The 49,124-nt window shown below is 70.3% G+C and carries 42 protein-coding genes (1 of these 42 cut by a window edge); 5 read left to right on the top strand and 37 right to left on the bottom strand.

Going from position 1 to position 49,124, the window contains the following annotated elements; all coding sequences use genetic code 11:
- Nucleotides 1–350: 350 nt before the first annotated feature.
- Nucleotides 351–1,649, bottom strand: coding sequence for a tyrosine--tRNA ligase (gene tyrS / locus D451_RS0115930; RefSeq protein ID WP_014910063.1), 1,299 nt, complete (start codon nucleotides 1,647–1,649; stop codon nucleotides 351–353).
- Between the two features lie 293 nt (nucleotides 1,650–1,942).
- Here tyrS and D451_RS0115925 point away from each other — a divergent pair, with 293 nt between their 5' ends.
- From D451_RS0115925 to D451_RS0115915, 3 genes are all read left to right on the top strand, one after another.
- Nucleotides 1,943–2,752 (top strand): alpha/beta fold hydrolase, encoded by an 810-nt coding sequence (locus tag D451_RS0115925; RefSeq protein ID WP_017535162.1) that lies wholly within the window; start codon nucleotides 1,943–1,945, stop codon nucleotides 2,750–2,752.
- Entirely contained in the window at nucleotides 2,745–3,308 is a 564-nt protein-coding gene (locus D451_RS0115920) for a TetR/AcrR family transcriptional regulator (RefSeq protein ID WP_017535161.1), read from the top strand. Before D451_RS0115925 ends, D451_RS0115920 begins: the two co-directional genes overlap by 8 nt.
- Nucleotides 3,309–3,473: 165 nt before the next feature.
- Nucleotides 3,474–4,190 carry an HNH endonuclease family protein gene (locus tag D451_RS0115915; protein ID WP_017535160.1) on the top strand — a complete coding sequence of 239 codons (717 nt, stop codon included), beginning with the start codon at nucleotides 3,474–3,476 and terminating at the stop codon, nucleotides 4,188–4,190.
- A gap of 60 nt (nucleotides 4,191–4,250) precedes the next feature.
- Here the strand turns inward: D451_RS0115915 and D451_RS0115910 are convergent, their stop codons facing one another.
- The 33 genes from D451_RS0115910 to D451_RS0115750 form a co-directional block, all read right to left on the bottom strand.
- Entirely contained in the window at nucleotides 4,251–4,760 is a 510-nt protein-coding gene (locus tag D451_RS0115910) for a hypothetical protein (protein ID WP_014908255.1), read from the bottom strand.
- A gap of 141 nt (nucleotides 4,761–4,901) precedes the next feature.
- Nucleotides 4,902–6,119, bottom strand: a complete 1,218-nt coding sequence (gene lhgO / locus D451_RS0115905) for an L-2-hydroxyglutarate oxidase (RefSeq protein WP_026125112.1) — start codon at nucleotides 6,117–6,119, stop codon at nucleotides 4,902–4,904.
- A gap of 80 nt (nucleotides 6,120–6,199) precedes the next feature.
- Nucleotides 6,200–6,643 (bottom strand): DUF742 domain-containing protein, encoded by a 444-nt coding sequence (locus tag D451_RS0115900; RefSeq protein ID WP_014910245.1) that lies wholly within the window; start codon nucleotides 6,641–6,643, stop codon nucleotides 6,200–6,202.
- Nucleotides 6,633–8,858, bottom strand: a complete 2,226-nt coding sequence (locus D451_RS0115895; protein WP_014908176.1) for a sensor histidine kinase — start codon at nucleotides 8,856–8,858, stop codon at nucleotides 6,633–6,635. The genes D451_RS0115900 and D451_RS0115895 overlap by 11 nt, the downstream gene beginning before the upstream one ends.
- Before the next feature lie 267 nt (nucleotides 8,859–9,125).
- Complete coding sequence (locus D451_RS0115890; RefSeq protein ID WP_026125111.1) at nucleotides 9,126–10,043, bottom strand: sirohydrochlorin chelatase; 918 nt, start codon at nucleotides 10,041–10,043, stop codon at nucleotides 9,126–9,128.
- A 140-nt stretch (nucleotides 10,044–10,183) separates the two neighbouring features.
- Nucleotides 10,184–10,786: a GTP-binding protein gene (locus D451_RS0115885; RefSeq protein ID WP_014912751.1), complete on the bottom strand. Its 603-nt coding sequence runs from the start codon at nucleotides 10,784–10,786 to the stop codon at nucleotides 10,184–10,186.
- A complete protein-coding gene (locus D451_RS0115880; protein ID WP_014909266.1) occupies nucleotides 10,767–11,231 on the bottom strand; it encodes a DUF742 domain-containing protein in 465 nt (154 codons plus the stop codon). Before D451_RS0115880 ends, D451_RS0115885 begins: the two co-directional genes overlap by 20 nt.
- Nucleotides 11,228–11,662 carry a roadblock/LC7 domain-containing protein gene (locus tag D451_RS0115875; protein WP_014908347.1) on the bottom strand — a complete coding sequence of 145 codons (435 nt, stop codon included), beginning with the start codon at nucleotides 11,660–11,662 and terminating at the stop codon, nucleotides 11,228–11,230. The genes D451_RS0115880 and D451_RS0115875 overlap by 4 nt, the downstream gene beginning before the upstream one ends.
- Nucleotide 11,663: 1 nt before the next feature.
- The gene (locus D451_RS0115870; protein WP_017535158.1) at nucleotides 11,664–14,246 is read right to left on the bottom strand and encodes a sensor histidine kinase; all 2,583 of its coding nucleotides are present in this window, start codon (nucleotides 14,244–14,246) and stop codon (nucleotides 11,664–11,666) included.
- Nucleotides 14,247–14,582: 336 nt separating this feature from the next.
- Nucleotides 14,583–15,995, bottom strand: coding sequence for an argininosuccinate lyase (gene argH, locus D451_RS0115865; protein ID WP_017535157.1), 1,413 nt, complete (start codon nucleotides 15,993–15,995; stop codon nucleotides 14,583–14,585).
- 50 nt (nucleotides 15,996–16,045) lie between these two features.
- Nucleotides 16,046–16,579, bottom strand: a complete 534-nt coding sequence (locus D451_RS0115860) for an arginine repressor (protein WP_014909865.1) — start codon at nucleotides 16,577–16,579, stop codon at nucleotides 16,046–16,048.
- On the bottom strand, nucleotides 16,576–17,523 hold the full coding sequence (gene argF / locus D451_RS0115855; RefSeq protein WP_017535156.1) for an ornithine carbamoyltransferase: 948 nt from the start codon (nucleotides 17,521–17,523) through the stop codon (nucleotides 16,576–16,578). Before argF ends, D451_RS0115860 begins: the two co-directional genes overlap by 4 nt.
- Before the next feature lie 2 nt (nucleotides 17,524–17,525).
- Entirely contained in the window at nucleotides 17,526–18,728 is a 1,203-nt protein-coding gene (locus D451_RS0115850) for an acetylornithine transaminase (protein ID WP_014912887.1), read from the bottom strand.
- Nucleotides 18,725–19,720 (bottom strand): acetylglutamate kinase, encoded by a 996-nt coding sequence (argB, locus tag D451_RS0115845; RefSeq protein ID WP_014912373.1) that lies wholly within the window; start codon nucleotides 19,718–19,720, stop codon nucleotides 18,725–18,727. The genes D451_RS0115850 and argB overlap by 4 nt, the downstream gene beginning before the upstream one ends.
- Entirely contained in the window at nucleotides 19,717–20,493 is a 777-nt protein-coding gene (locus D451_RS0115840; protein ID WP_017535155.1) for a bifunctional ornithine acetyltransferase/N-acetylglutamate synthase, read from the bottom strand. Before D451_RS0115840 ends, argB begins: the two co-directional genes overlap by 4 nt.
- 18 nt (nucleotides 20,494–20,511) lie before the next feature.
- A complete protein-coding gene (argC, locus tag D451_RS0115835; RefSeq protein WP_017535154.1) occupies nucleotides 20,512–21,540 on the bottom strand; it encodes an N-acetyl-gamma-glutamyl-phosphate reductase in 1,029 nt (342 codons plus the stop codon).
- A gap of 156 nt (nucleotides 21,541–21,696) precedes the next feature.
- Entirely contained in the window at nucleotides 21,697–23,118 is a 1,422-nt protein-coding gene (locus D451_RS0115830) for an NAD(P)/FAD-dependent oxidoreductase (RefSeq protein ID WP_026125110.1), read from the bottom strand.
- 188 nt (nucleotides 23,119–23,306) lie between these two features.
- Nucleotides 23,307–23,798 carry a MarR family winged helix-turn-helix transcriptional regulator gene (locus D451_RS0115825; protein ID WP_026125109.1) on the bottom strand — a complete coding sequence of 164 codons (492 nt, stop codon included), beginning with the start codon at nucleotides 23,796–23,798 and terminating at the stop codon, nucleotides 23,307–23,309.
- Between the two features lie 194 nt (nucleotides 23,799–23,992).
- A complete protein-coding gene (locus tag D451_RS0115820) occupies nucleotides 23,993–25,219 on the bottom strand; it encodes an aminotransferase family protein (protein ID WP_026125108.1) in 1,227 nt (408 codons plus the stop codon).
- Nucleotides 25,220–25,694: 475 nt separating this feature from the next.
- On the bottom strand, nucleotides 25,695–28,184 hold the full coding sequence (gene pheT, locus D451_RS0115815; protein ID WP_017535152.1) for a phenylalanine--tRNA ligase subunit beta: 2,490 nt from the start codon (nucleotides 28,182–28,184) through the stop codon (nucleotides 25,695–25,697).
- Entirely contained in the window at nucleotides 28,184–29,302 is a 1,119-nt protein-coding gene (gene pheS, locus D451_RS0115810; RefSeq protein ID WP_014909440.1) for a phenylalanine--tRNA ligase subunit alpha, read from the bottom strand. The genes pheT and pheS overlap by 1 nt, the downstream gene beginning before the upstream one ends.
- Nucleotides 29,303–29,512: 210 nt before the next feature.
- Nucleotides 29,513–30,649, bottom strand: coding sequence for a sensor histidine kinase (locus D451_RS0115805; protein WP_014909953.1), 1,137 nt, complete (start codon nucleotides 30,647–30,649; stop codon nucleotides 29,513–29,515).
- A gap of 513 nt (nucleotides 30,650–31,162) precedes the next feature.
- Nucleotides 31,163–32,011 carry a TrmH family RNA methyltransferase gene (locus D451_RS0115800; RefSeq protein ID WP_026125107.1) on the bottom strand — a complete coding sequence of 283 codons (849 nt, stop codon included), beginning with the start codon at nucleotides 32,009–32,011 and terminating at the stop codon, nucleotides 31,163–31,165.
- A gap of 28 nt (nucleotides 32,012–32,039) precedes the next feature.
- Nucleotides 32,040–32,411, bottom strand: coding sequence for a 50S ribosomal protein L20 (gene rplT / locus D451_RS0115795; protein WP_026125106.1), 372 nt, complete (start codon nucleotides 32,409–32,411; stop codon nucleotides 32,040–32,042).
- A 165-nt stretch (nucleotides 32,412–32,576) separates the two neighbouring features.
- Complete coding sequence (gene rpmI, locus D451_RS0115790) at nucleotides 32,577–32,771, bottom strand: 50S ribosomal protein L35 (protein ID WP_014908288.1); 195 nt, start codon at nucleotides 32,769–32,771, stop codon at nucleotides 32,577–32,579.
- A gap of 181 nt (nucleotides 32,772–32,952) precedes the next feature.
- Nucleotides 32,953–33,519: a translation initiation factor IF-3 gene (gene infC, locus D451_RS0115785; RefSeq protein ID WP_275040960.1), complete on the bottom strand. Its 567-nt coding sequence runs from the start codon at nucleotides 33,517–33,519 to the stop codon at nucleotides 32,953–32,955.
- A 438-nt stretch (nucleotides 33,520–33,957) separates the two neighbouring features.
- Nucleotides 33,958–34,785 carry a shikimate dehydrogenase gene (locus D451_RS0115780; RefSeq protein ID WP_017535150.1) on the bottom strand — a complete coding sequence of 276 codons (828 nt, stop codon included), beginning with the start codon at nucleotides 34,783–34,785 and terminating at the stop codon, nucleotides 33,958–33,960.
- Nucleotides 34,785–37,124, bottom strand: a complete 2,340-nt coding sequence (mltG, locus tag D451_RS0115775) for an endolytic transglycosylase MltG (RefSeq protein WP_017535149.1) — start codon at nucleotides 37,122–37,124, stop codon at nucleotides 34,785–34,787. Before mltG ends, D451_RS0115780 begins: the two co-directional genes overlap by 1 nt.
- Entirely contained in the window at nucleotides 37,121–37,609 is a 489-nt protein-coding gene (gene ruvX / locus D451_RS0115770) for a Holliday junction resolvase RuvX (RefSeq protein ID WP_014911016.1), read from the bottom strand. Before ruvX ends, mltG begins: the two co-directional genes overlap by 4 nt.
- Before the next feature lie 547 nt (nucleotides 37,610–38,156).
- On the bottom strand, nucleotides 38,157–40,823 hold the full coding sequence (alaS, locus tag D451_RS0115765) for an alanine--tRNA ligase (RefSeq protein WP_017535148.1): 2,667 nt from the start codon (nucleotides 40,821–40,823) through the stop codon (nucleotides 38,157–38,159).
- 301 nt (nucleotides 40,824–41,124) lie between these two features.
- A complete protein-coding gene (locus D451_RS0115760) occupies nucleotides 41,125–41,676 on the bottom strand; it encodes a hypothetical protein (protein ID WP_036568233.1) in 552 nt (183 codons plus the stop codon).
- A 112-nt stretch (nucleotides 41,677–41,788) separates the two neighbouring features.
- The gene (locus D451_RS0115755; RefSeq protein ID WP_014909648.1) at nucleotides 41,789–42,079 is read right to left on the bottom strand and encodes a hypothetical protein; all 291 of its coding nucleotides are present in this window, start codon (nucleotides 42,077–42,079) and stop codon (nucleotides 41,789–41,791) included.
- On the bottom strand, nucleotides 42,076–42,468 hold the full coding sequence (locus tag D451_RS0115750) for a DUF948 domain-containing protein (protein WP_014908791.1): 393 nt from the start codon (nucleotides 42,466–42,468) through the stop codon (nucleotides 42,076–42,078). Before D451_RS0115750 ends, D451_RS0115755 begins: the two co-directional genes overlap by 4 nt.
- A gap of 391 nt (nucleotides 42,469–42,859) precedes the next feature.
- Between D451_RS0115750 and D451_RS0115745 the strand changes: the two genes are divergently transcribed.
- On the top strand, nucleotides 42,860–44,431 hold the full coding sequence (locus tag D451_RS0115745; RefSeq protein ID WP_017535146.1) for a serine/threonine-protein kinase: 1,572 nt from the start codon (nucleotides 42,860–42,862) through the stop codon (nucleotides 44,429–44,431).
- Nucleotides 44,432–44,458: 27 nt separating this feature from the next.
- Here D451_RS0115745 and D451_RS0115740 read toward each other — a convergent pair whose 3' ends face one another.
- Nucleotides 44,459–45,823 carry a replication-associated recombination protein A gene (locus tag D451_RS0115740; RefSeq protein ID WP_017535145.1) on the bottom strand — a complete coding sequence of 455 codons (1,365 nt, stop codon included), beginning with the start codon at nucleotides 45,821–45,823 and terminating at the stop codon, nucleotides 44,459–44,461.
- A gap of 46 nt (nucleotides 45,824–45,869) precedes the next feature.
- The gene (locus D451_RS0115735; RefSeq protein ID WP_017535144.1) at nucleotides 45,870–47,900 is read right to left on the bottom strand and encodes a SpoIIE family protein phosphatase; all 2,031 of its coding nucleotides are present in this window, start codon (nucleotides 47,898–47,900) and stop codon (nucleotides 45,870–45,872) included.
- Between the two features lie 574 nt (nucleotides 47,901–48,474).
- Between D451_RS0115735 and D451_RS28290 the strand changes: the two genes are divergently transcribed.
- Complete coding sequence (locus D451_RS28290) at nucleotides 48,475–48,615, top strand: hypothetical protein (RefSeq protein WP_014911413.1); 141 nt, start codon at nucleotides 48,475–48,477, stop codon at nucleotides 48,613–48,615.
- Between the two features lie 73 nt (nucleotides 48,616–48,688).
- Here D451_RS28290 and aspS read toward each other — a convergent pair whose 3' ends face one another.
- Nucleotides 48,689–49,124 carry the final stretch of an aspartate--tRNA ligase gene (aspS, locus tag D451_RS0115725; protein ID WP_081536436.1) on the bottom strand. It continues 1,334 nt past the right edge of the window, so the window shows 436 of its 1,770 coding nt (coding positions 1,335–1,770); its start codon lies off the right edge, out of view — the gene reads right to left on this strand; its stop codon occupies nucleotides 48,689–48,691.

Genomic DNA, 49,124 nt, shown 5'->3' with positions numbered 1-49,124 from the left:
AAGAGCGCGGCCCGGGTCCGAGTCGATCATCGAAGACCGCTCACCGTTCCGCAGCGACTCGATCGAGTGTAGACACACCTTGAGAGGACGTCAAGTCCGGACCCGGATCGACCACCATCAGGGCGATCCGGGCCTCGATCGCCCCTGTGCGGGCGGCTTCTCAAGGCCCTCGACTCACGCGGACCCCACACCGGGTCACACGATCACGTCGGCTGTTGTCAGACATGAACCGTCTTGCCCGGATCATGTCGAGTCCAAACCTCGCCTTGGGTACCGGATGGGCGAGGGGCCGACCCCCTATCGGAGATCGGCCCCTCTTCCGTCCTTCGACGGCCCGGTGGCAGTCGCCGTCAGCCCTTCAGAACGACGCCACCGACATTGCGCTTGCCCTTGCGCAGCACGACGAACCGCTCCTGGAGCACGTCGTCCACGCTCAGCCTCGCCTCGACGTCGGTGACCTTCACGTTGTTCACGTAGGCACCGCCCTCCTGCACCGCGCGACGGGCCGCCGACTTGCTCGGGGTCAGCCCACTCAACGCGAACAGGTCGGTGACCAGCATCTCGGTCACCGGCCCCTCCACCTCGGCCTTGGGCACCTCGGAGAGGGCGGACTCCAGCGTGCGCGCGTCCAGCTCACCGAGATCGGCCCGGCCGAAGAGGGCCAGGCTGGCCTCCTTGACCTTGCGCGTCTCCTCCTCGCCGTGGACCAGCGTGGTGAGCTGCTCGGCGAGGACACGCTGCGCGGCACGCGCCTGCGGCCGCTCCTCGGTCTGACGCTCCAGGTCGGCGATCTCCTCCTGGGACAGGAAGGTGAACACCTTGAGGTAGCGGGAGACGTCGCGGTCGTCGGCGTTGAACCAGAACTGGTAGAAGGCGTACGGCGAGGTCAGTTCGGGATCGAGCCAGACGGTGCCGGACTCGGTCTTGCCGAACTTGGTGCCGTCGGCCTTGGTGAGCAGGTTCGTGGTCAGACCGTGCGCGGCCCCGTGGGGCTCGTTGCCCTCGATCCGGCGGACCAGGTCCAGGCCGGCGGTGATGTTGCCCCACTGGTCGGAACCACCGGTCTGGAGGACGCACCCGTAGCGGCGGTAGAGCTCCACGTAGTCGTAGGACTGGAGCAGCACGTAGCTGAACTCGGTGTAGCTCATCCCGTCTCCGTCGAGGCGGCTCTTGACCGTCTCACGGGCCAGCATCTGGTTGACGCTGAAGTGCTTGCCGATGTCGCGCAACAACTCGATCGCGTTGATCTGGCCCAGCCACTCACCGTTGTCGGCGAGGATCGCGTCGGTCGGCGCGGGCGTCTCCCCCTCCGGTGTGAAGCGCAGGAAGGAGGAGAGCTGGCCGGCGAGGTTGCCGACCCATCCGCGGACCGTCTCCGGCGAGTTCATCTGCCGCTCGGCGTTGGGCTTGGGGTCTCCGATGAGACCCGTCCCCCCACCGACCAGGGCGATAGGCCTGTGGCCGGCCCGCTGGAAACGGGCCAGGGTCAGCGCCTGGGTGAGGTGTCCGACGTGCAGGCTGCCCGCGGTCGGATCGAAGCCGCAATAGAGGGTGATCGGACCATCGGCCAGCGCCTTGCGGAGTGCGTCAAGGTCGGTCGTCTGCGCGATCAGTCCGCGCCACTGGAGTTCGTCGATGATGTCGATCACGGTGTAGCTCTCTGTCGGATAGGCGGGCCCCGCGGCCCGATCTGCCTAGCAGTGTAGGGCCTGTTCCCACGGCCACGAAGAGACTTTCCCGCGCCCCCGCCCCCTCGGAGCCCCCGGGGTCCACGTGTACGGCCCCGTGGAGACGGCGATCGGGCCGGTGCCATGGGGACCGACGCCCATCGTCACGACGCGGACACCCCTCCGATGTCGTCCACGTCACCCCTCTTGACCTTCGTGGCTAATGACATTAGCTTTAAAGCTAACAGCATTAGCCGAACGGAAGAGGGCCCATCATGCACCACCTTCGACGCCCCGAAGGACGGATCGCCTACGACCTCTACGGGAACGACACCGACGGGACCCTGGTGATCTGCGTACCGGGCATGTTCGATCACCGGGCATCCTTCCGCCTCGTCGGCCGGGAACTCGCCGCCGCCGGCCACCGGGTCGCCGTCATGGACCTGCGCGGCCACGGTGACAGCGACACCACGTTCACCTCCTACGACAGTCGTTCGACCTCGACCGACGTGCTCGCCCTGGCCGAGGAACTGGGAGCGGAGCGGGTGGTCATGGCCGGGAACTCGATGGGGGCCGCGGCCGTGACCATCGCGGCCCTCGAACGCCCCGACCTGGTGTCCGGCATCGCCCTGCTCGGCCCCTTCCTTCGGCCCTCTCCCCCGGGTCCGGTGGCGCGGACCCTGTATCGGACCCTGCTCATGCGCCCTTGGGCCGCCCGGGCGCTCACCTTCGTCTATGACCGGCTCCACGCCGGACGCACCCCCGAGGGGCACGAGGAACAGAAGGAGCGGATCCGCCGGATGACCCGTACCACCGATCGTCGTCGGGCGATCACGAAGACCCTTCAGGCCCCCAACGAGACGATCGATCGTGCCGAGGACCTGGCGGCGGAGGCGGTCGTGATCATGGGAGAACTGGACCCGGACTGGAAGGACCCCCGCTCCGAGGCGGAGTGGGTCGCCTCCGTCGTCGACGGCCGCGCGGTGATGGTCCCCGAGTGCGGCCACTACGCGCAGTCCCAACGCCCCGACGTGGTCTCCTCCGTGCTGCTCGATCTCGTCGAGCGGGTGAACGCCGATGCCTAGGGCCGGACTCACCCCGGAGTCGGTCGTGGCCGAGGCCGCCCGCCTGTGCGACGAGAGTGGCTTCGACTCGCTCTCACCCGCCGCCCTGGCCAGAAGGTTGGGCGTGGCCACCCCCAGCCTGTACAAACACGTCGCCGGCCTGGACGAGCTGCGCCGCGGGGTGGCCCTGGCCTCCGTGACGGAACTGGCCGACCGTCTGCGCTCCGCCGTGACCGGCCGTTCCGGTGCCGAGGCGGTGCACGCCCTCTCCCTGGCCTATCGGAGGTACGCGCACGAACGTCCGGGGTGTTACACGTCGTTGCAGCGGGTACCGCGGCCGGAGGACGCCGAGGCCCACGCGTTGTTCGCCCGACCCGTCGAGGTCATCGCGTCGGTCCTTCGAGGGTTCGCCATCCCCGAGGAGAGGATGGTGCACACGATCCGGACATTGCGCAGTTCTCTGCACGGGTTCGTCGACCTGGAGATCAACGGCGGCTTCGGACTTCCGGAGGACGTCGACGAGAGCTTCGCCCTGTTGGTCGACGGGATCGTCCTTCTCCTCGAACGCCGAACCTAGACGCTCCCGTACCGGCCACTTCTCCCCCGCACCTCGGCCTTGGCCGCGCCGATGAGGCGTACACGACCCTCGGTGGCATTCCGCGCCGCCCCCGTGATGGTCCACCCTTGAAGGGCCTGATCATCCCCCGCTCGGTGCGGGAGCACAGAGGTTGGAGTCCCCTGCATGTCAGAGAAGTCCTCCGGTAAGGGCGGCAAGTCCGCCTCCCGGCCGACGGCGATCATCAGCACGCTGATCGGCGTGGTCGTGATCGTCGTGGTCGTGCTGCAACAGCTCGGTGTGATCGACCTGGAGGTCGGCGAGAGCACCCCCGACGCGAACCCCTCCCCCGGGGCCTCCGCCACCGATGTCGACCAGGCCAGGGCCTGGCTGGACGAACTGCGGGTCGAGGAGGAGAACGATCCCGACGGTTACGACCGGGGCCTCTTCCCCCACTGGGACCGCGGGGTGGAGGGCAACTGCACCACCCGACAGATGGTCCTGGTCCGGGACGGCGAGGGTGTGGAGACCGACGACGACTGCCGGCCGGTCTCGGGCAGTTGGTACAGCGTGTTCGACGGCGAGACCTTCACCGACCCGCAGGACATCGACATCGACCACCTGGTCCCGTTGAAGGAGGGGTGGCGTTCGGGTGCCCACGCCTGGTCGACCGAGGAGCGCCGCCGTTTCGCCAACGACCTGGAGGAATCGCCCCAGCTGTGGGCGGTCAGCGCGTCGAGCAACCGTTCCAAGGGTGATGCCGACCCCGGGGACTGGCTGCCCCCGTTGGAGTCCTTCCACTGCGAGTACGTGACGGCCTGGATCGAGGTCAAGCACGTGTGGGACCTGAGTGTGGATCCCGCCGAGGAGGCCGCCATGCGTGAGGTGTTGGAGGGCTGCTGATCCGGCCCGGCCCCATGAGGGGGCGCTCTCGTGTACGAGGGCGCCCCCTCACCTTCTCGATCAGGCCGGGTTCTCGCCGGGCGTGATCCCCCGGGCGACGGCGAGCATCTCGTCCGTCCCCAACAGCCCCGAGGTGTCACGGACCTCCACGGCGACCCCCTTCTCGGGGACCCAGAAGGCCTCGGCGGCCCCGTAGAGCCCCGACGTGTCGTCGCGGTCGAAGTCGGCCAGATCCCAGGAGTCGGGATCCCGTTCGTGGTAGTGGGCGAGGAAGGAACGGACCGAGGCCAGGTCGGTGAGCCCCTCCCCCCGCATCACCAGGACCTGGAGCACCACCTGGAAGCCCCCGCCCTCCTTGGCCTGTTCCCAGGCCCGGGTGGTGAAGACGACGTCCTCCCACTCGTAGGAGAAGTCCGAGGGCGAGGCCTGTGGTCCGACCGTCTCGGGCAGGTGGGTGATGGTGAATCCGTCCAAGGGTCCTCCTCTGGGGCCGGCGGCGGCGCCCGCCGCGGTGAGAACGAGTGAGAGCACGGTGGTGAGGACCACGAGGGCCCACCTGGTCAGGGGCATGGTCACCTCCACCGGTGACCTCGGGACCGTCCCGGACCACCGGATACCTCCATGGTCGGCCGGGGAGGGGGTCCGGTACCAGAGTGTCCTCGAACCTGTGGACAACCCCGCTCCGACACGCCCGGACCGACACGGGACGGGTCACCACCCGGCGACGTACCCGTCATAGAGGAACTCGGCGATCGCCAGGGAGGAGGTCGCCGCGGGAGAGGGCGCGTTGCGCACGCAGACCACACGCCCTCGGGTGTCCACATGGAAGTCGTCCAAGAGGGAACCGTCCCGGCCGAGCGCCTGGGCGCGCACCCCCGCCTCGGCGGGACGCAGGTCGGCGGCGGTGATCTCGGGAAGCAGACGACGTGCCTGGGCGGCGAAGACCGAGCGGGAGGCGGAGACGAACGTCTCCCGCGCGCCCACCGTCCAGTGTCGGCGGGCCAGCCGCCAGAAACCGGGCCAGGAGAGGGTCTTCGCGAGTTCCCGAGGGACCAGGTCACGGGCGCGGTAGCCCTCGCGCGCCGTGGCCAGGATCGCGTTGGGGCCCGCCATGACCTCGCCGTGGACGTGGCGGGTCAGGTGCACGCCGAGGAAGGGGTAGCGGGGGTCGGGTACGGGGTAGAGGAGCCCGCGTACGAGGTCCCGGCGTTCGGGGACGATCTCGTGGTAGTGACCGCGGAAGGGGACGATCCTGGGGTCGGCGTCGGCCCCCGCCATCGCGGCGAGTCGATCGCTCTGGAGTCCGCCGCAGACGATCAATCGGTCGAAGCGGTGGATGACCCGTTCGCCCTTGGGGTCTCCGGTGAGGACCTCGGTGCCGTCGTGGTCCTGTCGCACGTCGATGACGGGGGTGTTGAGCAGGACGATTCCCCCCGAACGCCGCAGGTCGTCGGCGAGCTGCTCGGCGATGGCGACGTAGTCGGTGATGGCCGTCGTGGGCGAGTGCAGCGCGGCAAGTCCCACCGAGTGGGGCTCGATCTCTCGGATGCCGTCGGGGCCGAGTCGGGTGACGCCGGGGACGCCGTTCTCCTCGGCCCGACGCTCGATGTCGTCGAGGCGGGCCTCCTCTTCGGCGTTGACCGCGACGAGGAGCTTTCCGACCTCCCGGTAGGGCAGGTCGTGCTCCGCGCAGTACTCACGGAGCAGGCCGACGCCCCGGCGGCAGAGCGTGGCCTTGAGGGATCCGGGCCGGTAGTACAGGCCCGCGTGCACGACCCCGCTGTTGTGACCGGTCTGGTGGGCGGCGACCCGGTTCTCCTTCTCCAGGACGGTGACCCGGGTGCCGGGGCGGTGGAGGGCGATGTGGCGGGCCAGGGCCAGGCCGACGATCCCCGCCCCGATGATGCCGATGTGTTCGGTGCTGCGCATGGGCGCACGCTAGCAAGGCGCGTCCGCGCTCCGGCGTCCGGGTGTCCCGGCGGTCCCCGGGCGGCGGGGACCGATCCTCTTCAGAGGGCGCGCAATCCGACCAGGACGGCGTGCAGGATGTCCTGGCGTTCGAGAGGGCGGGAGGGGCCGCAACGTTGGAGGGCCCCCTCCTCCATCATCTCGGCCACCATGCCCCGGACCTGGCCGACCGGCAGTCCGACCTCGGCGGCGAGTTCGACGATGGTCCTGGCCCGCAGGGCGTGGAGGAGAAGGGCCTCGCGCTCGGGTCTGAGCCATTCGCGATGACCCGGGGTTCTCGCCGCGACCACGAGGGTGAGCAGGTCGAGGTCGGCGTGGCCGTTTCCGACGCTCCCGGCCCGTTCCGGGATCCCCACGTCGATGGCGTAGGGACGCAGGAAGCGTTCGTCGTCCTCCCCCTCCTCGTGACGCGGTGACCGTCGCGGCTCGGTCCGCGGGGCCTCCCTCCATTCCTCGCGGCGGGCGTGGCGACCCTCAGCGTTCACTGTGTCCTCCTGGTGGTGTCCTGGTCGGGAAGGGCCCGGTCCCGTTCGGCCCGGAGGGGCCGAAGGGACCCTGGGGCCCCGAGCCTTCGAAGGAGCCGTGCGGACCGGTGCGGCCGACCGTCCCCTGGGGGCCGGAGGGGGAGGAGGGGTTCTGGGGTCCCGAGACACGCACCGGGTGGGGCGTGGGCTGTCCCAGGGGGCCCGGGAAATTGGGGGTGCCGTCGGAGGGGCTCACCGCGGCGATCGGGTTGTCGGCGGGTTCGAGCAGGCTGTCGGGGACCAGGGCGGTGGCCCGGGTGCCCCCGTAGGGCGAGGGGTGGAGCCAGACCCGGATGCCGTGACGCTCGGCGAGACGGGCGACGACGAACAGCCCCAGGCGGGGGTCGTCCGGCAGCGCCATCACGTCGAACTCCGGTGGCCGGGTGAGGGTGCGCTCGGCGGCCGCGTAGCCCTGTTCGGACATGCCGAGCCCGCGGTCCTCGATCTCCACCAGCAGTCCTCCGGTCACGGGGGTGCAGCCCACGTCCACCGGGGTGCCCGCCGGGGAGAACTGGGTGGCGTTCTCCACCAGTTCCGCGAGCAGGTGGACGATGTCGGCGACCGCCTGTCCGTGCATGAGCACACGGGGCGCCGAGGTGAGGCGGACCCTTTCGTAGTCCTCGGTCTCGGCGATGGCGGCGCGCAGCACGTCGAGGACCGGTCGGGGTTGGCGCCAACGGCGGGCGGACTGTCCGCCACCGAGGATGATGAGGTTGTCCGCGTAGCGGCGGGCCCGGGTCGCCAGGTGGTCGAGTCGGAAGAGTCGGCGCAGGGCGTCGGGGTTCTGCTCGTTGTACTCGATCTCGTCGAGCAGGCGCAGCTGTCGTTGGACGAGGGTCTGGTTGCGGAAGGCGATGCCGAGGAAGGCGCGGTTGGCGCCGCGGCGGATCTCCGCCTGACGGACGGCGGCCTCGACCGCGGTGATCTGGGCGCTGTCGAAGGCCTCGGCGACCTGGCCGATCTCATCGTCGCCCTGTTCGTCCAAGGGCGGGAGCTCGTCGATGACATCGACCTTGCGGCCCTGTTGGGCCCGTTCGACGATCTCGGGCAGGTCGGCGTCGCGGTCCAGGATCTGTTCCCGAAGCGACGAGAGGCGTTCGCTCAGGCGTCGGGAGGAGCGTCCCACCAGGGCGATCGCGAACACCCCGCCGAGCAGGGTGACGGCGGCCCCGGCGACGCCCAGCCAGACCCTCAAGAGCGCGGCGCTCCAGGCCAGGTCGACGGTGCGTTCGGTCTGTTCGCGGGCCAGGGTGTCCAGGGCGTGGACGGACGGGATGGACGAGGCGTCCCATTCCTCCGCCCCGACCTCGACCTCGGAGTTCCATTCGCTCAACGGCGCTCCGTCGACCCCGTCGCCCCCTTCGGCCACGGGGGGCCGGGTGACCACGCGTCGGCTGAGCTGTTCGGCCGCCTCCCAGGTGGGTTCCTCGGTCGAGGCCCGGTACTCGTTCCTGAGTCCGGCCGGCATCGCGTTGACGGTGCCGTCCAGCGTGGCCCGGTAGGAGGCGGTGAGGAAGGTGAAGTGCGCCGTCTCCTCATAGGTCATGCGTTCGGCGGCGATGACCCCGGCGAGCAGGGCGTCCGCGGTCGCGTAGTCCTCTCGGGCGTTGACGAGTTCCCTGGCCACCACGGCGTCGGTGAGGTTCTCTCCTCCGTCGGTCGTGTTGATGAGGGCCGCGGAGGTGTTCAGCAGGGACTCTATGAGCGTGCGGTAGCCGACCAGGATGTGCTCCCGGTCGGTCGAATGCTCGTCGACCATCTCTCGGAGCCGTTCGACCCCCTCCGGTGTCTCCTGGACGATGCCCGCGCCTCGTTGGAGTTCGTCGTCGCGATCCCCGACGAGGTCGGTGGCCAGCTCGACGGCCTCGGCCAGGGCCTCGTCGCTCTCGGAGCGCTGTCGCTCCAGTTCCTCTTCGACCGTCGAGACGTCTCCTCTGTCCTGTTCCCCGAGGTGGACCAGGGACAGACGGCGCTCGGTCCGCAGCTCCTCGGCCGCGACGGAAAGGACCTCCGTGCCCTGACGCGCCTGTCCTACCGCGCTCATGAGCTGAACGGCCTGGGCGGTGCCGATGGCCGCGACGATCAGCCAGAGCGCGAGGAAGCACAGGCTCGGGATGAGGACGATGCGCGTGAGCTGACCGCGGATCGTCCTGTTGGACGCGTGGTTTCTGAGCATGGCCCCTCCAGCCCATGCGGGGTGCCGAGGCTTCCGGGAGAGGTGCCACGGCGGCTTTCGGTCCTGCCGAGGCTATCGAAAAAACATTGCCGTACGCTGTCGAACAATCACGAATAGTTATCCACGCGCTCGGGAAAACCGGGCCGAAACATGCTAGGTGGACCTTGGATGCGGCCGAACGCGCAGGTCAGGACCGCGAAAGACAGAACAGGGCCGCCCCGTCTCCGGGGCGGCCCTGTCGTGGTTCCTGGCGGGGCGTGTCGCGTCTCAGGACTCGGGGCGGTGTCGGGAACCCACCGGCGCGGGCAGCTCGTCCACGGTGGGAGGCTGCTCGACACCCAGGGAGTTCAGGACCTCGGCGTAGCGCAGGGCGGCGATCTTGCCGAGCAGGCTGTCGGCGCCCAGAGGCGCGCCGGGGCGGGCCCCGTGGCGTTCGGCCAGCTCCTGGAGTCTATGGGCCGGGAACTCCGGCCCCAGGGCGCTGGGGGCGATGACGGGACGTCGGATGCCTCCCTGCCGGAGCTGCGCCATGATCTGGTCCATGGCGGCCTCGTCCTCCAGGTCGGCGGGGAGCACCGTCAGGCCCAGACGGGCCGCGAGCAGCACCGCGCTCACACCGGCGGCGCCCACAGCGCCCTCACCACCGACGGCACCGACGACGACGCCGTCGGCCATGGTGGTGTTGCGCGCGGTGACGCTGATCAGGCGCATCCGGTCGGCCCGGACGAACCCGGACTCGGCCAGACGCAGGTGGAGGACCTCGGCGAGCATCGGGTGCGGACCGAGTCCCTCGGTGATCCTCACGTTGGCGCCCGAGCGGGCCACGGCGGCCTCGATCTCGGCGTTCACGGCCGCGTGGGGGGCGGTGACCAACGGGACCACGACCCCGGTGAGCGGACGGTCGTCCCCGCCCTTCAGGTCGGCCAGGGCCTCGGTCAGGGTCTCTCGGTCGCCCTCGAGGTGTCCGTAGCGGATGGTGACCTCGGGGCGGTAGGCGCGGACGAGGTCGGCCATCCGGGCGCCGATCGACTCGCCGTCGGCCCCCCGGGCCTGATCGGCCGTACCCGGGACCGCCATGATCAGAGCGGGGGTGCCGAACCAACTGTCGAAGGACAGGGGATTGCGGTGACGTCCGGAGCGCCGCTTGGGCAGTTCGCGTGGGGGAAGTCGGTCAGAGTTTCGCATACCAGGATTCAGACGAGAGGGCGGATGGCGGACAAGCGGTGGTCGCTGCCGCGACATTGTAGCGTTCAACACCACATTCAGGGGTGTATGTCCTGAACGTATAACGGGCCTCCCGGGCCTCGTGCCCAGGGGATCCCGGGTCAACCGCTCATCGCCGGCCTACGGCCGTCGATGACGTGCGTCACCAGGGAGACGAGGACCTCTTTGGCGGATTCGCGTTCACGGGCGTCCGCCACCAGGACCGGAACCGCGTCGGAGAGGTCGAGGGCCTCACGCACCTCCTCCGCCCGGTAGGGGGTGGATCCGTCGAAACGGTTGACCGCCACCACGAAGGGCACCCCGCGCTGTTCGAAGAAGTCCACCGCGTGGAAACAGGTGTCGAGCCGGCGGGTGTCCGCCAGGACCACCGCACCCAGCGCGCCTTCCACCAACTCGTCCCACATGAACCAGAACCGATCCTGGCCCGGGGTGCCGAAGAGGTAGAGCACGATGTCGTCGTTGATGGTGATGCGGCCGAAGTCGAGCGCCACCGTGGTGGTGGTCTTGTTCTCCACACCGCCCAGGTCGTCGACGCCGTAGCTGGCCTCGGTCATCACCTCCTCGGTGCTGAGCGGGGTGATCTCACTGACGGCCCCGACCAGGGTGGTCTTGCCCGCGCCGAACCCTCCGGCGACGATGATCTTGACGGCCTGGGGGATCGCCTCGTACGCGCTCGACCGGTTCTCAGAGTCTGCGGATGCCATCGAGTACCGCCTGAAGTACTTTCTTCTCGGGAAGCTGGGTCATGGGCGTGGCCGCCCGGGTACGGACGTCCCCTTCTGCGACGAGGTCCCCCAGGAGCACCTTGACCACGGTCAACGGGATGTCCAGACGCGCGGAGATCTCCGCCACCGAGATGGGGCGTCGGCACAGGTCGAGGATCGCCTGCCGCTCGGGGCCGCGCGAACGCTCACCGGGGTCTCGGGCCGCCATCACGATGGTGATCAGGTCCAGCCCCCGCCCCGCGGCGGCGGGTCGGGTCCGTCCCTTGGTCATGGTGTAAGGGCGTACGAGGGGTCCGGCGGAGGTGTCCTTGGGCAGAAGCCCCGTGGAGGGCCCCTCGGAGACGGGGTGGCCACGACCGTGATACCGGCCCCCCTCCCGGGGCACGGGTGGGGACTCCCCGTGCCGGCCCTTCGAGGTGCTCATGAGCCGGCACCTCCCATGGCCGTGAGTTGGCCGGGCCTGCGTGGCGCGGCGGTGAGGAACTCCCCCACCCGCTTGACCCGCAGGTTCATCTCATAGGCGACCAGCCCCACGTCCGCGTCCTCGGTCGCCAGGACCGCCAGACAGGCTCCCGCCCCCGCCGCCGTGACGAAGAGATAGGAGTACTCCATCTCCACCACGGTCTGTCGGACGTCGCCGCCTCCGAAGTGCCTGCCGGTGCCCCGTGCCAGACTCTGAAAGGCCGAGGCCAGCGCCGACAGGTGCTCGGCGTCCTCCGGCCTGAGTCCTCGGGAACGGCCCAGCAGCAGTCCGTCGGCCGACAGCACGATCGCGTGGCCGGCCCCGACGACGCGGTCGACCAGATCGTCCAGGAGCCAGTCCAGGTTGTCCGCGGCCTTGCTCTTGCCCACCATCTCAGTCGCTCTCTCCCGTGTGGTCGTCGGCTCCTGCACCGACCTGGTCATCACTGCTGTGTCCGTGCTCGTCCGCGCCGACGTCCCCGGCCCGGCCACGCCGCGTCCCCGCGCTGAAGGCGTCCATCATGCGGCGCGCCTGTTCGGGGGTACGCCGCGTCGACGTCGGCGGGGAGGACGACGCGGACGAGGCGCCATCGCGGAGTTGAGGGGCCAGACTGGCCTGCTTCCTACGTCTGGGCAGTCCCTCCCGATCGGGTCCGGCGCCGACCCGACCGTTGTCCTGTTCGATCTCGATGTCGCCTCCGTGATCGGCCCCGGTCGTCCGTGCCGCGGCGATGGGCCTCGCGCGTTCGGCGCCTCCGCTCCGGCGGGCCTCACGTTTGGGCAGTGGCGCCGGGGCCCCTCCCTCGACCGGCAGGTCGCGTTCGGCGGGCCGCAGGTCCGGGACCTGGCGGAGGAGGGGGGCGGGGGCGTGTTCGACCCGACGGTCCTCCCGGGTCTCCTCCGGGTGTTCGGGCACCGGGCGCAGCATCGGGCGTACGGCCCGGGTCCGCTGCTCGGCGCCGGCCGAGAGCAGGTCGGCGGGGCCCAGGCGTTCCCGTTCCGGGGCCCCCATACGGATGGGGTAGGGGGCTCCGGAGGGCTCCTGGGCCGCCCCGGGCGCGACGAGGGTGTTGGGGATGAGGACCACGGCCCGGGTGCCCCCGTAGGGCGACGAGCGCAGATGCACCCCGATGTCGTGCTTGTGCGCGAGCCTGGCGACGACGAACAGGCCGAGGCGACCATCGGTGCCCGAGGTCATCATGTCGAACTCGGGAGCGTCTGCGAGGGTCCCGTTGGCCTTGTCCAGAGCCTCCTCGGTCATACCCAGACCGCGGTCCTCGATCTCGACCGCCACCCCCTTGGGTACCTTCTCCGTCCGGATGGTGACGTCGGTGTGCGGCGGCGAGTAGGCGGTGGCGTTCTCCACCAGTTCGGCGAGCAGGTGGATGACGTCGGCGACCACCGCTCCCACGAGGGACAGGTCCGGGGTGGAGGCGAGCTCGACCCGGGCGTACTCGTCGGTCTCGGAGATCGCGCCGCGCATGATGTCCACCAGGGGGACGGGGTGGCGCCAGCGCCGTCCCGGCTGGGCCCCGCCCAGGATGATGAGGTTCTCGGCGTGCCGCCGTCCGCGCGTGGCCAGGTGGTCGAGTTGGAAGAGGCTCTCCAGGAGATCGGGGTCCTCCTCTTCGCGTTCCACCCGGTCCAGGAGCTGGAGTTGACGCTGGACCAGGGACTGGTTGCGGTGCGCGATCCCGAGGAAGACCCTGCTGACCCCGGCCCGGGTGTCGGCCTGCTTGACCGCGGCGCCGATCGCGGTGCGTTGGGCGATGTTGAAGGCGTCGGCGACCTGGCCGATCTCGTCCCGACCGTGGTCGAGCTGTTTCATCTCGGTGTCGAGGTCGACGCTCTCCCCCTCCTCCAGGCGGCGCACGATCCTGGGCAGGTCGTTGCGCGCCACCGCCAGGGCCTCGGCCTTCAGTCGGGCGAGGCGGTGGGTGAGGCGGGCGGCCGAGCGGGCGGCCACACCGTAGGCCACGGTGCCCGCGAACAGGGAGATGATGCCGCCGCCCAGGGCCAGGGTGAACATCCGGGCCGCGGCCGCCTCCACGGCCGAGACGACCGCCAGCGACCGTTCGGAGACGGCGCCCGCCAAGGCGGTGTCGACCCCGTCGGCGACCGAACGCCAGTCACCGATACCGGTGGGCGGCTCCGGAAGGCGACTCTGTTCTCCGGTGAAGGGGTCGATCTCCACCGGGGCCTCGTAATGGGAGACGGCCTCGGTGATCTCCATGGCACGTGACCAGTCCCGCGAACCGATGATCCGTTCGGCGGCATCGGCCCCCTCGCTCCGGGATCCCTCGGCCAGGGCGTCCAATCTGCGATCCGCGTCGCCGATCAGCGAGGCGACCCGGGACTGCTGTTCCCGATCGAGGGAGTTCTCGCTCAGGACGCCGCTGATGACGGCGTCGGCGTGGGCGAAGCCCTCCTGGGCCCAGAGCAGGTCGCCCGTGGCGGCGGCCTCGACACCGGCGGGGCCGTCGTCCAGACCGCGGACGGAGCCCTCGTACAGGCGGGCGCCGATCCTGATCGCCTCGGTGTAGGCGTCCAGGGTCTCTCCGAGGTCGCCGGGGCGCTCCAGGTTGGCGGAGCGCACCGTCTCGACCGTGTCGACGGCTTCGAGGAAGCCGCCCTCCCGCGTGTCGGGGATGGCCTCCAGGGTCGAGCGCACCGCCCGCACGTCCGTCAGGGCCAGATCGGTCTCCTCGACGGACTCCATCAGAGCGCGCCGGGTCTCTTCTCCCGGAGCGGTGAGGTACTCGGCGCTCAGTCGACGCTCGAGTTGAAGCGCCGTCAACGCCGTCGTGATCTCGGTGGCGGCCCGGCCGTCGGTGACCGACGAGCGCAGCGATACCGCCTGGGCGAGCGTGGCGGAGCTGAGCATGACGAACAACGCGAGAAAGGTGATGCTGGGTATCAGCACGATGCGGCTGAGCTGAGTCCTGATGCCGCTTCCCGCGCCTCCCGACTGTCCCACTGCGCTCCTCCCCGGCGTTTACCACGGACACCGGACAGCACGCGTCCGTGTGGCGTTTACCGCGCGGGTCGTCACGGTGCGCGCAGAGGAGAACACGTGTTGTGCCCGCAGACACAGGACGCTACCGCACTCACCAAGGTCTCGCGGGGGGAATTCCACATTGGTCGCGGAAACAGGACGCCGTCGTGGAATGTGGTCGTCGGAGGCGGCGCGACGCACGTGTACGCAAGGATTTCCGACGTTCCCGGACCCGTGCATCGACCGATGCGCGCGCCCATGGAAAAGGCCCCTCTCCCCCGCCGAGGAACGAGGGAGAGGGGCCCGGAGAGACGAAGGTCAGAAGGCCTTGCGCAGCGTCTCGACGGCGGCGCGAAGACGTTCGAGCTGTTCGGCGACGCGGACCGGGGCGGTACCGCCCTTGCCCGAACGCGAGGACAGCGATCCGTGCACGGTGAGGACCTCGCGCACGCCCGGGGTGAGGTGCTCGGAGATCTCGGCGAAGTCGGCGTCGGTGAGGTCGGGCAGGTCGATCCCACGCTCCTCGCACACCCGCACGCACGTGCCCGCGATCTCGTGGGCCTCACGGAAGGGCACGCGCTCACGGACCAGCCACTCGGCGATGTCGGTGGCCAACGAGAAGCCCTGGGGGGCGAGCTCGGCCATCCGGTCGGTGTGGAAGGTCAGGGTGGCCACCATCCCCGTCATGGCGGGCAGTAGCAGGTGGAGACTGTCGACGGCGTCGAAGACCGGCTCCTTGTCCTCCTGGAGGTCCCGGTTATAGGCCAGAGGGAGGCCCTTGAGGGTGGTGAGCAGGCCGGTCAGGTCCCCGACCAGACGGCCGGCCTTGCCCCGGGCGAGTTCGGCGACGTCGGGGTTCTTCTTCTGCGGCATGATCGACGAGCCGGTGGAGAAGGCGTCGTCGAGGGTGACGAAGGAGAACTCCTTGGTCGCCCAGAGGATGATCTCCTCCGACAGGCGGGACAGGTCCACGCCGATCATGGCGGTGACGAAGGAGAACTCGGCGACCACGTCGCGGGAGGCGGTGCCGTCGATGGAGTTCTCCACCGACTCGGGGAAGCCCAGTTCGACGGCGACCTCGCCGGGGTCGAGTCCGAGCGAGGAACCGGCCAGAGCACCGGAGCCGTAGGCGGAGACGGCGGCGCGGCGGTCCCAGTCCCGCAGGCGCTCGATGTCCCGGACCAGCGGCCAGGCGTGCGCCATGAGCTGGTGACCGAGCAGCACCGGCTGGGCGTGCTGGAGGTGGGTACGACCGGGCATCGCCGCCTCGGGGTGGGCCGCGGCCTGGTCGGCGAGGGCCTGCACCAGGTCCAGCAGTCCCTCGGTGAGGGAGCGGGCCTCTTCGCGCAGGTACATGCGGACCAGGGTGGCGATCTGGTCGTTGCGGGAGCGTCCGGCCCGCAGCCGGCCGCCCAGTTCGGGCCCGACCCGTTCGATGAATCCGCGCTCCAGCGCGGTGTGCACGTCCTCGTCCTCCAGGACGGGGGTGAACTCCCCCGAGGCCACGTCGGCCTCCAAGCGGTCCAGCCCCTCGATCATGCGGTCGAGTTCGTCCGCGGAGAGCAGGTCGGCGCGGTGCAGGGCGCGGGCGTGGGCGCGCGAACCCGCGATGTCATGGCGGGCGAGCCGCCAGTCGAAGTGCGTGCTCAGCGACAGACGGGCCAGGGCCTGGTCCGGTCCGCCCTCGAAGCGGCCTCCCCACAGGCGCAGGGCCTCGGGCTGGTCGGCCATGGTGGTCTCCTTCGTGAGAGTTCGGATGCTGGTGGACGGTGCGGGTGCCGTCAGGGTCTGCGGTCGGCCAGTCTGAGGAGGGCGGCGGCCAGTTCCTCCCCGCCCTGGGGGTCGCGCGAGATCACCAGGATGGTGTCGTCGCCGGCGATGGTGCCCAGGATCGGGTGGAAGTCGGTGTGGTCGATGGCCGAGGCCAGGAACTGGGCGGCCCCGGGGGGCGTGCGCACGATGACCATGTTGGCGGACGCCTCGGCGGAGACGAGTAGTTCCTCGGCCAGACGGTTCAGCCGCGCCCCGGAGACCTGTTCGAGGTCGAGACTGTCGGGGCGGGTGCGTTGAAGCCGTTCACCGCCCTCCCCCGGCAGGACGTAGGCCAGGTGACCGTCGGCGGTGCGGAGTTTGACCGCGCCGAGTTCGTCCAGGTCCCGGGAGAGGGTGGCCTGGGTGACCTGCACGCCGTTCTCGGCCAACCGTTTGGCCAGCTCTCCCTGAGAGCGGACGTCCTGGCGGGTGAGGACGTCGGTGATCCGGGCCTGTCGGGCGGCCTTGGTCATCGGGGCCGTGCCGCCGGCGTCGTTGCTCATCGTCGCGCGATCCCGTGTCCGTCCCGCGCGTCCAGGAGGAAGGCCATCAGGGCCTTCTGCGCGTGCCGACGGTTCTCCGCCTCGTCCCAGACCACGCTCTGGGGTCCGTCGATGACCTCGGCCGCGATCTCCTTGCCCCGGTAGGCGGGCAGGCAGTGCAGGACGATGGCCTCGGGGTCGGCGACGGCCATGAGCGCCTTGTCGACGATGTAGGGACGGAAGAGGGCCTCACGGCCGCCCTTCTCCCCCTCCTGACCCATGGAGACCCACGTGTCGGTGGCGATGACGTCCGCGCCCTCGGCGGCCTTGGTCGCGTCGGTGGTGACCGTGACCGATCCGCCGGTGGTGGCGGCGATGTCCCCGGCCCGGGCCAGGACCTCGGGGTCGGGGTGGTGCTCCTCGGGGGCGCCGATGCGCACGTGCATGCCCGCGGTGGCCCCGCCGAGCAGATAGGAGTGGGCCATGTTGTTGGCGCCGTCGCCCAGATAGGCCAGGGTGAGCCCGGCCGGGGAGCCCTTGTGCTCGCGGATCGTCTGGAGGTCGGCGAGGATCTGGCAGGGGTGGAACTCGTCGGTGAGGGAGTTGATCACCGGCACGGAGATGGCGCGGGCCAGGCTCTCCAGGTTCTCCTGCGCGAAGGTGCGCCAGACCACGGCGTCGACCTGACGTTCCAGGACCCTGGCGGTGTCCTCCAAGGGCTCTCCACGCCCCATCTGGGTGCTGTCGGAGTCCAGGACCAGGGGGTTGCCGCCCAGATCGGCGACGCCGACGGCGAAGGACAGGCGGGTCCGGGTGGAGGGCTTGTCGAAGATGAGGGCGACGGTGCGCGGCCCGGCCAGCGGCCGGTACCCGAAGCGGTCGCGCTTCATCCGGTCGGCGAGGTCGAGGACGAGGGTCTGTTCCTCGGGGGTGAGGTCGTCGTCGCGGAGGAAGTGACGGGTCATGGTTACTGCTCCTTCGTCGCCGCGGCCTCGGCCGCGTCCAGGACGGTCGGCAGCGCCTCGATGAACACGCCGATCTGTTCGGGGGTGATGACCAGCGGCGGGGCGATGCGCAGGGTGTCGGGGGACACCGCGTTGATCAGGAAGCCGCGGACCGCGGCCTGCTCCTGAACGTGGGCCGCGTGCGGTGCGGTGAGTCGCAGGGCGCGCCACAGGCCGCTGCCGCGCTGTCCGGCCAGCAGGGGATGGTCGATCCCCTCGATCTGCTCGGCGAGCAGGTCGCCCATCACCTTGGTGTGGGCGAGCAGCCCTTCGGTCTCGATCGTCTCGATCACGGCGAGGGCCGCGGCGCAGGCGACCGGGTTGCCTCCGAAGGTGGAGCCGTGGTCGCCCTTGTGGAAGGCGTCGGCGAACCGTCCGAAGCCGACGCAGGCGCCGATGGGAAGACCGCCGCCCAGCCCCTTGGCCAGCGTGAGGACGTCGGGACGGACCGCCTCGCCCTGGTGGGCGAACCACTCACCGGTACGGCCGATACCGCTCTGGATCTCGTCGAGGACGAAGGCTGCGCCGGTCCGGTCGCACAGGGCCCGGACCCCGGCGAGGTAACCCTCGGGGGCGGGGACGACGCCGGCCTCGCCCTGGGTGGGCTCGAGGAAGACGGCGACGCAGTGCTCGTCGACGGCCTCGGTGAGCGCTTCGAGGTCGCCGTGGGGGACGAAGCGCACGTCCATGCCGAAGGGGCCGAAGGGCTCGCGGATGGAGTCCTTACCGGTCAGGGCGAGCGATCCGGAACTGCGGCCGTGGAAGCCGCGCTCCGCGGCGACGAAGTAGTGGCGCCCGGGGCCGGCCGCGCGCTTGACCAGCTTCAGGGCCGCCTCGTTGGCCTCGGTCCCGCTGTTGGTGAAGAAGACCTTGGCGTCGCCGCCGAGGAGCCCGATGAGGCGTTCGGCGAGCTGGACCTCGCGCTCGTGCACGAAGAGGTTGCTGGTGTGCGCGAGGGTGGCGGCCTGGTGGGCCACCGCCTTGACCAGGGCGGGGTGGCCGTGGCCCAGGCTGGAGACGGCGATCCCGGCGATCAGGTCGAGGTACTGGCGTCCGTCGGCGTCGTAGACCTCACAGCCCCGCCCGAGGGTGAGCGCGATCGGGGGTACCCCGTAGTTGGGCATGAGCGAGGCTTCGAAGCGCTCCCTCAGGTCGCTGCTGGTCACTGTGTCTCTCCCGGGTTCTGGATGCCGTTGGTGATGTCGTGTACGGGACGCGGGCGTCGGGGGTGGCGGGCGTTGCCGTTGAGCAGTTCGTCCTCCAACACCTCGTCGGCGACCATCGTGCCCACCCCCTGGTCGGTGAAGACCTCCAAGAGCAGGGAGTGCGGGACCCTGCCGTCGATGATGTGGGCCTGGGGCACGCCTCCCTCGACCGCCTTCAGGCAGGCCTCCATCTTGGGGAGCATGCCCGAGGACAGCGAGGGCAGGAGGGCGCGCAGCTCGTCCACGTTCAGCCGACTGATGAGGTCGGTGTTGGCCGGGTAGTCGGCGAACAGTCCCTCGACGTCGGTGAGCATGATGAGTTTGCCGGCTCCGAGCGCGACCGCGAGGGCGGAGGCGGCGGTGTCGGCGTTGATGTTGTAGACGCCGCCGTCGTCGGCGCGGGCGACGCTGGAGACCACGGGGATGCGGCCGTCCGCGATGAGCGCGGAGATGGCCCCCGGGTCGACCTCGCTCACCTCGCCGACGCGGCCGATGTCGAGGACCTCCCCGTCCACCTCGACGCTCTTACGGCGAGCCTGGAGGAGGTTCGCGTCCTCTCCGGACATACCGACGGCGAAGGGTCCGTGCCGATTGATCAGACCCACGATCTCGCGGTTGACCTGACCGGTGAGGACCATGCGAACGATGTCCATGGCGTCGTCGGTGGTGACGCGGAGTCCGGCGGTGAAGGTGGACTCCACTCCGGAGCGTTCCAGCATGGCGCTGATCTGGGGGCCGCCGCCGTGGACGACGACGGGGCGCAGGCCCGCGTAGTAGAGGAAGACGATGGACTCGGCGAACCGGACCCGCAGTTCGTCGCTGATCATGGCGTTGCCGCCGTACTTGACGACGACGGTGCGACCGTGGAAGCGGGAGAGCCAGGGCAGCGCCTCGATGAGGTGCGCGGCCTTGTCCATGGCCTGGGCCTGGTCCTGGGCTGTCCGGGAGTTCATGGGGTGTCCTGCCTGTCTTCCTTGGTCGGGGGGTCTGCCTCGATCTGGGCGGCGAGTTCCTCGCACACCAGGTTCAGGAGCGCGCGGACGCCGTCCTCGTCGGGGGGTCCGGGGGCCGCGCCACTGGCCATGAACAGCACCGTGTCGTTGGTGCCGGTCGGCGGGGGGAAACTCTTGGCCGCCGCCTCCTCGACGAGGTCGCGGCACTGCCGGGCGTCGAGGGCCGCGTCGGTGGTGAGCACGCACAGGAGCGACCCCAGGGAGGGGTCGGATCCCTTGGCCATGCCGCCGACGGTGATCCCTCCTCCGCGACGGAAGGCGATCTTGGCGACGGTGTCGTCGGTACGGATGGCGTCGGCGGCGGAGAGCCCTCCCCCGCGGCCGGCCTCGGCGACGGCCCGGGCGAGCCCGTCGTCGAGGGCCTCCCTGGAGGGGCGGACCCCGAGGGGGCCCGCGGAGCACAGGACGATCTCGGCGGCGGAGTCCTCCAGAAGGGCCGCCGTGTGTTCGGCGGTGGCGTGGACGTCCTGGAAACCGAGGGGGCCGGTGCCGGCGTTGGCGCACGCGGAGTCGAGGACGGCGGCGCGTACGCGTCCACCGGAGACGACCTGGCGGGACCACAGGACCGGCGCGGCCGGGTCGGGGTGGGTGGTGAACACGGCCCCGGCCGCGCGCGCGGGACCGTCGTTGACGACGATCGCGACGTCACGGTCCGGGTGCTCGCCCCTGCCGACTCCGGCGGCGCGGAACCCCCGGGGAGCGGTGACGCTCATGTGGTGTCCTTCCCTGCCTCAGGGGGCGACCGCGGCGAGCGGGAGTCCGGTGGCCTCGGGCAGGCCCAGTGCGAGGTTGGTGCTCTGCACGGCTCCGCCGGCGGTGCCCTTGGTGAGGTTGTCCAGGGCGGCGACGGCGACCATGCGACCGGCGTCGGCGTCCACGGTGACCTGCACCATGGTGGTGTTGGCGGCCAGGGTCATGGACGTGTCGGGCCAGGTCCCCTCGGGGAGCAGGTGCACGAAGGGCTCGTCGGCGTAGGCCTTCTCATAGGCGGCGCGGATCGTCTCGGCGGTGGCGCCGGGCTTGAGGGGGGCGGTGCAGGTGGCGAGGATGCCGCGGGGCAGGGGCGCCAGGACCGGGGTGAAGGAGAGACGGACCGCCTCGTCGGTGACCGAGGAGAGGTTCTGGACGATCTCGGGGTTGTGGCGGTGGGCTCCACCGACGCCGTAGGGGCTGAGGGAGCCCATGACCTCGCTGCCGACCAGGTGGGGTTTGGGCGCCTTGCCCGCGCCGGAGGTCCCGGTGACGGCGACCACGGTCAGGTCGGGTTCGACGAGCCCCGCGGCCAGTCCGGGGAAGAGCCCGAGGGTGGCGACGGTGACGTGGCAGCCGGGAACGGCGACCCTGCGGGCTCCGGCCAGGAGACCGCGCTGTCCGGGCAGTTCGGGCAGACCGTAGGGCCAGGTGCCGGCGTGGGGGGTTCCGTAGAAGCGTTCCCAGGCGGTGGGGTCGGTGAGCCGGAAGTCGGCTCCGCAGTCGACCACCAGGGTGTCGTCGCCGAGCTCTCGGGCGATGTCGGCGGACTGCCCGTGCGGGAGGGCGAGGTAGACCACGTCGTGACCCCGCAGCTCCTCCACGGTGGTGGGGACCAGGACGCGGTCGGCCAGCGGCAGGAGGTGCGGTTGGTGCCGGATGAGCGGGCTGCCCGCGTTGCCGCCCGCGGTGACGGCTCCGATCTCGATCTCGGGATGTCCCAGGAGCAGGCGCAGCAGCTCACCTCCGGCGTAGCCGCTGGCTCCGGCGATCGCCGCTGTGTATCCCATGGTGAGATCCCCTCCTCGGTATTGGACTGGACTATCATGCATGCCCTTGCAAGTTTATGCAAGCAGAGGATGATGGTCGGCCCTGGGGAGGGTGACGGTGGTCTCCGTCGCGGCGCGGCGCTCGGGCCGCGGCGACGGGACGAGGGTCTCCGCCGGTCAGCGCCCCGGCATACGGGTGGCGATATCGGCCAGACGGGAGGTGTGCCCCTTGCCCGCGGTCCTGGACTCACGACGGTCGGCGGTCCGGTAGAGGCCGCGCACGACCTTGGTGCCGACCCAGCGCAGCGGTTCGGGCTCCCAGCCTCGCGTCTCGTGTCCGACCCAGGGCAGACGGGTCAGTTCGGTGGAACGGCCCAGGATCAGGTCGCGCAGGGTACGTCCGGCCAGGTTGCTGGTGGAGACACCGCTGTGGGAGTACCCGCCGGCCCAGGCCAGTCCGGTCTCGGAGTCCAGTCGCACGGTCGGCGACCAGTCCTTGGGGACGCCCAGCACCCCGGCCCAGGCGTGCTCGATCGGAACGTCCGCGACGTCGGGGAACATCCGGGTCAGGGCGCGCCAGAGCTCGGCGATCGCGTGCGGCTGGGTGAGCCCCTCCTCGGCCGGGGCCGACCCCAGCCGCTGGGGCGCGCCCCGTCCGCCGATGGCGATGCGCCCGTCCGCCGTGCGCTGGGAGTAGATCGAGGAGTGGGCGGTGTCACCCAGGACCTCGCCGCCCTCCCAGCCGATCCGCTCCCACGACTCGTCGGAGATCGGCTCGGTCACGATCATCGAGGAGTGCGTGTGACGCCACTGTCGGCGCGGTCCGCGCAGCGTGGAGGTGAAGCCCTCGGTGGCCCGGACGACGTGGTCGGCGCGCACTGTGCCGTGCTCGGTGACCACCGCGGGGCGTTCGCCCTTCTCCCCCGGCCTGATCTCCACGACCGGGGTGTCCTCGAAGACGTCCACCCCCAGCTCCACGACCTTGGCGGCCAGACCCACGACCAGCTTGGCCGGGTGCAGTCGGGCGGCGTGCGGCGAGTACCCGGCGGCGACGGCCCCGTGGACCGCGATCCGCGGCTCCTCGGAGGGGTCGACCATGTGGAAGTCGTCGGGCCAGTAGCCCCATTCCTGGAGGTACTCGATGTGCCCTTGGAGACGTTCGCGCTGGGCCTCGTTGTCGGCGACCAGGTACATGCCGCCTTTGATCAGGTCGGCGTCGATCTCCTCGCGTTCGGTGACCGAGACCACCTCGTCGACGGTGTTCATCAGCGCGCGCTGGAGGGCGACCATGGAGCCCTTGCCGTGTGACCGGGCGTAGTCCTCCCGGGAACCGGAGAACTCGGCCGACAGCCACCCTCCGTTACGACCGGAGGCCCCGAAGCCGGCGAACTCCCGCTCCAGCACGCAGACACGCAGCTCGGGGCGTTCGCGCTTGAGGTAGTAGGCGGTCCACAGACCCGTGTATCCGGCTCCGACCACGCAGACGTCGTAGTCCGCGTCCCCGGCCAGGGGCGCTCTCCGTTCGGGCACCCCGATGTCCCGGAACCAATAGGAGATCCCACCATTGGCGAAACGAGAGGATCGGGGGATCGACCTCATCCGGGCAGCAGTGGTGAACAGCCTCATCATTCCCCCCGAAACCTCAATGCTCCCGACCCGCCCCGCGTCGGATCCCCGAACTCTGGCCAACCTACATGGGAACGGAGGTGCGTGGGATATCTTCCGCGCTTCCGAGGGACGCATGGGTCATTCGAGCAGGAATTCGACTACGGAGAGTCCCGAGGTCGTCAAAGAGCACTGTCACGGAGGGTACGCGCGATGGCGGCGAGTTGTCGAACCCCGTCCTCGCCCAAGGGGGCGAGCATGTGTTCGCGCAGCCGCTCGACGTGCTTGACCTTCGTGGCCTCGGTGAACTCCCGCCCCTTCTCGGTGAGGGTCGCGTAGACGACCCTGCGGTCGGTGGAGCAGTTGTGCCGCTCCAGGTAGCCCTCCTTCTCCAGGCGGTCGGCCAGCTTGGTGAACCCTCCGGTACTGAGGCTGACCTCACGCGCCAGTCGGCTCATCGGCAGTCGGTGCCCCGGGGTGCGCTGGAGACGGATGAGGACCTCGAACCAGGGGCCCGCCATGTCCTTGCCGTCGGGGGTGATGCCGCTCAACAGTCGAGGCCCGATGGCGTTGGTCGCCTCGGCCACCAGCCCCCAGGCGGTGATGAGGTCGTCGCCGTCCATACAGCCCTCGTCACGTGCCTCGTGTGTCGTCTCCGTCGTCCGTGTCGTCATGTCCCGTCCCTGTCGGATCGCGGGTGGACCCCGACGATCGCACCCTGAAGAAATATCTTCCTAGAAAATATTACTCCATGTCGGCGACTTCGTGGGGTGATCCGCGCCCGGAAAAAGGAACCCACCGGCGCGGATCGCGTCGGTGGGTGCGTCGATGTCGACGAGAAGGGGGCCCGGAACCCTCCGGGCCCCTCTCAGTGTCGTTCCATGACCGCGTCCAGGGCTCCTGCGAGAGTCGAGGTCAGGTGGTCGATCTGCTCCCAGGTGACCACCAGGGGCGGCGAGACCAACAGCGCCTTGGGCACCGGCCGGACGATGACGCCCCGGGCCCGGGTCTCGGCGAAGACCTCGGCCGTGGTGATGCCCCGTTCGGTGAGCGCCTCCTCGGTGAGCTCCACCGCGCCCATCACCCCGACCCCGGAACGGACCTCGGCGACCAGCGGGTGGCTCTCCAACCCGCGCAGGGCCGAGTCCAGGTGCCGTTCCACCTCGCGGGAGACGGTGAACAGGTCCTCGCGCTCCAGGATGTCCATGTTGGCCATGGCCGCGGCGCAGGCCGTCGGATGCCCGGCGTAGGTGGTCCCGTGCAGGAACGGGTTGCCCTCCTGGTTCCAGAAGGGGTCGGCCACCCGGCCGTCGACCACGACACCGCCCAGCGGCAGGTACCCGCTGGAGACGCCCTTGGCGAAGACGATCATGTCCGGGCTCACGCCGAAGCGCTCGATCCCGAACCAGTTGCCCATCCGGGCGAAACCACAGATGACGCTGTCCACGATGAACAGCACGCCGTACTTACGACAGATACGCGAGATCTCCGCGAAGTAGCCCTCCGGCGGCAGGAAGACCCCGCCCGCCCCGATCACCGGTTCGGCGAAGAAGGCCGCCACACGGTGGGCCCCCACCCGAAGGATCTCCGCCTCCAGAGCCTCCGCGGAGTCGTAGGGGACCACCGAGGTCTCCTCGACGAGCCGGCCGTAGCCCTCACGGAAGCGGTCCATCCCGATGATGCTGGTACCGAACCCGTTGAGGCCGTGATAGCCGCCGGTCCGACTGATCAGGTGCTGACGTTCGGGCTGCCCCAGCGCCGCCCAGTAACCGCGCGCCAGCTTGGCCGCGGTGTCGATCGACTCCCCTCCACCACAGGTCAGGATCACCCGAGGGTCGTCGACCGGCGCGTGCGCCGCCAGCCGCTCGCTCAGTTCGATGGCGGGCGCGTTGGCGAAGTCCCCGTAGACGGTGTAGGCGTCCAGGGTGCTGATCTGCCGATGCACCGCGTCCGCGATCTCGGTACGACCATGACCGACGTTGCAGTACCAGAGGCTGGCGGTGCCGTCGAGGTAACGATCACCGTACTGGTCCCAGAGCCACACGCCCTCGGCGCGGGAGACGACGAACTCCGGGCCCTTGGCCACGGTGTTCATATCGCAGAAGGTGTGCCAGAGGCGGCTGGACTCCCTGTGTTCCTTGGGAGTGAGCGCGGACGAGACAACCGTTTCGGTCATATGGCGACCTCCGAGCCGTGACATGCGCGAGAGTGCGCAGCGGAAAACGGATCTGCCCCCATCACCCGGACGCCCAGGTTGCGGTAGGTGATTGCAGGCTAAGTTCTCCACCCGCTCTTCAGCAAGAGACAAAACGAGGATTCATGCCCCGAAACATAAACTTCATTCCGACTACCCCTGCCCCATGGCCTCAAAACCCCTACTGTGCAGGAAAAACAGGCCCTGAAATTTCTTGGATTCCGGAGTGTCCGACAAACCGTTTCGCGACACGATCCCTGTGCGTATCGGTCCGAGACCGCCATCGAACACCGAACCCCGCCCGAACACAAGAGGGGCGGGACGGCCCCCTTTCTCAGGAGGGCCCGTCCCGCCCCTTCGGCGTGTCGCGGCGAGGTCAGCCGCGCAGGACCGCCCCGGTGCGCTCGGTGGCGAGGGCCACGGCCGCGTCACGCGCGGCCCCGGCCTCCTCGGCCGTCAGCGTCCGGTCCCCGGCCCGGAAACGCAGGGCGAAGGCCACGGACTTGCGTCCCTCGCCCACCTGCTCACCGGTGTAGACGTCGAACAGACGCACGCTCTCCAGGAGCTCGCCGGCGCCCTCGATCAGAGCGGAACGGATCCGCCCCACCGGGACCGACTCGTCCACGACCAGCGCCACGTCCTGGGTGGCCACCGGGTAGGCCGACACCTCGGGGGCCACGACCTTGGTCCGGGCCCGCTCGATCCGGTCCAGGTCGACCTCCATCGCGGCGGTGCGCTCGGGCAGACCGAAGGCCTTGACGGTGCGCGGGTGCAGCTCACCGGCGTGTCCGACCGCGAGGCGCTCCCCCGCCACGCGCACGTACAGCGCCGCGCAGCGTCCCGGGTGCCAGGGGGCCTGCTGGGAGGCCTCGATCTCCAGCTCCACACCGGCCACACGGGCCACGTCACGGGCGGCCTGGATCGCGTCGGCCCAGACGGCCTCGCGCCCCGGACCCCACCAACCCGCGCGTTCGGCGGCACCGGACAGCACCACGCCCACATGGCGCGGCTGCTCGGGCAGGGCCGCGTCGATCAGCGCCAGTTCCTCGGCCGAGGGCGCGCGATCCACCGGAAGCAGCGGAGCGCGAGAGGCACCGGCCCGGGGCAGGTAGATCGACCCCATCTCGAAGAGGGCGACATCGGTGAGACCACGACCGACGTTGCGCACCAGGGTCTTGAACATCCCCGGCAACAACGTGGTGCGCAGCAGGGGCTCCTCGTCGTTGAGCGGGTTGGCCAGCCGCATGCTCACACGACGCGGGTCGTCGGCCTTCAGCTGGAGCCCGTCGAGGTCGCGCTCGCCCACGAACGGGTACGTGAGCACCTCGTGGTGACCGGTCTCCGCCAGGGCACGGCCCACGGCGCGACGCAGACGCTGCCCCTCGGTCAGACCACGGCCCATCCCCTTGAAACCGATGGAGGGGATGTTCTCGTAGCCCTCGAACCGGATGACCTCCTCGGCGAGGTCGTTGGGGTCGGTCAGGTCCGGACGCCAGGACGGCGGGGTCACCGTGAGCACGTCGCCCTCGGAGGCCACCGCGCAGCCGATGGCCCGCAGCCACTTCTCGGTGGTGCCCTCGGGGTAGTCGACACCGGCCACGGCGCCGGCGTGACCCGCGCGCACCGTGATCGTGGTCGGGGCCGACGAGTGGTCGAGGTGGGTGTAGGCCGCCTCGACGCTCGCGCCGCCCAACTCGGCGAGCAGCTCCACCGCGCGGGTGGCGGCCACCACCTGCATCCTGGAGTCGATGCCGCGCTCGAACCGGCGCGAGGCCTCCGAGGAGAGCTGGTGGCGGCGCGAGGCCCGGGCGATGTGCCGGGGCTCGAAGTGCGCCGCCTCGACCAGGACAGCGGAGGAGGAGAGACCGATCTCGGTGTCGAGGCCGCCCATGACACCGGCGATGGCCTGGGCACCGGACGCGTCGGCGATGACGATGTCGTCGGGGTCCAGGGACCGGCGGACGTGGTCGAGGGTCTCCAGCTTCTCCCCCGGCTTCGCGGCGCGCACGGTGACGGTCCCGTCGAGCCGGTCGCGATCCCAGGCGTGCAGCGGCTGGCCGAGTTCCAGCATCACGTAGTTGGTGACGTCGACGGCCAGAGAGACCGGACGCACCCCGCTCTGGTGCAGACGACGCATCATCCACAGCGGGGTGGGCGCCTCGGGGTCGAAGCCGGTGGCGCCGCGCAGCACGAGACGGTCGGCGAGCCCGGTGTCGGCGATCTCCGCGGGGTGGCCGGGCCCGGTGGGCTCGACGACCTCGATCTCGGCGGGGTCGTGGAGGTCGACCCCGTACAGGGCGGCGACGTCACGGGCCACTCCGCGCATCGACAGCGCGTAGCCGCGGTCGGGGGTGACCGCGATGTCGAGGACGTCCTCGCGCAGTTCGAGAGCCTCGATGGCGTCGGCGCCGATCTCGCCGAAGCCCTCCGGCAGGACGACGATGCCGCTGTGGTCCTCCCACAGGCCCAGCTCGGTCGCCGAGCAGATCATGCCCGCCGACATCCGGCCGTAGGTCTTGCGGGCGCCGATCTTGAAACCGCCGGGAAGCTCGGCCCCGGGCAGGGAGACGACGACCAGGTCGCCCTCGGCGAAGTTGCGTGCGCCGCAGACGATCTCCTGTGGCTCACCGGTGCCGTTGGCGTCGCCGACGTCGACCCGGCAGAAGCGGATCGGCTTCTTGAAACCGGTCAGCTCCTCGATCTCCAGGACACGACCGAAAACGATGGGGCCGGTCAGGTCGGCTCCGAGCTCGTCGACGGTCTCGACCTCCAGACCCGCCAGGGTCAGTCGGGAGGCGAGCTCGCGGGCGGTGACGTCGGTGGGCAGCGCGACGTATTCGCGCAGCCAGGTCATGGGGACGCGCATCAGATCTCACTCCCGAACGCCGAGGTGAAACGTACGTCGCCCTCGACCATGTCGCGCATGTCGCGCACGTCGTGCGCGAACATCAGTGTTCGTTCGATTCCCAGGCCGAAGGCCCATCCGCTGTAGACCTCGGGGTCCACACCCGCGGCCACCAGCACACGCGGGTTGACCACTCCGCAGCCGCCGATCTCGATCCAGCCCTCGCTGGAGCAGGTGCGGCACGGCGCGTCCGGGTCCCCCACCGAGGCGCCTCGGCACACGAAGCACTCCATGTCCACCTCGGCCGACGGCTCGGTGAACGGGAAGTAGGAGGCGCGGAAACGGGTCTTGAGGCCCTCTCCGAAGAAGGACTCGACGAAGGTGTCGATGGCTCCGCGCAGGTGGGCCATGGTGATGCCCCGGTCCACGACCAGCCCTTCGAGCTGGTGGAAGACCGGCGTGTGCGTCGCGTCGAGCTCGTCGGTGCGGAAGGTCTTGCCGGGGGCGACCACGTACACGGGCAGGTCGCGCGTCAACAGGGAGCGCACCTGGACCGGGGAGGTGTGGGTCCGCATGACCAGCCCGGACTCACCGCCCTCGGGCCCCTCCACGAAGAAGGTGTCCTGCATGGTGCGGGCGGGGTGGTCCGGCTGGAAGTTGAGGGCGTCGAAGTTGAACCACTCGGCCTCGATCTCGGGGCCCTCGGCGATCTCGAAGCCCATGCCGACGAAGACGTCGGCCATGCGCTCGGCGATCGTGGTCAGCGGGTGACGCGCCCCACGGGGGACACGGTCCCAGGGCAGGGTGACGTCGACGCGCTCCTCGACCAGGACCCGCTCGTCGCGCTCGGCCTCCAGGACGGCCTGGCGGGCCTTGAGGGCCTGGCCGATGTCGCGGCGGGCCCCGCCCACGCGCTTGCCGGCGTCGGCCTTGGCGGCCGGGGGCAGGGCGCCGATCTCACGGTTGGCCAGGGCCAACGGGGAACGGTCGGAGGCGTGGGCGAGCCTGACCTCCTTGAGTTCGGCGAGATCGGCGGCGGCCTCGATGGCGGCCAACGCCTCCTCGCGCATGCGGGCGACCTCGTCGGGGTGCAGGGGGGTCACCTCGACCGGGTCGAAGGAATTGTTCGGTGCAGACATGTTTGGTTGCCTCGCCGACACCGCACCGGCGGACGCGGGCGCGGGCGGCAGTCACGGTCCGCTCGGGGCGGACGAAGCCGACAGGAAGAGCACAGGGTCACGTCGGGCCGGCGGTGAGACCGGCCCTGGATTGACGGGCCGCCCCGTGGAAGGTCCACGACGGAACACGGGGAGCCTCGTGCGCCCACCGGGGCCGAAGGGTCTGACTGCTCAGACGAACTCGGGCGTCCCGGCGGGCATGGTAAATCGGAACTCTGCGCCACCGTTGGGGGCGCGGCCAACGGTGATCGTGCCGCCGTGGGCCTCGACGAGGCCCTTGACGATGAACAGTCCGAGGCCGGTCCCGCCACGGCGCTTGCTGCGCCAGAACTGGCGGAAGACGCGCGGAATGGTCTCGGGCGCTATGCCCTGGCCTTCGTCGCGCACCGACACCGCTGCTCCTCCCTCACACGGCTCGATCACGATACTGACAGTACCAGCGCCGTGCCGCACCCCGTTTTCCACGAGGTTGGAGAGGATCTGTTCGAGCTTGTCGGGGTCCAGCCACATTTGAGGAAGATCGCCGTGCGCCTCCACACGGAAGCGCTCCTCGGACTCCCCCGCCGCGACCCGCCCCGCGACCACCTTGCGGACCGCCTCCGGCAGGTCGACGACCTGGCGACGCACCTCCAGCCGCCCGGATTCGATCCGCGAGACGTCCAGAAGGTCGTGGATCAGCCGGGTGACACGGTCGGCGTCGGCGTTGACCGTCTCCAGCATGAACAGCTTCTGCTTGTCGGTCAGCCGTTCCCATTTGGTGAGCAGCGTGGAGGTGAAGCCCTTCACACTGGTCAGGGGGGAGCGCAGTTCGTGAGCGACCTCGGAGACCAGGTCGGCCCGGGAGCGGTCGGCCCGCGCCGAGGCGTCCCTGAGGGTGACCACGAGACGGACGAGATCGCCCCCGGGCCTGACCCGGACGTAGCGGGCGGCGACGAGGATCTCGCGTTCGTCGGGCAGGCAGAGGACCCGTTCGACCTGACGGGTGCGATCGCGATCGCCTCCGTAGGGGTCGCTGGCCTCCCACCAGTCGTGCCCGTCGAGCCCTCGCAGAGGTAGGGCGGAACGGTAGTCGTGGCCCAGCGCCGACTCCGCGGGAACCCCGACGAGCTGGGCGGCCTGGGTGTTGAAGAGGACGACCCGGCCCCGGGCGTCGGCGATAACGACCCCGTCCGGCAGATCGTCGGCGTGCAGGGGCGCTCCCCCGGGGGACGCGGTGTCGACGTCGGCCGGCGCGGGGCCGTCCATCGGATACGTCACCGCGCTGTCGGAGTCCTCCGCCGGTTGGTCCACCTGCCGGCCGCTGCCCACGCCTCTCCCCGCTCCCCTCCGAAGGTCCACGGCACGGGGGTCCCAGGCCGCGGATCACTGCTCGGTGGTGTCCGTTTCCAACTCTCCCCTGGACACCACCGCAGGTCTACCCTGCACTCCCGCCCGGTACGCCTCGTGTTCCGTGACGCGGCGTCGGGCGGAAGACCGAACTTGCGGACACCGTTCCCACACCCGTCCCCGGGGGCGGGCCGGTCGACCGCGATCACGGTCCGGATACTCACACCGTGTGGCCGAGCCTGCCCGATCCAGGAGGCGGGCGCACGTCTCCACCCGTGACACGGGTCGTGTGAGCGCGGTCAAGCGGGATGCGCATGAACCGCCGTGGTGCCGCTCCGACCCTATCGACACTCGGGCCTGGTGCACGTGCATTCCGAGGTGTTGGCACAACCTGTTACCGGTCGTGCACACCCACGGTCGCGTGATCGGGCCGTTCGGTGACGATGCACGGAGCGTCACCGCACGTGGAGACGGGCTCGGGCGCGGGTACCCGGATCAGGCGCGTCTCTGCTGGCGTGCGGTGGTGTACAGACAGACCGCGGCGGCCGTGGCCAGATTCAGGCTTTCGGCCCCGCCGTAGATCGGAACGCTGACCGCGCCGTCGGTGAGACGGACGGTCTCCTCGGGCAGCCCCCAGGCCTCGTTGCCGAAGACCCAGCCGACCGGACCGTCCAGAGCGCCGTCGTCGGCCACCTGGTGCAGGTCCCGGTCGCCACCGCCGTCGGCGGCCCACACCTTGGCGTCCGCGTCGTGCAGGAAGTCGATGGCCCGGGCCACGGGCACCCCCACCACGACGGGCAGGTGGAACAGGCTTCCGGCGGAGGCGCGCACGCACTTGCCGTTGTAGGGGTCCACGGAGGCGTCGGTGAAGATCACGACGTCGGCTCCGGCCGCGTCGGCGGTGCGCAGGACCGTCCCGGCGTTACCGGGATCGCGTACGTGGGAGAGGACGACGGCCAGACGCACGTCGGTGACCTTCTCCAAGGGGACGTCGACGAACTCGCAGACCGCGATGACCCCCTGAGGGGTGATGGTCTGCGCCAGTTCGGACATCACGTCGAGGCTGACCCGATGGGTGGGCACGCCCGCGGTGTGGGCCGCGTCCATCAGGTCGATGTGGCGTTGCATGGCCTCCGCCGTGGCGTAGACCTCGACCACACCGTGGGCGGCCCCTCCATAGGGGGACCGCCCGTCACCGCCGTTGACGGCGGCCAGGGCCTCCCGCACAGCCTGGGGGCCTTCCGCGAGGAAGCGCCGCTCACGCTGGCGGAAGGTGCGCTTGGCGAGCCGCCGAACCCCCTTGATCCTGGGTGATCGGACACTCGTGAACTCGTGGCTCGCCATCGCTACCCGTATCTGTCTTACGAAACCGTCAGGCCGCGGCGGGGGCGGGCAGGGCCTGCTTGGCCTTCTCCACCAGCGCGGCGAAGGCGGCCTCGTCGTTGACGGCCAGCTCAGCCAGCATGCGACGGTCGACCTCGATCTCGGCCAGCTTCAGACCCTGGATGAGACGGTTGTAGGTCAGACCGTGAGCGCGGGAGGCGGCGTTGATGCGCTGGATCCACAGACGACGGAACTGCCCCTTGCGGTCCTTGCGGTCCCGGTAGGAGTAGGTCATCGAGTGGAGCATCTGCTCCTTGGCCTTGCGGTACAGGCGCGAGCGCTGCCCGCGGTAACCACTGGCCCGGTCGAGAACGACCTTGCGCTTCTTCTTGGCGTTGAGAGCCCGCTTCACGCGTGCCACAGTGACTCCCTCATTGTTCTTCCGGCGCACGGCGCGCCGTCCGGTCCGACCAGGACGGGCCCGGCGGCCGTGTTCGCTTCAGGTGGTCGTCCCCCGAGCGCCTGACACGCACCGACCGGGTCGGACGCGCGGGCACTGCCGAGGAGGACGAGAGGTTCTCCGGTACTACTTGCCCAAGAGCTTCTTGATGTTCTTGGTGTCGGCCGGGGAGAGCACGGCCTCGTTGCTCAGCTTGCGCTTACGCTTGGAGGTCTTGTGCTCAAGGATGTGGTTCTTGTTGGCACGGCGGCGCATGATCTTGCCGGAACCGGTGACCTTGAAACGGTCCTTGGCTCCGCTGTGGGACTTGTTCTTCGGCATGTCGCCGTCGTCTCCTACTCCGTCGGCGCGTCGTCGATCATGGACCGACGACGCGGTTGTTCCGCGCTAGGCGGGGTCTTGGGGCGCCACGCCTGTGCATCACGGGCCGTCGCGCACGGTGCCCCCGCCACCCGGGTCCCGCCTCGACGGCGGGCCGGGCGGCGGGAGACCTCCCTGGCGTCTACGCCTGGTCGCTCCGCTCGCGGCGGGCCTTCTCCCCGGCCGCCGCACGGGCCTCGGCCTTGTGCTCGGAACGCCGCTTGTGCGGACCGATCACCATGACCATGTTGCGGCCGTCCTGCTTGGGCTGGGACTCGACCGTGCCGAGGTCCTTGACGTCCTCGGCCAGTCGCACCAGCAGCCTGCGCCCGAGTTCGGGGCGGGACTGCTCACGACCGCGGAACATGATCGTCACCTTGACCTTGTCCCCGCCCTTGAGGAACCGGACGACGTGACCCTTCTTGGTCTCATAGTCGTGCGGGTCGATCTTCGGGCGGAGCTTGATCTCCTTGATGATCGTGTTCGACTGGTTCTTGCGCGACTCACGGGCCTTGACCGCGGACTCGTACTTGAACTTGCCGTAGTCCATCAGCTTGGCGACCGGCGGGCGCGCGGTCGGCGCGACCTCGACGAGGTCGAGGTCGGACTCCTGGGCCAGACGCAGGGCGTCCTGCACGGAGACGATTCCGACCTGCTCACCGTTGGGTCCGACGAGTCGGACCTCGGGCACCCGGATACGGTCATTGATGCGGGGCTCGGCGCTGATGAGACCCCTCCCTAGCTTTCTCGGATTACCTGGGACCGGCCGTCCACCGTCCGGTGGTCGGCCTGTTCGACCGGGTCGCCCGCGCTTTGTTCAGGCCACCCGCCCGCTCCGGGGTCCCACCACAAAAGGAAAAACCCCGCCAGCGTGTGCAAGCGGGGCGATCCGACCGGAACGTCACGGCGAAGGCGGCGACCGCGTCCCGGACCTCGGAGGACCGAGATCCCGTGGGACGGCGCGACGCGCCCTTCGTGCGACCGGACCCGCGCGAGCAGTGCCCGGCGGGTGGGAGGATCATCTCCGCTTGCGGTTCCGGTATGTCGGGACACACCGGACCAAGTCGATTACCACGATTCTATCAGGAGTTCCGACCACTCCACCCGGACCGCCTTCGACGATCCCCTCACGAAGGTTCGGGGCCGGTCAGGACGTCGCACGGCGGGCCAGTTCGGCCTCCCCGGCCGCCCTCATGGCCGTCACCGGAACGTCCTCCCGACCCGTCATCGCGCGGACCTGGGCCACCGCCTGATGCAACAGCATCGGGAAACCGCCCACCACGCGACCACCGCGGGCCTCGACCGTCTCGGCCGCCCTGGTCGGCCAGGGCGCGTAGACCACGTCGAAGAGATCGGCCCGCGAGACGGCCAGCACGTCGGCGTGGGCGTCGGCGGCTCCGGAGGGCAGGGTGGAGACGACCAGGTCGACGTCCAGGTACCGGTCGATCTCCGCCAACGGGGCCACCGACACGGGAACACCCAGACGTTCGGCGGCCCGGGTCACCTCGCCGGCGCGCGCCGTGCTGCGTGCCAGTACGGTCACCGGGCCCGCGAGCCCCAGCTCGCGCAGGGCGGCCAGGGCCGAGGCCGCGGTGGCGCCCGCTCCCAGGACGACCGCGTCCCGGGGCGAGCCCGCGCCCGCCTCGGTCAGCGCGGTCGTGATCCCCTCGACGTCGGTGTTACGGGCGCTCCAGCCCCCGTTCCGACGGACCAGGGTGTTGGCCCCGCCGACCTCCACGGCCAGGGCGTCCACCTCGGAGGCCAGTTCCATGGCCCGACGCTTGAGCGGCATGGTCAGGGAGAGCCCCGCCCATTCGCCCGGTTCGAGTCCGTCGAGGAAGGGGGCCAACCCCGCCTCGTCGCACTCGAAGCACTCGTAGGACCAGTCGGTCAGACCCATCTCCCGATAGGCCGCCGAGTGCAGGACCGGTGAGAGGGAGTGGGCCACCGGCGAGCCCAGGACGGCCGCGCGCATCAGTTCTGCCCGCCTCCCCAGGTCTCCTGGAAACGGTCCTTCAGCACCAGGAACTCGTCGTAGTCGTCGGTGAACTCGGTGACGCCGTTCTCGGGGTCGGTGGCCACGAAGTACAGCCAGTCCCCCTCCTCCGGCTCGAGGGCCGCCTCGATGGCGTCCTCGCCCGGGGCGACGAACGGTCCGGGGATGAGCCCGGTCTTGTGGTAGGTGTCGAAACCGCTGGTGTCGGCCTCACAGGCCGCCCGCTGATCGTTGTCGAGGGCGATGCCGTACTCGCCGATGGCGTAGAAGCAGGTGCTGTCCATCTGCAACGCCATGTCGATGTCCAGGCGGTTGTGCACCACACGGGAGATCTTGGCCATGTCGTCGACCCCGCCGCTCTCGGCCTGGACGATGGAGGCGATCGCCATGATCTCGTTGGCGTCGTAACCGAGGTCGGCCGCGCGATCCTCCAGGTTCATCGCCTCGGTGACCTGACGGTGCTGGGTGACCATCGTGCGCAGTATCGACATGGCCTCGGTACCCGGTTCGAAACGGTACGTGGCCGGGAAGAGGTAGCCCGCGGGGCCCTCCGTCGCGTAGTCGGGCAGGCCGAGTTCGTCGGTCTGCTCGTAGGCCGCCTCCAACTCCTCCAGGGAGACGTCGGTGTTGTCGGCCAGCTTCTCCAGTATCTGGTCGCTCCGCAGTCCCTCGCGGATGAGGACCTCGCCGCCCAGGCGGTTGTCCTGGTCGAGCAGGGCGGCGACGGCGCTCGCCCCGCTCATCCCCTCCGCCAGGGAGTAGGTGCCGGGGGTCAGACCCTGCTCCTGCTGATCGAGGGCGTTGGTGAAGGCCCGCACGCTGGCGACGACGCCCGCGTCCGAGAGGGTCCGGCCGACGGCCGTTCCGCTCTGCCCCTCCTCGACCGTGATGACGATCTCTCCGGAGCCCTCACCCGCGTAGTCGGCGGGGAACACGTAGGTGCGCATCACCACGAAGCCACCACCGGCGATCACCAGCATCAGCACCAGGGCGAGCAGGATCATGAAGCCCTTGCCGCGACGGCGTCGGGGGGCCCCGCCACCACCGCCGCCCTTGGCCGCGGCCAGTCGCTTGGCCCGCTGCTTGGCCGCCTTGGCGCGTCTGCGCGTGGCGCGGCTGTCCCCGTAGGAGGCCGCGATGTCCTCGAGGCTCTCCTCCTCGTAGTCGTCCTCCTCAGGTTCCTCCTCGGGAGCGTCCTCGACCACGGGTTCCGGCTCGGGCCTCTTCCTCACCCGACGGGAACGACGGCGGCCACGACCGCGACGGCCGGTCGGCTCCTCCTCCGAGACGGGATCGGACTCGACCTCGGCCTCGTCCTCCTCAGGGATCGGCAGGGCACCGCTCCGGCGCGGTTCCTCCTCGGGAAGCGGGAAGGCTCCGCTATCGGGTTCGGGCGCGCGGCGGCGCCGTCCACGACGGCCCTTCGGTTCCGGTTCGAATTCGGGCTCCGGCGTGAACCCGGGCTCGGGTTCGGGTTCGGGCTCGGGAGCGACGTCGTCGAAGGGGGCCGCGGCGAACGCTCCGCCGTCGACGCTCTCCTCCGGCTCGGGACGGGCACGACGGCGGGCGCGGCGGCCCACCGGACGCTCCTCCTGGGGGGCGGAGGGGAACTCACCCGTCTCACGGGCACGCGCCTCTTCTCGCGCGGCGCGTTTACGGCGGGCGCGACGGCCCCTCGGCTCCTCGGGCTCGTCCGCGAAGAAGGCCGGCGTGGGCTCGTCCTCGGCGTCGTCCCAGAGCGAGGAACGGGGTTCGGGGGCCTCCTCCACACGGGCTCGGCGCCGCCTGCGGGGCGGCTCCTCCAGAGGAGCGTCGGTACCGCGTGCGGGACGTTCCCGACCGGTGGTCTCCTGCGGGGCGGCGGGGGCGCCGCCCAGGTTCGCGAGCGCGGCGAGCGCCTCCTGCGTCGGATCGGCGCCGGCCCTCCCGGGCGCGCCGGGAGCCTCGGGACCGGGGGCGGCCGGCTCTCGGGAGGGTCGCCCGCCCCGGGCCGCGCGACCGCCTCTGAGGGCGTCGGCGGCGCCGGAACGGCGCGGGGGGACCGCGGGGCCCGCTTCGCCCTCGGTGGGCGGTCCGGGCCTGCGTCGGCGGCCGGGGGCCGGGGGGCCACCGGGGATGTCGCCGGTGGGCGGCCCCGCGCGACGGGCGGCGGCCGGGGGCTCCGCCCAGGGGTTCGGAGCCGGCTCGGGCCGAGCCCTACGGCCACGCGACGGGGGTTGCGTGGGAAGAGGATCGGTGAGCGGGTCGTAGTCGTAGCCGTCCTGACGGTCGGCACGGCCACGGTAGGGACTATCGGGGTAGTCATCCCTGTCGGTCATGAATCTCCCTGGCTGGCACGGACGATCTCGCCCGGAGGGTGGCCTGTCGACCGTTCCTGGTCCAAGGCGCTCTGCAAAAGCACGGTGGCCGCCGCCTGGTCGATGACGGAACGGCGGGCACGACCGCCTTTGGCCCCCTTCCGACCGAAGGACGCGCCGGAGAGCAGGTGCCCTTGCGCGGTCACCGTGGTGAGCCGTTCGTCCACGAGCCTGACGGGGACGGGGGCGAGGAGTCGGGCCAAGGAGTGCGCGAACTCGCGGGAGGACCGGGCCGCGGGCCCCTCCTTGCCGGACAGTGATGCAGGGTAGCCCACGATGACCTCGCGGGCCTCCCGTTCCAGAACGAGGACGGCGATGCGCTCGACGTCCCCACGACCGCGCGGGACCGTCTCCACAGGGCTGGCGAGCATACCGCTCGGATCGCTGACCGCGACCCCGATGCGCGCGTTACCAGGGTCGATCGCCAGGCGTACACCGTGTCTCACGAGGACGTCTCCCCCCGGGCGGGGGCATTGCTCAGAGGAGCTGTGCGGTCGACGGCACAGCACCGCTGTCGGGAAAACCTCAACACGGTGGTCCTGTTCATCATCTGGATCGCGGGAATCGCCGCGCAGAAAGCCATGTGATCGGCTGTGACGCGCCACAGTATGCCCGATTCGATGACAGCGCGCAGCCCGGGACGTGGACCTTCCCCTCGCGGAGCCGGCGGATCGGGCGTCGGTTCCCCGACGGGCCGATCACGTCGGGGCCCGAGGCGGACACGTACCGTCCGAGTGTAGGTCACCCCGGCCCCGGGGGAGGTGGAGGAGCGTTCACGAGGGGTGTCCGTTCTCGGGCGGCGCGTCCGGAGAAAGGGGTGACGGCGGAGCGCAGGCCGGCGTCATCGTCCCCCGCGAAGAGGGGCGACGACGTCGACGAGGTGACCGACACCACCCGTTCGTTCGGGGCCGTCCGTGCCACGGACGGCCCCGGTACGTTCGTCCGGCTACTCCGCGCGGCCGGTCGAAGGCCGCGCGGAGAACACCCACGGGGTCAGAAGGAGGCCACCCGGGCCTCGACCGCGCGCAGGGCCTCGTCGGCCTTGGCCGGGTCGCTGCCACCGCCCTGGGCGATGTCCGGCTTACCGCCGCCACCGCCGCCGAGGGCGCGGGCGGCCACGCCGACCAGCTCGCCCGCCTTGATCCCGGCCTTCTGCGCGGCCTTGTTCGCGGCGACCACCACGACGGGACGGTCCTTGGGGACCGCGGTCATCGCGACGACGACGGGCTCCTCCTCGCCGAGCCGGCCGCGAACGTCCAGCACCAGCTTGCGCAGGTCGTCGCCGGAGGCGCCTTCGGGCGCCTCGGTCGCCACGACCAGGGCCGAACCGTGCCGGCGGGCACCGGAGGCGATCTCGCCCGCGGCCTGGAGCACCTGGGCCGCGCGCAGCCTCTCGATCTCCTTCTCCGCCGAACGCAGACGGGAGACCATGGCGTCGATCCGCTCGGGGAGCTCCTCGCGCGGCGTCTTGAGCTGCTCGGAGAGCTGACCGACCAGCGCCGACTCCTTGGACAGGCGCTTGAAGGCGTCCGCGCCCACGGCCGCCTCGACACGGCGAACGCCCGAACCGATGGAGGACTCCCCCAACAGCTTGACGATGCCGAGCCTGGAGGTGGACCCCACGTGCGTACCACCGCACAGCTCGATCGAGTAGTCGCTCATCTCGACCACGCGCACACGGTCGCCGTACTTCTCACCGAACATGGCCAGAGCGCCCATGTCGAGCGCCTCGTCGAGGCTCTTCTCCTCGGTCCGCACCGCGATGTCGTCGGACAGGACGGTGTTGACCTCCTCCTCGACCTCGTTGATGCGCTCGGCGCCCAGGGCGTTGTCGGCCGTGAAGTCGAAGCGCAGTCGACCGGGGCGGTTCTCCGAACCCGCCTGTCCGGCGGAGGGGCCCAGCGCGTTGCGCAGCGCCGAGTGGATGAGGTGGGTCGCGGAGTGAGAGCGTTCGATCGCCCGACGACGGTCGACGTCGATCCGCGCGCGCACCGCGTCGTCCAGGACGATCTCTCCCGAACGCACGGTGCCGCGGTGCATGAACAGGCCGGGCAGCGGCTTCTGGACGTCCTCGACGTCCACCACCCCGCGCCCGTCCACGGTCAGGGTGCCGGTGTCGGCGATCTGACCACCGCTCTCGGCGTAGAACGGGGTGCGGTCCAGCACGATCTCGACCTTGTCGCCCTCCTTGGCCGAGGGCACGCCCTCGCCGTCGACGACGATCCCGCGCACGCTCGACTCGCTCTCGGTGTCGCTGTAGCCGAGGAAGTCGGTGTCACCGGCGTTCTCGTGCAGGCCGGCGTACAGGGAGATGTCGGCGTTGCCGAGCTTCTTGGCCTTGGCGTCGGCCTTGGCCGTGTCGCGCTGACGCTGCATGAGCTCGCGGAAGGCGGTCTCGTCCACGCTCAGCCCCTGCTCGGCCGCCATCTCCAGGGTGAGATCGATGGGGAAACCGTAGGTGTCGTGGAGCTGGAAGGCGTCGGCGCCGGAGAAGACCGTGCCCCCCTGGGCACGCGTGCGTTCGGCCGCGCGGCCGAACAGGGTGGTGCCCGCGCGCAGGGTGTCGGCGAAGTTCCTCTCCTCGGTGTCGATCACACCGTGGACGACGTCGGCCTTGTCCAGCAGGTCGGGGTAGATGTCCTTCATCGCGTCGATGCTGACGGCGGTCAGATCGTGCAGGAAGAAGGCGTCGGTGCCCGAGAGCAGGCGCAGGTTGCGGATGGAGCGGCGCAGGATGCGGCGCAGCACGTATCCGGCCTTCTCGTTGCCCGGCTTGACGCCGTCGCCGACGAGCATGACGGCGCTGCGGACGTGGTCGGCGACCACACGGAGCATCACGTCACGCTCGTGGTCATCGCCGTAGACGGAGCCGGTCAGCTCCGCGGCGCGGTGGAGCACCCGACCGATGATGTCGGTCTCGTAGATGTTGTCGACGCCCTGGAGGACCGCCGCCAGGCGCTCCAGACCCATGCCGGTGTCGATGTTCTTCTTGGGCAGCTCGCCGAGGATCGGGTAGTCCTTGCCGTTGCCCTCACCCCGCTCGTACTGCATGAAGACGAGGTTCCAGATCTCGATGTAGCGGTTCTCGTCCGCCGCGGGTCCACCCTCGACCCCGTACTCGGGGCCGCGGTCGTAGAAGATCTCGGAGCAGGGACCACAGGGGCCGGGCACGCCCATGTCCCAGTAGTTCTCCTCCTTGCCCATGCGCTGGATGCGTTCGGGGTCGACCCCGACGTCCTCGCGCCAGATCCGCTCGGCCTCGTCGTCGTCGAGGTAGACCGTGACCCACAGGCGCTCCGGGTCGATGCCGAAGCCGCCCTCCTCGACGGAGGAGGTGACCAGTTCCCACGCCAGCGGGATGGCCCTCTCCTTGAAGTAGTCGCCGAAGGAGAAGTTGCCGAGCATCTGGAAGAAGGTGGCGTGCCGGGAGGTCTTGCCGACCTCCTCGATGTCCTTGGTCCGGATGCACTTCTGCACGCTGGTGGCCGTGTCGTAGGAGGGCGTGCGCTGGCCCAGGAAGTAGGGCTTGAAGGGGACCATGCCCGCCGGTACCAGCAGCAGGGTCGGGTCCTCGGCGATCAGGCTTGCCGAGGGCACCACGGTGTGTCCCTTCTTCTCGAAGAAACCGAGGAAGCGGCGCACGATCTCTGCCGTCTCCATTGATGCCCTCCTGTGCTTGGCTCCGCCGCTGCTGTGGCGACGTCGTGTCCCTTCACGGGACCGTGATCACGCGTGGTCGATAGGGGCCCATCGTAGAGGGAACCGCCACGCGCGCGTGCATGGTTTCGTCTCGACCACCGGGAGTCCGTCATCGTTGACAACGGCGGCGGTCCACTTGTTCCCCCAGGCTATCGCCGTCGGGTGGTGCGCCCTTACCGTCGAGGGCTCCGCCGCCCGTGAACGTGGAAGGGCCGCACCCCGGGGTGCGGCCCTTCGTGGTCGTCGCCTCGCGTGTCCTCGATCAGTGGACCCCGGGTCCCGGCGGCCCGGCTCCGGCCGTACCGAGTCCGTAGTAGGCGCGTGTGATCGGCAGGAGCATCAGGACGATCATCCCGATCGCGAAGAGCAGCGGGACGATCGCGCCGAATCCGCCGGTCACGATGGAGAACAGCAGGATCAGGGCGGCCAGGATGTGGAAGACCACGATCGTCCACAGGATCGCCGCGCTGCGACGCCCCATCAGCGAAGCGAGCACGATGGACAGGACGCCGTAGACGAACGGGATCAGTCCCAGGAGCCCGAAGAGGGCCCCGGCCTCGGAGGCCGTCAGGGGCAGTCCGTTCTCCTGCATCCCACGCAGGAACTCCCTGCCCACGTCTCCGCCGCCGGCGGCCAGTCCCGCGACCCCCCACATGAGGAGGCCGAGGAGCAGACCGCAGGCGCCGCCGATGAACATCAGGACGCGCACGGTGATCGCGGTGCCGGGCATGGCGGGGGCCGGCGGCGGCCCTCCCGGCGGGTACGGGCCCGGCTCCCCCTGGTAAGGGCCACCCGGCGGTTGCGGCGGATACATGATGTACGCCTCCGTCCGATCCAACGGTTGCACCGAAACCTTCTAGAAGGTTCTGTACCCATAGAGGTCGGGGAGGAGACGATCCCGGTCGTCCGCCGCTCCCGGAGGGCGGTCAGAGGCGCGGACGCTCCCGCCCCTCGGACTCGGAGGGGGCACCGCCACGCGGGAGCCGACGTTCCGGACCCGAGGCGTACCGCCTGAGCAGCTCGTCCTCCTCCTGACGGACCGCCTCGGCAAGGTCCTCGTTGAGTTCGCGCAGGGCGCCCTTGTACTCGCCGACGCGGCCCTCCACCCGTTCGGCGATCCCTCCGGGGGTCAGGGCGTTGCGCGCGCGGTTGACGCGGTGCACCACGTAGCCGCCGACGACGGCGCCGGCGGCGAGATAGAACAGTCGGCCGATCATCCGTCGGCCTTCCGACGGCTGCCCCGCATGACGGCCAGGGCCTTCCTGCGCCCCAGGACACGACGCAGGGCGTAGGAGAACGAGGCGACCTTCACCAAGGGGCCGGTGAACACCGAACGGGTCAGCGCGGTCATCGTGGAGACGTCCTCGGAGGAGGCCTGCACGTTGGCGGTGATCTCCTCGACCCGTTCCAGGGAGTTCTGGGTCCGTTCCACGGTGGAGGCCACGTCGTCCAGCAGCGGCGGGGTCCGTTCGCCCAGTTCGGAGACGACCTTGGTGGTCTCGTTGATGAGCTTGATCAGTTTGACGAGCGCCACGCACAGGAACGTGGCCAGCACCGCCCAGACCACCGCGGCGACGAGCGCGGCGACCTCTCCTCCGGTCAGCATTGAGGCTCCGTAGGCAGATAGCAGGGTTGCTTCGAGGGTGTGCGAGCGTGCCAGGAGCGTGCGAGGCGCCCACAGGGCACACGAGGGGTGGGGGACCGGGCCGTACCCGACGCGGGTTCCCCGGCCGTGTCCGATGCCGAGCCCGGAACGGGCCGGGGAACGGGCCGGTTTCGGCCGACCCTATCGTGTCACTCGGTGGGACGCGCGGGTACGCCACGGCGTGCCCCGGCCCGATGCGGAGATCGGTGTCGATGTTCTCGATCGCCGTCGAGAGGCGGGATACTCGTCTCTCCTCCCGAACTTCCGAATGGGAATCATTACAGAGCGGGATCTTCACTACGATGTCCGGACACCAGCCTTCCACAGGCCCGGCAGCACCGACAGGACACCCATGAGCCCTCGTTCTCGCCGAGAGATCTCCGTACTGGTACCCCCGGATCTCGCCCCCCTCTATCCGGACGACCCGTCTCGGATCGGCCCCTACCTGGTCCTGGGGCGTCTCGGTCAGGGGTCCACCGGTACGGTCTACGCCGCGGTGGACGCCTCCTCCCAGAACGCCGGCGACCGACTGATCGCCGTGAAGACGCTGAAGAACCTCGCCCCCGACCGGAAGAACCCCTCCCCGGGCCTGACCGAGCGTCTACGACGGCTCTCCTCGGTCGATCCCGAGCGCGTGGTCACCCCTCTGACCTTCGACGCCCACGCCGACCCGCCCTGGCTGGCCATGTCCTACCTGGCCGGAGAGCGGCTCTCCCACTACGTGACCAAGCGGGGCGGCCTGGGATTCGGGAAACTGATCGCGCTGTCCATCGGCGTCGCCGAGGGGTTGGCCTCCCTGCACGGGCGCGGGGTGCACCACGGTTCGCTCCGCCCGAGCGAGATCCTCCTGGAATCGCGTGGACCGCACATCATGGAGTGCGCCGTCGCCGCCGACGCCGAGCGTCTGCGCGGGTCGGGCGCCACGTGGCTGAGCCCCGAACGCTACCGGGGCGGGCCCGCGACGGCCGCCGCGGACGTGTTCGCCTGGGGCGCGGTCGTGGCCTTCGCCGGGACCGGACGGCTGCCCTTCGGCACGGGTGAACCCGAGGAGATCGCCGAGCGCGCGGCGGCGGGGTCGTTCGAACTGGAGAGCCTCCACAAAGGGCTCCGGCCGGTGGTGGAACGGGCCCTGGATCCCGACCCCTCGCGCAGGCCGGGCCTGCGCGAGGTGATCGGCGCGGTCATCGCCGTCTGGCGGGTGGAGAACATCGATGAGGACGTCTCCCCCTCCCCCGGCGACCGCGAGGAGATCAACCGCGCCCTGGCCCGTGAGTGGCACGCGGTGGAGCCGCCCGCCCGGGTACCCGAGGTGATCCGATTGGAGGGGCGCGCCCCTCGAGAGCGATCCGGCCGGACCCTCTTCCTCTTGAGCGCGGCCGGTCTGGCCCTGGTCCTGATCGGTGGCGCCGTCTGGGGGGTCTCCCGACTGTTCGTCGGCGGCGCCGAGGCGGATCCGGTCTCCGAGGAGGAGGACACCGAGGTCGCCGAGGACACCGGGGAGACGGTCGAGGAGGCCCCCTCGACCCTCGTGGTCCGCTTCGATCCGGCCGAGCAGGAGGAGCCCGAGCCCGGGGTCGAGGAGCGTGCCTGGGTGTACACGCCGGTCTCCCGGGAGGGAGAGATCCCGCGCGGTCAGGGTGTGCCCTCCCACGAGGCCTGGGCCGAGCAGTGGGAGGAGGCGGGCGATCCGGGCGAGGCCGTCATCCGTCCCGACGCCGAGGTCCTGTGCGCCAGGTTCTGCGCCGCTCCCGACCACGTCTTCCTCGACGAGGAGGCGCGGGGCACCTGGAAGCAGACCGGCGCCGACCTCATCGACCATCTGACCTGGGGTCCGGTGATGATCGTGGAGATCACCTTCGCCGAGGACGAGGACGAGGACGGCCCCCGTGAGGTCGTCCAGGTGACCGAGTTGTTCGCGGACTGATCCCGCCCGGAGGGAGCGTGTTCCGGATCAGCGGTCGCCGCCCCGGAGCACCTCCTTGATCCTCTGTAGGACCTCGCCCAACCGGCGTTCCGTGCCGTGCCGCGTGGGCCGGTAGTACTCGCGTTCGGTGAGCCCGTCCGGAGCGTGCCGTTGCGGCGCCACCCCGCCGGGGAAGTCGTGCGCGTAGCGATAGCCCTGTCCGTGTCCGAGGTCCGCCGCGCCCTTGTAGTGGGCGTCGCGCAGGTGGGCGGGGACGGGGCCGGCCCGGCCGGCGCGCACGTCCGCGATGGCCTCGTCGATGGCGGTGATGATCGCGTTGGACTTGGGGGCCAGGCTGATGTGGACGACCGCCTGGGCCAGGTTGATCCGGGCCTCGGGCATGCCGATGAGCTCGACCGCCTGGGCCGCCGCGACCGCGGTCTGTAGAGCGGTGGGATCGGCCATGCCCACGTCCTCGCTGGCGTGCACGACCAGACGCCGGGCGATGAACCTGGGGTCCTCCCCCGCCTCCACCATGCGGGCCAGGTAGTGCAGGGCCGCGTCGGGGTCGGAGCCGCGCATGCTCTTGATGAACGCGCTGATCACGTCGTAGTGCTGGTCGCCGGAGCGGTCGTAGCGGACCGCGTGGCGGTCGACGGCGCGTTCCACGTGGGCGGCGGTGATCTCCACCGGAGCCCGTTCCTCGGACGTCTCGTCGCCGGAGGAGGTGGGCGGGCCCGCCACCAGGGCGGCCGCCTCCAGGTAGGTCAGTGATCGGCGTCCGTCGCCCCCCGCCAGTCGCACGAGGTGCTCGAAACCCTCCTCGGTGAGGGTGTGGCGCCCCTCCAGCCCACGTTCGTCGATGAGCGCCCGCTCGACCAGGGCCCGGACGTCATCGTCGTCGAGCGACTCCAGGGAGAGCAGGAGCGAGCGGGACAGCAGGGGGCTGACCACCGAGAAGAAGGGGTTCTCCGTGGTGGCGCCGATGAAGCTGACCCAACGGTTCTCCACCGCGGGCAGCAGGGCGTCCTGCTGCGTCTTGTTGAAGCGATGGACCTCGTCCACGAACAGCAGGGTGCGCGTGCCGTTCATACCCATGCGGCGTTTGGCCTCGTCGACGACGGCGCGCACGTCCTTGACCCCGGCGTTGACCGCCGACAGCTCCACGAAGCGACGTCGGGTCACCCGGCTGACGACGGTGGCCAGCGTGGTCTTTCCGGTGCCGGGAGGGCCCCAGAGGAAGACGGACATGGGCGCGTCGTCCTCGACCAGGCGGCGCAGCGGGCTGCCCTCGCCCAGCAGGTGACGTTGGCCCACGACCTCGTCGAGGGTACGGGGCCGCATGCGCACGGCCAGCGGCTCCTGTCCCCTGGCCGCCTCGGCACCGGCATCGTCGAACAGTGTTTCGGACACCCACCCAGAGTAGGCGAGACCGTGGGCGGCTCCGGCCGTCCCGGGATCAGCCGGGGGAGACCGACAGGTTCTCGGGGCTCTCGGCCTGTTCGGGCGGGGGCGTGGCGCGCGGGGTCATCCGGGTGATCAACAGGGCGATGTCGTCACCGCGTCCGGCCGGTGCCATCTCCGCCAGGACCTGGGCCGCGGCCGTGGGGTCCTCACCGTGCTCGGCGAGGGCCTCTCCCACCTGGGCCAGACCGTCCTGCATGGTCACCTCCGAGCTCTCCACGAGCCCGTCGGAGCACAGCAGCAGAGTCGTCCCCGGGGCCAGCACCCGCGTGGTGACGGTGTACTCGGTGTCGGGCAGGACCCCCAGGGGCGGTCCGGTCTCGGGCGACCACAGTTCGTAGGAGCCCTGGGTGGCCAGGACCGCCGGGGGCTGCCCTGCCCAGGCCGCCTGCATGACACCGCTCCCACGGTCGACCACCAGGTAGCCGCAGGTGGCGAAAACGATCTCACCGGTCTCGGTGAGCAGCCGGTTGGTCTCGCCGAGGACGACACCGGGGTCGGACTGGTTGGTGGCGTAGGCGCGGAAGGCCACACGGATCTGCCCCATGGCGGCCGCCGCCTCGACACCGTGACCCTGGACGTCGCCGACGAGCAGCCCCACCTTGTTGTCGGGCAGTTCTATGACGTCGTAGAAGTCGCCGCAGATCCGCCACTCGGCCCGTGAGGGCAGGTACTTGGTGGCGATGTCCATGTCGGGGAAGCTGGCGACCTGGCGGGGCAGCATGCGTCGCTGGACCGCGTCGGCCAGCTCCAGTTCGGCCTGCTGGGCCTTGATCCGCTGGAGGGCCTGTCCGGCCAGCCCGGCGAAGGTGAGCATGAGGGCGCGCTCGTCGCGGCTGGCGTGGTGGGGGCGGTCCCACACCATCTGCCACACGCCGAGGGCGACCTTGCCGTCCCCGAAGATCGGCACGGTGGCCCAGGCCTGACCGCGTATGGCGCGCATCATCTCGACGGCGGCGGGAAAACGGCTGACGATCTCGGCGCGGCTCTCGAAGAACCGGGGCTGGCGGTCCTGGATGACGGCGCCCATCGGGTAGTCGGTGTCGTCGGCGCGACGACCGTCTATCCGGGTGACGTTGCCGCGTTCCAACGCGCTGGGCGAGGCGCGCAGCACCCCGTCGTCGACGTAGAGGGCGGCCGCGCTGAAGCCGCCGAAGATGGGCAGGAACTCCTCGCTGAGCAGGTCCATGACCTTGTCCACGGTGGTGGCCGAGACGAGTTTGGAGGACAGCTCGGTGACCAGACGACCGTGTTCGGCCTCGGTGCGGCGACGGTCGGCGAGCCTGCGCACCAGCTGGACGTGTTCGGTGACGTCGTCGACGATCCCGACCAATCGGGCGGGGTCGCCCGGGACGTAACGGGCGCGCACGTGCAGGGAGCGCTCGTCGCCCAGACGGTCGAAGACCCGGAAGCGCTGTTCGTAGTCGCGTCCGGCGAAGGAGGCGGACATGGCGTCGCGCACCCGGGCGGTGTCGTCGGGGTGGATGCGTTCCAGGATGCTCTCCAGGTCCCCGTCGTTCCCGGCCAGGAGGGAGCCGAGCGGGGTGGGGCCGAACAGTTCGCGGATCCGGCCGGATCCCAGGTCCAGGCTCCACAGGACGGAATCGGAGTTGTCCGTGCGCAGGTCGCCGACGACCCGCAGATCCGCCTCCTCGGTCGAGAGGGTGTGGAACAGGACGACCACCGACTCCGGTCCGGGCTCCTCCCGCAGGGGCCGGATCTGGACCTCGACCATCTGGGAGAACTTGTCGGTGACGGACAGCCGGAGACGGACACGACGGGGTTCCCCGGCGAGGGCCTTGTGCTGGGCGCGGGCCCCGCGTTCGGCCTCCTCGGCGTCCAAGAGCGCGAACCAGGCCGTTCCGATCAATTCGTCGGCGTCACGCCCGAACAGTTCGGTGAACGCGTGGTTGGCGTGCCGGATCACGCCGTCCGCCGCGGTCAGGGCCATGGGCTCCGGAGCGTGGCGGAAGGCCCCCGCGAGAACAGCCTCGGAGCCATCGCCTGAAGCGCTTTTTCCGTTCACGTATGACTCATCCTCATGTCGTCTCGGACGTCACATCCGCGCTCAGGCGCGGTCACCCCTGGAACGTTCCGATTCGGCTCATTGTAATGTCCGAAAGCAGACCCGGCCCGGGTAGGGGCCGGGGCGGACACGCCGGTGTCCCTCTCCCCTCGGTCGCGCCACCTCGCCCTACCGGTGTCGACCGTCCGACGACGCGGTGGATTTACGGTCGATTCCTTCCTCGGGCTCGCTCCCGGCCGACCTCGAGGCATGAATCGTTACGCTCGCGTGACTCGGTGGCGCACAAATGCACTCCATTCCCACCTCACCCTCGAATGGGGTGGATACCACTGATGCACCGTCTTCACTCCAGGACGCGTGCGATTCACGGTGTGGGAGGGTGGTTCGCCCTCAACCGTAGGGGATGGCGGCCCCGGCCGCATCCGAGCTCGCCGCACTTCCCCATTCCGGTCGGGTTCTTTGACCCTTTAATCACCGCTTTCACCTCGGTGACCGAATGTGGAAAGTTCAAAGGAAGGTCATTACGGGCACCGAACCTGAAGCGGAGAACTCGCCGAACCCAACGAGGACGCGCATGCACCCTGTATCCCGCCATCCCGTCCCGAGGATCCCCCTCGACGGCATCACCCGGAACTGGACCTGCCGGCTCTGTAGCCACAGCAACCCCGACGACGAGGACATCTGCTGCCAACAGTGCGGAGGGGTCAAGCGCTGAGCCCTCTCCACGACGACGGGGCGGTACACGGGTCGACCCGCGCACCGCCCCGGTGGGACCGGAGTGAGCGGTCCTACTTCTTCTTCGTCTCCGGAGGCAGGACGGTCCGGATGTGGACGTCGCGCAGCTGCTGCTCCGAGACCTGGGCGGGCGCGCCCATCATCAGGTCCTGGGCGTTCTGGTTCAGCGGGAAGGCGATCGTCTCGCGGATGTTGGGCTCGTCGGCCAGGAGCATGACGATGCGGTCGATCCCGGGCGCGATGCCGCCGTGCGGCGGGGCACCGAACTTCAGGGCCTTGAGCATGCCGCCGAACTCCTCCTCGACGGTCTCCTTGTCGTAGCCGGCGATCTCGAAGGCCTTGTACATGATCTCGGGCGAGTGGTTCCGGATCGCGCCGGAGGAGAGCTCGACGCCGTTGCAGACGATGTCGTACTGCCAGGCGAGGATGTCCAGCGGGTCCTGGTTCTCCAGCGCGTCCATCCCGCCCTGGGGCATGGAGAAGGGGTTG

The sequence above is a fragment of the Nocardiopsis alba DSM 43377 genome (assembly GCF_000341225.1).
Taxonomy (GTDB): domain Bacteria; phylum Actinomycetota; class Actinomycetes; order Streptosporangiales; family Streptosporangiaceae; genus Nocardiopsis; species Nocardiopsis alba.
Note: the sequence above shows the minus strand (reverse complement) of the source record. Positions and strands in the feature narration are given on the sequence as shown.

Excerpts from the sequence above, each read along its gene's own strand:
- D451_RS0115925 (WP_017535162.1), top strand. The coding sequence starts at position 1,943 with ATGCACCACCTTCGACGCCCCGAAGGACGGATCGCCTACGACCTCTAC.
- D451_RS0115920 (WP_017535161.1), top strand. The coding sequence starts at position 2,745 with ATGCCTAGGGCCGGACTCACCCCGGAGTCGGTCGTGGCCGAGGCCGCC.
- D451_RS0115915 (WP_017535160.1), top strand. The coding sequence starts at position 3,474 with ATGTCAGAGAAGTCCTCCGGTAAGGGCGGCAAGTCCGCCTCCCGGCCG.
- D451_RS0115910 (WP_014908255.1), bottom strand. The coding sequence starts at position 4,760 with ATGCCCCTGACCAGGTGGGCCCTCGTGGTCCTCACCACCGTGCTCTCA.
- lhgO (WP_026125112.1), bottom strand. The coding sequence starts at position 6,119 with ATGCGCAGCACCGAACACATCGGCATCATCGGGGCGGGGATCGTCGGC.
- D451_RS0115895 (WP_014908176.1), bottom strand. The coding sequence starts at position 8,858 with ATGCTCAGAAACCACGCGTCCAACAGGACGATCCGCGGTCAGCTCACG.
- D451_RS0115890 (WP_026125111.1), bottom strand. The coding sequence starts at position 10,043 with ATGCGAAACTCTGACCGACTTCCCCCACGCGAACTGCCCAAGCGGCGC.
- D451_RS0115885 (WP_014912751.1), bottom strand. The coding sequence starts at position 10,786 with ATGGCATCCGCAGACTCTGAGAACCGGTCGAGCGCGTACGAGGCGATC.
- D451_RS0115880 (WP_014909266.1), bottom strand. The coding sequence starts at position 11,231 with ATGAGCACCTCGAAGGGCCGGCACGGGGAGTCCCCACCCGTGCCCCGG.
- D451_RS0115875 (WP_014908347.1), bottom strand. The coding sequence starts at position 11,662 with ATGGTGGGCAAGAGCAAGGCCGCGGACAACCTGGACTGGCTCCTGGAC.
- argH (WP_017535157.1), bottom strand. The coding sequence starts at position 15,995 with ATGGCCGACCAGCCCGAGGCCCTGCGCCTGTGGGGAGGCCGCTTCGAG.
- D451_RS0115860 (WP_014909865.1), bottom strand. The coding sequence starts at position 16,579 with ATGAGCAACGACGCCGGCGGCACGGCCCCGATGACCAAGGCCGCCCGA.
- argF (WP_017535156.1), bottom strand. The coding sequence starts at position 17,523 with ATGACCCGTCACTTCCTCCGCGACGACGACCTCACCCCCGAGGAACAG.
- argB (WP_014912373.1), bottom strand. The coding sequence starts at position 19,720 with ATGAACTCCCGGACAGCCCAGGACCAGGCCCAGGCCATGGACAAGGCC.
- D451_RS0115840 (WP_017535155.1), bottom strand. The coding sequence starts at position 20,493 with ATGAGCGTCACCGCTCCCCGGGGGTTCCGCGCCGCCGGAGTCGGCAGG.
- argC (WP_017535154.1), bottom strand. The coding sequence starts at position 21,540 with ATGGGATACACAGCGGCGATCGCCGGAGCCAGCGGCTACGCCGGAGGT.
- D451_RS0115830 (WP_026125110.1), bottom strand. The coding sequence starts at position 23,118 with ATGAGGTCGATCCCCCGATCCTCTCGTTTCGCCAATGGTGGGATCTCC.
- D451_RS0115825 (WP_026125109.1), bottom strand. The coding sequence starts at position 23,798 with ATGACGACACGGACGACGGAGACGACACACGAGGCACGTGACGAGGGC.
- D451_RS0115820 (WP_026125108.1), bottom strand. The coding sequence starts at position 25,219 with ATGAACACCGTGGCCAAGGGCCCGGAGTTCGTCGTCTCCCGCGCCGAG.
- pheT (WP_017535152.1), bottom strand. The coding sequence starts at position 28,184 with ATGCGCGTCCCCATGACCTGGCTGCGCGAATACGTCGCGCTGCCCACC.
- pheS (WP_014909440.1), bottom strand. The coding sequence starts at position 29,302 with ATGTCTGCACCGAACAATTCCTTCGACCCGGTCGAGGTGACCCCCCTG.
- D451_RS0115800 (WP_026125107.1), bottom strand. The coding sequence starts at position 32,011 with ATGGCGAGCCACGAGTTCACGAGTGTCCGATCACCCAGGATCAAGGGG.
- rpmI (WP_014908288.1), bottom strand. The coding sequence starts at position 32,771 with ATGCCGAAGAACAAGTCCCACAGCGGAGCCAAGGACCGTTTCAAGGTC.
- D451_RS0115780 (WP_017535150.1), bottom strand. The coding sequence starts at position 34,785 with ATGCGCGCGGCCGTCCTGGGCTCGCCGGTGGCCCACTCCCTCTCACCG.
- mltG (WP_017535149.1), bottom strand. The coding sequence starts at position 37,124 with ATGACCGACAGGGATGACTACCCCGATAGTCCCTACCGTGGCCGTGCC.
- alaS (WP_017535148.1), bottom strand. The coding sequence starts at position 40,823 with ATGGAGACGGCAGAGATCGTGCGCCGCTTCCTCGGTTTCTTCGAGAAG.
- D451_RS0115760 (WP_036568233.1), bottom strand. The coding sequence starts at position 41,676 with ATGTATCCGCCGCAACCGCCGGGTGGCCCTTACCAGGGGGAGCCGGGC.
- D451_RS0115755 (WP_014909648.1), bottom strand. The coding sequence starts at position 42,079 with ATGATCGGCCGACTGTTCTATCTCGCCGCCGGCGCCGTCGTCGGCGGC.
- D451_RS0115750 (WP_014908791.1), bottom strand. The coding sequence starts at position 42,468 with ATGCTGACCGGAGGAGAGGTCGCCGCGCTCGTCGCCGCGGTGGTCTGG.
- D451_RS0115745 (WP_017535146.1), top strand. The coding sequence starts at position 42,860 with ATGAGCCCTCGTTCTCGCCGAGAGATCTCCGTACTGGTACCCCCGGAT.
- D451_RS28290 (WP_014911413.1), top strand. The coding sequence starts at position 48,475 with ATGCACCCTGTATCCCGCCATCCCGTCCCGAGGATCCCCCTCGACGGC.